Genomic DNA, 57,671 nt, shown 5'->3' with positions numbered 1-57,671 from the left:
AGCGCGAACATGCCCACCGCGTCGAAATACAGCTCGCCGGCGCCGGTGATGGCGGTCCAAATGCCAGCCAGATACGCGCCGCCTATCGCCAGGGACACCGACACTTCCATCGTCAGGTGGCGAGTGCGCAGGTCGCGCAGCGCACCTTTGAAGAAGGGCGCGCAGCTGTAGAACACGATGGGCGTGGTCAGAAACATCGCCACCCAGCGCAGGATCACGTGCAGCTCCGGGCTCAGGTCGATATTGAATTCGGGCCAAGTGGCCATGGTCGCCATCATCGCCTGGAACCACAGCAACCCCGCGACCCCCAATTGGCGCAAGGCCAGACGGTTTTCGCCGGCCAACTGCTCGGCGGCGCGGTCAGCCTGATAAGGGTGGGCGGCGTAGCCGATATGGCGCAGCTCGCTGAGCAGCTGGCTCAGCGGCAATTGCGCGTCGGCCCAGCGCACGTGCAGGCGGTGGTTGGACAGGTTCAGCCGAGCCTCGGACACCGCGGGCAGGCTGCGCAGGTGTTTTTCGATCAGCCAGCCACAGGCCGCGCAGCTGATGCCTTCCATCAACAAGGTGGTTTCGGCGAGGTCACCGTCATGGCGCACAAAGGGTTTTTGCACGTCGGCGCGGTCGTACAGGGCCAACTCGTCCACCAGTTGCACCGGCAGCGCTTCGGGGTTGGCCGAGGCTTCGCTGCGGTGCTGGTAATAGCTTTCCAGCCCGCCGGCCACAATGGCCTCGGCCACCGCCTGGCAACCCGGGCAGCACAGTTCGCGGCGCTCGCCGAGGATCACGGCGGTGAACCGGCTGCCGGACGGGACGGGCAGGGCGCAGTGGTAGCAGGGGGTTGGGGTGCTCATGGGTTTAGATCTTAGTCGGCTGAGAGAGCCTCATCGTGGGCAAGCCCGGCCCCCACAAGGAATCGCGATCCAGTGGGGGAGCGGCTTGCCCGCGAGGCGCGAAGCGCAGGCTTATTACTTCTTCAGGTCTTCAGCGCCCTGCAACGGCTCATCACCGAGCAGCAAGTCCTTGTCGTGGCTGACCTGTTCCTCTTCGAACAGGCGCCAGGTCCTGTCGCCCTCGACACCGAGCAATTCCACAAAGCGCCGGCCTTCGACCTTGTCGGTGACCTGGCCAATGTAGCGGCCAGGCTCACTGTCGCTGCGGGCCAGATTGATCTTGCGATCCTTCTCCGGCTGGGTCGGAGAAATCAGGTTCAGCTCCAGCGTGGTCGGGTTGCTGTTGCCGGTCAGGTGCAGGTCGACTTCACCGGTTAGTTCGTCCAGGTGCACCGCGGCGCGCAGTTGCAGGGTCTGGGCCAGCAGTTCGCGGTCCAGGGAGCGGTTGATGCCTTTGCCGGCCTCGTAGTAGTTGTCGTTGACCAGGTTGTCCGGGTTCTTCACCGCAATGGTCACCATGGACAAGGTCAAGGTCACCGAACAGGTCAGGATCCCAATGATGATCCACGGCCAGAGGTGCTTGTACCAAGGGCTTGCGGCAGTAGCTGCGGGCATTGTCGTGCTCTCTAGTTAACGAACTTGTGGGCCGATGAATCGGCTCTTGGCTTCAATGTGGACGCTGTCGTCATCGGCATCCTTGAGGATGAAGGTCACCTCGTTGGTGCTGGACGGCAGTTGCTCTGGTGCGCTGGACAGCTCGACCGGCAGGCTGAGGATTTCCCCGGCCGCCACTTTGATCTCGCGTCGACCCTGCAGCTTGAGGTCCGGCAGGCCCGAAGCGTCGAGCACGTAGGTGTGGTCGCGCTGGTCCTTGTTCATGATCTTCAGGCTGTAGACGTTTTCGATGCGGCCTTCGGCGTTTTCACGGAACAGCACACGGTCTTTGCTGACGTCGAAACCGACCAGCGAGCGCATGAAAAATGCACCGACCAACAGGCTGATCATTGCCAGCAATACCAGCGCGTAACCGATCAGACGCGGGCGCAATTTATGGGTTTTCTGCCCCGATAGGTTGTGCTCGGTGGTGTAGCTGATCAGGCCGCGCGGGTACTCCATTTTGTCCATGATGTTGTCGCAGGCGTCGATACACGCAGCGCAGCCGATGCACTCGATTTGCAGGCCGTCGCGGATGTCGATGCCGGTGGGGCACACCTGCACGCACATCGTGCAATCGATGCAGTCGCCCAGGCCTTGGGCCTTGTAGTCGGTGCCTTTTTTGCGCGGGCCACGCACTTCGCCACGGCGTGGATCGTAGGAAACGATCAGGGTGTCCTTGTCGAACATCACGCTTTGAAAGCGCGCGTACGGGCACATGTAGATGCACACCTGTTCGCGCAGCCAGCCGGCATTGCCATAGGTGGCCAGGGTGAAAAAGCCGACCCAGAAATACGACCAGCCATCGGCCTGGCCGGTAAAGAAGTCGAACACCAGTTCGCGGATCGGCGAGAAATAGCCAACAAACGTCATGCCGGTGACAAAGCCGATCAACAGCCACAGCGTGTGCTTGCTGAATTTGCGCAGGAACTTGTTGGCGCCCAGCGGCGCTTTGTCGAGCTTGATGCGCTGGTTGCGGTCGCCTTCGGTGACCTTTTCACACCACATGAAGATCCAGGTCCACACGCTTTGCGGGCAGGTATAGCCACACCACACACGACCGGCGTACACGGTGATAAAGAACAGGCCAAAGGCGGCCACGATCAGAATGCCCGACAGCAGAATGAAATCCTGGGGCCAGAAGGTCGCGCCAAAAATGAAGAATTTACGCTCCGGCAAGTTCCACCAAACCGCCTGGTGCCCACCCCAGTTCAGCCACACGGTGCCGAAGTACAGCAGGAACAAACCAGCGCCGCCGAGCATGCGCAAGTTGCGGAACAAGCCGGTGAAGGCGCGGGTGTAGATTTTCTCTCGCGACGCATACAGGTCGACGGACTGACTGGCGTTTTTGGCAGGCGGGGTAACGTCATGTACCGGTATTTGGTTGCTCATCATTGCATCCCACGGCGGTGGAGATTTGCCTCGGCCAGTACGTGCCAACCGGGGTCAAAAATAGGCTCTTGCAGTGGCGTAATGATACGCCTGCGGCAGTGCTGCACGGGTGCGACCTTTGGTCGCGTTGGGGGAAATCAATTGATGGTGTAAGTGATCTGGATCAATTGACTTGTGAAGTATGGTCGGTTTTGGCTGTGTTGCAGATTTGCAGGCAGTGCAGTGCGCTCCAAATGTGGGAGGGGGCTTGCCCCCGATTGCGGCATGTCAGTTGATACAACTGTCACTCAACCACCGCTATCGGGGGCTAGCCCCCTCCCACCGTTTGCTTGTGTGTCTTACTGCTCTTCAGCCGGCTTGTCGCCATGGGACAGGCTGTAAACGTAGGCTGCCAGCAAGTGCACCTTGTCGTTGCCTTGCAGCAACTCCTGCGCAGGCATCTGGCCTTGACGGCCATAACGAATGGTCTGCTGCAGCTGCGCGAAACTCGAACCGTAGATGAATGCACCCGGGTGCGTCAGGTCCGGCGCGCCCATCGCCGGCGTGCCTTTACCGGCAGGACCGTGGCAGGCCACGCAGTTGGCGGCGAAGAGTTTCGCGCCGTTGGCCACATCGGCCTTGGCGCCTTCCGGCAGTTTGCGACCGTCGAGGTTGGTCACCACAAAACCCGCCACGTCAGCCACGCCTTGCTCGCCAATGACTTCGGCCCACGCTGGCATCACCGCGTGGCGGCCTTTCATGATGGTTTCCTTGATGGTCGCCGGCTCGCCGCCCCAGCGCCAATCGGCGTCGGTCAGGTTGGGAAACCCGTAGGCGCCCTTGGCATCGGAGCCGTGGCACACCGAGCAGTTGGAGGCGAACAGGCGGCCGCCCATCTTCAAGGCTTGCGGGTCCTTGGCAACGTCTTCAATCGGCATCGCGGCGAATTTGGCGAAGATCGGGCCGAACTTGGCGTCCGACCTGGCCATTTCCTTTTCCCATTCGTGCACGCCGGTCCAGCCGGTCTGGCCGTTGGCGAAGGGGGTTTGCTTGTCGTTGTCGAGGTAGTTGTAGCCCGGCAGCAGGCCTTTCCAATTGCCAAGGCCGGGGTACAACGCCAGGTAGCCGAGGGCGAAGATGATGGTGCCGACAAACAGCATGAACCACCACTTGGGCAGCGGGTTGTCGTATTCCTCGATGCCATCGAACGAGTGGCCGACAGTCTCGTCCGTCTGCTCGGTGCGCTGGCCCTTGCGGGTCGACAGCAGCAGCCAGGTCAGGGCGAAGATGGTACCCAGACTGAGGACTGTGACGTACAGACTCCAGAACGTAGTCATTCTTTGTTACTCCTAGACGCTTGCTCGACGTGCTTGATGGCTTCGGGGTCATCCGCAAAAGGCAACATGGTCGCGTCGTCAAACTCCGACTTGCGGCGGGGGCTGAACACCCACAACGCCAGGCCGATAAAGGCCACCATCACCACAACGGTGCCCAGGCCACGAATCATCCCGATATCCATGCAGATCACCGTTTGCTTTTGATGATGGTGCCAAGGCCTTGCAGGTAGGCCACCAGTGCGTCCATTTCGGTCTTGCCCTTTACGGCTGCGGCTGCACCGGCGATGTCTTCATCGGTGTAGGGCACGCCCAGGGTGCGCAAGACTTCCATCTTCTTCGCGGTGTCCTTGCCGTCGAGCTTGTTTTCCACGAGGAACGGGTAGGCCGGCATTTTCGACTCCGGCACCACGTTGCGCGGGTTATACAAGTGCGCGCGGTGCCAGTCGTCCGAGTAACGTGCCCCGACGCGGGCCAGGTCCGGGCCGGTGCGCTTGGAACCCCACAGGAACGGGTGGTCCCACACGCTTTCACCGGCCACCGAGTAGTGGCCGTAGCGTTCGGTTTCGGCGCGGAACGGGCGGATCATCTGCGAGTGGCAGCCCACGCAACCGTTGGCGATGTAGACGTCGCGACCTTCCAGTTCAAGCGCGGTGCGCGGCTTCATGCCTTCGACCGGCTTGTTGGTCACGTCCTGGAAAAACAGCGGAACGATCTGGGTCAGGCCGCCGATACTCACGGCGATGACCATGAAGAAGGCCAGCAGGCCGATATTCTTCTCGACTACTTCATGCTTCATCAGTGAGCTCCCACAACGGCGATCTTGGCGGCGGCTTCAGCCTCTACAGGGTCGGAGGCACGCACGGTGCGCCAGACGTTGTAGGCCATCAACAGCATGCCGCTGGCAAAGAACGCACCGCCCAGGGCGCGGACGATGTAGCCCGGATGGCTGGCTTGCAGCGCTTCGACGAAGGAGTAGGTGAGCGTGCCGTCATCGTTGATCGCACGCCACATCAGGCCCTGGGTGATGCCGTTGACCCACATCGAGGCGATGTAGAGCACGGTGCCGATGGTGGCCAGCCAGAAGTGCGCGTTGATCAGCCCGACGCTGTGCATCTGCGCACGGCCGAACAGTTTGGGGATCATGTGGTACACCGCACCGATGGAGATCATTGCCACCCAGCCCAACGCGCCAGCGTGGACGTGGCCGATGGTCCAGTCGGTGTAGTGGGACAGCGAGTTGACGGTCTTGATCGCCATCATCGGCCCTTCGAAGGTCGACATGCCGTAGAACGCCAGCGACACCACCAAAAAGCGCAGGATCGGGTCGGTGCGCAATTTATGCCAGGCGCCCGAGAGCGTCATCATGCCGTTGATCATGCCGCCCCAGCTGGGGGCCAGCAGGATGATCGACATCGCCATGCCCAGCGACTGCGCCCAGTCCGGCAGCGCGGTGTAGTGCAGGTGGTGCGGGCCGGCCCAGATGTACAGGGTGATCAGCGCCCAGAAGTGCACGATGGACAGGCGGTACGAGTAGATCGGACGCTCGGCCTGCTTGGGCACGAAGTAATACATCATCCCCAGGAAGCCGGTGGTGAGGAAGAAGCCCACGGCATTGTGGCCGTACCACCACTGGATCATCGCGTCCGTCGCCCCGGCGTAGGCCGAATAGGACTTGAACCAGCTCACCGGCAAGGACGCGTGGTTGACGATGTGCAGCATCGCCGTGACCAGAATGAAGGCACCGTAGAACCAGTTACCCACATAAATGTGCTTGGTCTTGCGCTTGACGATGGTGCCGAAGAACACCACGGCGTAAGTCACCCAGACGATGGCCAGCAAAATGGCAATGGGCCATTCCAGCTCGGCGTATTCCTTGGTGGTGGTGTAGCCCAGCGGCAGGGTGATGATGGCGCCGAGGATCACGGCTTGCCAGCCCCAAAAGGTGAAGGCGGCGAGGCCGTCGGAGATCAGTCGCGTCTGGCAGGTTCGCTGCACGACATAGTAGGAGGTGGCAAACAATGCACATCCGCCGAAGGCGAAAATCACCAGGTTGGTGTGCAGCGGGCGCAGGCGGCCAAAGGTCGTCCATGGCAAACCGAAATTCAATTCCGGCCAAACCAGTTGCGAGGCGATGAACACCCCGAGCCCCATGCCAAGGATCCCCCAGACCACCGTCATGATGGCGAACTGGCGGACTACCTTATAGTTATAAGCAGTCGGACTGATTGCTGTGCTCATTCTAAGGTTCCACGGTTTAGGTTTTTTTATAGTTGAAATCGGCCGCAAGTATGGACAAACCGAGGGGCCATTGCAACGCAATGGCTGACCTGTATCAATGCGTTCCGGGCCAGATTCTGCGCCCTTTCCATGTTTGGCGTAAGGACAAAATCAGAAATCGAAAGCTGATCGAGTGGACAGGAATTTTTTCAGGTCGCAACGGCAGTCGCCTGATACGCCAAAACCGGTCACTGTTGGGCAAGCGTAGACCCGAATGGCAGCAGGGGAAAGTTGGGGTGGGGAGGGGTGCGACACTTGGTCGCTTAGAGATACAGGGCTGCCGCCCCGGGTTGGGGCGGCAGTCTGCGGTTACTCGGCTGGGCTTTCTGGCGTTGCGCCATCAGCGTTATGGGACAAGCTGTACACATAGGCCGCGAGCAGGTGCACTTTGTCATTGCCTTGCAGCACGTCCTGCGCGGGCATCTGGCCTTGGCGGCCGTGGCGGATGGTCTGCTGCAGCTGCGCCAGGCTGGTGCCGTAAATGAAGCCGGCAGGCTCGGTCAGGTTCGGCGCGCCCATGGCTTCCACGCCGTGGCCTTGCGGACCGTGGCAGGCGACACAGGTGGTGCTGAACGCCGCTTGCCCGGCGGCGAGGTCGGCGGTGCTGTTGGCCGGCAAGGGCAGCCCGGCCAGGTCGTGGCGCACATAGGCGGCGACGTTCTTCACACCGTCTTCGCCCAGCACTTCACCCCAGGCCGGCATCGCCGCGTGGCGACCATTCATGATCGTCGCTTTGATCGCCTCCGCCGAGCCGCCCCAGCGCCAGAGGTTGTCCGCCAGGTTGGGGAAGCCATACGCGCCCTTGGCATCCGAGCCGTGGCACACCGCGCAGTTGGAAGCGAACAGGCGGCCGCCCATTTTCAGTGCCTGTGGGTCCTTGGCGACTTCTTCCACCGGCATGGCCGCGAATTTGGCGAAGATCGGCCCGAACCTGGCGTCGGCCTTGGCCATTTCCTTGTCCCATTCCTTGGTCTGGGTCCAGCCGCCTTCATAGCCCGGCAATACGCCTTTCCAGTTACCCAGGCCCGGGTAGAGGATCAGGTAGCCGACGGCAAACACCAGGGTGCCGGCGAACAGCATGAACCACCACTGCGGCAGCGGGTTGTCGTATTCCTCGATGCCGTCGAAGGCGTGGCCCATGGTCTGGTCGACGCTGCCCTTGGTTTCGCCCTTGCGGGTGCCGATCAATAGCCAGGTCAGGCCGATCAGGCTGCCGAGGGTCAATACGCAGATCCATGTACTCCAGAAGGTCGTCATGGGCGAGTGCTCCTTGTTGCAGGCTCTTCTTGAGCGTCGGATGGAGTAGGTTCATCGGCAAATGGCAGCAGGCGGGCCTGCTCGAATTCCGCGTTGCGCCGGTTGTTGAACACCCACAGCGACAGGCCGATAAAAGCGATGGCGACCACCAGCGTGCCAAGGCCGCGGATGGTGCCCGCGTCAAATTCAAATCCCATGGCTCACCTCTTGCTCTTGATGGCAGTGCCGAGCACTTGCAGGTACGCAACCAGCGCGTCCATCTCGGTCTTGCCCTTGAGGCTGGCAACGGCGCCACTGATGTCGTCGTCGGTGTAGGGCACGCCGAGGGTGCGCATCACTTTCAACTTGGTTTCGGTGTGGCTGCTGTCGACCGGCGCGGTGACCAGCCATGGGTAGGCCGGCATTTTTGACTCCGGCACCACGTTGCGCGGGTTGTACAGGTGCGCGCGGTGCCAGTCGTCCGAGTAGCGCGCGCCGACGCGGGCCAGGTCCGGACCGGTGCGCTTGGAGCCCCACAGGAACGGGTGGTCCCACACGCTTTCGCCTGCCACCGAGTAGTGGCCGTAGCGTTCGGTTTCGGCACGGAACGGGCGGATCATCTGCGAGTGGCACTGCACGCAGCCTTCGCGGATGTAGATGTCGCGGCCTTCCAGTTGCAGCGCGGTGTAGGGCTTCATGCCTTCGACCGGCTTGTTGGTCACGTCCTGGAAGAACAGCGGGACGATCTGGGTCAGGCCGCCGATGCTCACGGCCAGCACCATCAGCAGCATCAGCAGGCCGACGTTCTTTTCAATCGTTTCGTGTTTCATCACGGACTCCTCAGGCCATTTGCGCGGCGGTGGCGGGTTCGGCGGCTTGCAGCGATGGCGCCGAGCGCACGGTGCGCCACGTGTTGTAAGCCATCAGGAACATGCCGCTGAGGAACACTGCACCGCCCACCAGTCGCACGATGTAGCCAGGGTGGCTGGCCACCAGGGTTTCGACGAAGGAGTAGGTCAAGGTGCCGTCTTCGTTGACCGCACGCCACATCAGGCCTTGGGCGATGCCGTTGACCCACATCGAGGCGATGTAGAGCACGGTGCCGATGGTGGCCAGCCAGAAGTGCGCGTTGATCAGGCCGAGGCTGTACATCTGCTCGCGGCCAAACACTTTGGGGATCATGTGGTACAGCGCGCCGATGGAAATCATCGCCACCCAGCCCAGCGCGCCGGCGTGTACGTGGCCGATGGTCCAGTCGGTGTAGTGGGAGAGGGCGTTGACCGTCTTGATGGCCATCATCGGCCCTTCGAAGGTCGACATGCCGTAGAACGCCAGCGACACCACCAAAAAGCGCAGGATCGGGTCGCTGCGCAACTTATGCCAGGCGCCCGAGAGCGTCATCATGCCGTTGATCATGCCGCCCCAGCTCGGGGCCAGCAGTACCAGCGACATCACCATGCCCAGTGACTGTGCCCAATCCGGCAACGCGGTGTAGTGCAAGTGGTGCGGGCCGGCCCAGATGTACAGGGTGATCAGCGCCCAGAAGTGCACGATGGACAGGCGATAGGAATACACCGGACGTTCGGCTTGCTTGGGCACGAAGTAATACATCATCCCGAGGAAACCGGCGGTGAGGAAAAAGCCTACCGCGTTGTGCCCATACCACCACTGCACCATGGCATCCGTCGCACCGCCGTAGAGGGAGTAGGACTTGGTCAGGCTGACCGGGATTTCCAGGTTGTTGACGATGTGCAGAATGGCCACGGTGATGATGAACGCACCGAAGAACCAGTTGCCGACGTAGATGTGCTTGGTGTTGCGCTTCATGATCGTGCCGAAGAACACGATGGCGTAGGCCACCCAGACGATGGTGATCAGAATGTCGATCGGCCATTCCAGCTCGGCGTATTCCTTGGAGCTGGTGTAGCCCAGCGGCAGGCTGATCGCGGCCAATAGAATGACGAGCTGCCAGCCCCAGAAGCAGAACGCGGCGATTTTCGGTGCGAACAGCTGTGTCTGGCAGGTGCGCTGCACCGAGTAAAACGAGCTGGCGAACAGCGCGCAGCCGCCGAAGGCAAAGATCACCGCGTTGGTGTGCAGCGGGCGCAAGCGGCCGAAGCTGGTCCAGGGCAAATCGAAGTTGAGTGCAGGCCAAACCAATTGGGCGGCGAGAAAAACCCCGAGCCCCATGCCGACGATGCCCCACACCACCGTCATAATGGTGAATTGGCGGACCACCTTGTAGTTATAGGCGGTACTTAAAGTAGTGTTCATGGTTCCCCATCCACGGTTCAACCCAAGCCAATGCGGCACTTGGGCTGGAGTTATAGGCAGACTAAAAAGCGAGGCAAGCATGGGCAAAGAGCACAAGGCCAGTATTGACGGGGATCAATGGGCGCAGTGTGTGCGCGAGCGCGGCTGGTTGTGGGATGCGGCAACGGGTACCAGCGCGCGTGCGCCGGTGACGCTGATCCTGGCCCACGGTGCCGGTGCGCCCATGGACTCGGGGTTTATGAACGACATGGCTGCACGCCTTGCCGGGCATGGCGTGAACGTATTGCGCTTTGAATTCCCCTACATGGCCCAGCGCCGCCTGGACGGCGGCAAACGTCCGCCGAATCCGGCGCCGAAACTATTGCAAGCCTGGCGCGAGGTGTATGCCGAGGTGCGACGCCATGTCGCTGGCCCACTGGCCGTTGGCGGCAAGTCCATGGGCGGGCGGATGGCCAGTTTGCTGGCGGATGAATTGGGTGCAGACGGGTTGGTGTGCCTGGGTTATCCGTTTTACGCGGTGGGCAAACCGGAGAAACCCCGCACTGAGCATCTGGCCGGTCTGAAGACGCCGACGTTGATTGTGCAGGGCGAGCGCGATGCGCTGGGCAATCGGGCGGCGGTGGAGGGGTATGCGTTGTCGCCGAGCATCGAAGTGATGTGGCTGGTGGCGGGGGATCATGATTTGAAGCCGTTGAAGGCTTCGGGGTTTAGTCATGAGCAGCATTTGGAGGCTGCGGCGCTGAAGGTCTCCGAGTTTCTCGCCGGCCTTTAGGGCCTCATCGCCGGCAAGCCAGCTCCCACATTTGAATGTATTCACAAATAGAAATATGTGAACCCTATCCAATGTGGGAGCGGGCTTGCTCGCGAAAGCGATTTAACGGTTAAAACGCTCCACCAGCGAATACTGGGTATTTGCGGTATGCGTCAGCTCTTCACTCAACTGCGCCGAGTTCATCGCCTGCTCCGAGGTCTGGTCCGCCAACAGCGCAATCGTGCTGATATTGCGGCTGATCTCTTCGGCCACGGCGCTTTGCTCTTCGGTGGCGGCGGCAATCTGCGTGGTCATGTCGGTGATGTTGGCCACCGCTTCACTGATGCCCACCAGCGCCTGATCCGCCTCCATCACGCGTGCCACGCCTTCTTCGGCCTGGCGATGCCCGGCGTCCATGGTTTGCACGGCGGCGGCGGCGGTCTGCTGCAGTTTGGCGATCAGGGCATGGATCTGCCCGGTGGACTCGGCGGTACGCTGCGCCAGTTGACGGACTTCGTCAGCCACCACTGCAAAGCCACGGCCCATTTCGCCGGCACGGGCGGCTTCGATGGCAGCGTTCAATGCCAGCAGGTTGGTCTGGTCGGCGATGCCTTTGATCACGTCCACCACGCCGCCGATTTCATCACTGTCCTTGGCCAGCTGGGTGACGGTTACACCGGTTTCACCCACGGCGACCGACAGGCGCTGGATCGCTTCACGGGTTTCCCCGGCGATGTCGCGACCGCGACCGGTCAGGCGATTGGCCTCCTGAGTAGCGTCCGCCGTGCGCTGCACGTGGCTGGCCACTTCCTGGGTCGTTGCTGCCATCTGGTTGACGGCGGTGGCGACCTGCTCGGTTTCCACGCGCTGGCGTTCCAGGCCGCTGGAGCTGTTGTGCGCCAGGGTGTTGGACTGCGCTGCCTGATCGTTGAGGTGCTCGGCCGTATCCTGCAAGCGAGTAAGGCACGTCTTCAGACGCGCCTCCTGGCTGAGAATCGACATCTCCAGCCGCGCTTGTGCGCCACGGCTGTCGGTGTACATCTGCGCGATCAGCGGGTCGGACGTGGTCTGCTCCGCCAGGCGCAGCAGACGCTTGAGGCCGCGTTGCTGCCAGCTCAGGCCCAGCAGGCCCAGTGGCACCGACAGCCCCGCCGCCAGGGCAAAGCCCCAGTGGGAGTTGAGCGACGCACCGATCATGAAGCTGAGCTGGCTGACCAGAATAAAGGGCAGCCAGTCTTGCAGCACCGGCAGCCATTTGTCGCGCTGAGGCACGGCCGACTTGCCCTGGTTGATGCGTTGGTAGAGCGCTTCGGCCCGGCGAATCTGCTCGGCGGTGGGCTTGATGCGCACCGATTCGTAGCCGATCACCTGGTTGCCATCGAAGACCGGCGTTACATAGGCGTTAACCCAGTAATGATCGCCGGTCTTGCAGCGGTTCTTGACGATGCCCATCCATGGCAAGCCTTGTTTGAGCGTGGACCACATGTGCGCGAACACGGCCGACGGCACATCCGGGTGACGCACCAGGTTGTGCGGGGCACGGATCAACTCGTCACGGGTGAACCCACTGATTTCGACAAAGGCGTCGTTGCAGTAGGTGATCACACCTTTGGCATCTGTGGTGGAGATCAACCGTTGCTGAGCGGGGAAGGTACGTTCGCGCTGGGTAACGGGTTGGTTATTACGCATGATTGTTCAATCCGCAAGGCTTTGATGGGTTGTCGGCCGTTGCAGGCATTTATTTAACTTATTTTTTGCAACAATCATCCGGCCAGCATCGGGTAGGTAAACAACCCGAAGTGAAGCAGATTCAAGCCAAAGTGCGTGGCAATCGCGGCGCCCAGCCCGCCGAAGCGATACGCCAGGCCATAACCGATGCCTGCAATACTCGCCAGCAGCACCCAATGCCAGCCCGCGCCGAGGTGCACCAGGCCGAACAGCAGCGAGGCCAGCAGCAGTGCAAGGTGCTCTCCGTAGGGCAGGTGTTTGAAGCGTTGGCTCAGGCCACCCTGGATATAGCCACGAAACAGCGCCTCTTCCACCAGCGTCACCAGCAGCAGGTTGTTCAGTACCCACAGCCACGCCTGTTCCGGCCATTTGGGTGCCCAGTCGATCATCCCCAGCAATGTGGCGCCGCCCAGCGCAGCGACCGCCGTCAGCGTCAATGCCAGGGCCGCGACGCAAAGCGACAGGCGCAGCGCGCGACGCGCCACGATCCACGGGCAGGCCAGCAACAGCCAGAAGCCAATCAGTGGTTTGTCCTGGTTCAGGTACATCGAGAACGGTACCGAGTCAGGGGTAAAACGCTGCGGCGCGATACCGCGGCCGTTGTAGAAACCCGGCAGCCAGTGCATCGCCAGGCCCAAGGCCAGGACAATGAACAGGCCGTGGCCGAGGTAGCGCGCCCAAGGGCTGCGTTGCTGGCGCACGGCGTACCCGGCGATCAGCAGCATGACCACCGATACGGCCGCCAGAGCGCCCAGTTGCCCGTAGGTCAGGGCCAGTCCGTAGCCAATCGAAAGAAGCACCAGGTACAGCCAGGGCAAAGCGATCATATGAAATCCTTGGAAAAAACTGGCCGGCATTATAGCGACCGGCTTTCTGCGTCGGCATGAAAACTCTTCTACGCACGGTGCGTGGGTGAAGTGATTGCCGGGTGGGTGTGTGGCACTGTCGCTGTGCCGGCTATCGTGCGGGGCAAGCTGGTGAGCGTCACTCTTCTGTTCTACCTGGTAGCGGCGGTGACAGCGGTGATGGATTACCTGATCTTTGGCAATCGGCTTGCGCTGTTAAGCGTGTTGGGGATGGCGTTGATCATTGTTGGCTTGGGGTTTGTGTTTCGTAAAAGCTGAGTGCGTGGCGAGCTGTTGAATCAATGCTGACTGGAGCACGCGCATGAGGGTGCTCCAGTCAAAGCATTGTTTAATGTGGGTTCGCGCAGGATTTACAGTCTGCGCCATACTCGTGCTATTAAGGCAGACGCTCAGATAGTGGCGTGATGCCGCATTGCAGAGCACTTGGTACGTTCATGGCAGCCGACCGCTGGCATTCAGTACGATTGTGCTTACAGAGTAATGCTGTAATAATTCCGACCTTATTGTGGCCTATATCCTACGTATTTACAGGGTATGCAGTTTGCTCGCAAAAGGGATGTTGTGTCTATTTTCGCATCGCGCAGTCTATCCAATGTCCAACCGCACGACGTTTGCTTAGCAAAGGTTGCGGTTTTGATGTGCTCGTACAATGGTGAGGCGTTCCTCAGGGATCAACTCGACTCCATTGAGCGACAGAGCCATCGCAACTGGTCATTAGTCGTTTCCGATGACGGCTCTCGAGATAGTACGTCAGCGATTCTCCAAGACTATGCTCAGCGTTGGGGACGCGACCGTCTCAAGGTTGTGGCAGGTCCCGGAAGAGGGTTTGTCGCCAATTTTCTCTCGTTAACTTGCCGTCCTGACATCGTCGCCGATTATTTTGCCTGGTGTGATCAGGACGATATCTGGAACGACGATAAGCTGGCGGTGGCGCAGTCCTGGTTGCAGACCATTCCTGAGCACATCCCTGCTCTATACTGTGGCCGTACTCAGTTAGTCAGTGAGTCGGGTGCAAAGCTTGGCTTTTCTCCGCTTTTCCCACGCCCTCCGCACTTCTCAAACGCGCTCGTTCAAAGTATTGCGGGTGGCAACACGATGGTTTTTAATCGGGCTGCACGTGAGTTGATCCTCGAGGCGGGTTTGAACGTCAAGGTGCCCTCGCACGACTGGTGGATCTACCAGCTTGTAACGGGGGCCGGAGGCGCCGTGCACTATGATCACCAGCCGAGAATGTTGTACCGCCAGCACGATGAAAATCTTATTGGTAGCAACTCCAGTTGGGCCGCTCGCCTGGTACGGCTGAAAATGATTTTCCAAGGACGGTTCTTCGAATGGAACGAACAGAACATCTGTGCCCTCGAAGCGATGTCCCACCGTCTTTGCGAAGAGCAACGACTGACTCTTATGCGCTTCAAGCATGCGCGCAGGCAAACGTTACTTAGACGAGTGTTGGGGTTCCGGTCGGCCGGTTTGTATCGGCAGACTTTAATGGGGAACCTCGGGCTAATTCTTGCAACACTACTGAAAAAGATCTGACTCAATGACTATCTTAGTAACCGGCGGTGCTGGCTTTATCGGTGCAAATTTTGTATTGGACTGGGTAGCCCAGGCGGATGAGCCGGTCATTAATCTGGATAAGCTGACGTATGCCGGCAACCTGGAGAACCTCAGCTCGCTCGAGGGCAACGAGCGCCACGTATTCGTACAGGGCGACATCGCAGATACCCAGCTGGTCCAGCGTTTGCTCGCTGAACATCAGCCGCGCGCTATCCTGAACTTCGCTGCCGAGTCGCACGTAGACCGTTCTATCCATGGCCCGGAAGACTTCATCGAGACTAACGTCGTCGGTACCTTCCGCCTGCTGGAGGCGGTGCGTGCCTACTGGAAAGGGCTGGACGCCGATGCTCAGCAATCCTTCCGTTTCCTGCATGTGTCGACTGACGAAGTCTACGGCTCCTTGGCCAAGGACGATCCGGCGTTCACCGAACACCATCAGTACGAGCCTAACAGCCCGTACTCGGCCAGTAAGGCGGCCAGCGACCATTTGGTGCGTGCCTACCATCACACCTATGGCTTGCCTGTACTGACCACCAACTGCTCGAACAACTACGGGCCGTACCATTTCCCGGAAAAATTGATCCCGTTGATGATCGTCAACGCGTTGGCAGGCAAGGCGCTGCCGGTGTATGGCGATGGTCAGCAAATTCGTGACTGGCTGTACGTAAAAGACCACTGCAGTGCCATCCGTCGTGTACTGGAAGCCGGCACCGTGGGCGAGGTCTACAACGTCGGCGGCTGGAACGAGAAGCCAAACCTGGACATCGTCCACACCGTTTGCGCCCTGCTCGATGAGCTGCGCCCTCAGGCGAATGGCACGCCGTACAGTGACCAGATTGCATACGTGACCGATCGCCCTGGCCATGACCGCCGTTACGCCATCGACGCGCGCAAACTGGAGCGCGAGTTGGGCTGGAAGCCGGCCGAAACCTTCGAGACCGGCATCCGCAAGACCGTGGAGTGGTACCTGGATAACCAGGATTGGGTCAGCAATATCCAATCGGGTGCTTACCGCGAGTGGGTAGAGAAGAACTACGCCGAGCGCTCAGCATGAAGATCCTTCTACTTGGCAAAAATGGCCAAGTGGGGTGGGAGTTGCAACGCAGTTTGGCCCCGCTGGGCCAAGTGCTTGCGCTCGACTCGAAAAGCCAGGACTACTGCGGTGATCTGAACGACCTGCAAGGGTTGGCGGCCACCGTGCAGCGCTTTGCGCCTGACGTCATCGTCAATGCGGCGGCCTATACGGCCGTCGACAAAGCCGAAAGCGAACCGGACCAGGCTCTGCGTGTGAATGCGCAGGCCCCGGCCGTGCTGGCGGCAGAGGCGCAAAAACTCAATGCCCTGCTGGTTCACTACTCCACTGACTACGTGTTCGCCGGTGATGGTCAGACGCCTTGGCAGGAAAGCGACGCGGTAGGGCCGCTGAGCGTTTACGGCGCGACCAAACTCCAGGGCGAGCAAGCGATCCAGGCCAGCGGTTGCGCGCATCTGATCTTGCGCACCAGTTGGGTCTATGCCGCGCGAGGTAATAACTTCGCCAAGACCATGCTGCGTCTGGCGCAAGAGCGCGACAGCCTTAACGTAATCGACGATCAGTTTGGTACGCCCACTGGGGCGGATCTGTTGGCCGACGTTACCGCACATGCCATCCGCACGATGCATTCGAACCCCCAACTGAGTGGGGTTTATCACTTGGCGGCAGCTGGCGAGACCACATGGTATCGCTATGCCCGCTTCGTGCTTGAACACGCTCAGACTGCCGGTGTGCACCTCAAGGTTGCCCCGGATGCCGTGGGTGCGCTGACTACGGCCGCTTACCCAACACCGGCCAAGCGCCCCGGCAACTCCCGACTCAACACCCAAAAACTGCAGAATGCCTTCTCATTGCGCTTGCCTGAATGGCAAGACGGTGTGGCACGGATGCTCATAGAAACACTAGAGAAATGAACATGCTCAAACGTAAAGGAATCATCCTGGCTGGCGGCTCAGGCACGCGTCTGCACCCTGCAACCTTGGCTATCTCCAAGCAATTGCTGCCGGTTTACGATAAGCCAATGATCTACTACCCGCTGACCACGCTGATGCTGGCGGGTATTCGCGACATCCTGATCATTTCAACGCCGCAGGACACCCCGCGTTTCGAGCAGCTGTTGGGCGATGGCAGTAGCTGGGGTTTGAATATCTCGTATGCCGTACAGGCATCCCCGGATGGCCTGGCGCAGGCATTCATCATTGGCGAGGAGTTCATCGGCAACGATCTGTCGGCCTTGGTGCTGGGCGATAACATCTATCACGGCCATCATTTCAATGAGCTGCTGGCAAGCGCGATGCTGCGTCAGGATGGCGCGAGTGTTTTCGCCTATCACGTAAACGATCCTGAGCGTTACGGCGTTGTAGAGTTCGATGCACAGGGCAAGGCGATCAGCCTCGAAGAAAAGCCTCTTGAGCCTAAGTCGAACTACGCGGTGACCGGTCTTTACTTCTATGACCAGGACGTAGTGGACATCGCCAAAAGCATCAAGCCATCGCCACGAGGCGAGCTTGAGATTACCGACCTTAACCGTATCTACATGGAGCGGGGCAAGCTGTCGGTAGAGATCATGGGCCGAGGCTATGCGTGGTTGGATACCGGCACCCACGACTCGCTGCTGGAAGCCAGTAGTTTCATCGCCACGCTTGAGCACCGTCAGGGGCTTAAAGTGGCCTGCCCTGAAGAGATCGCGTTTCGGCAAAAGTGGATTGATGCGCAGCAGTTGGAGAAACTCGCCGCGCCGCTTTCCAAGAATGGCTACGGTCAGTATCTCAAGCGTTTGCTGCACGAAAAGATTTTTTGATAGTGCGATGCCCGGTGCGGTATTCGGAGCTGTTGCCTGAAGAATAATTTGATCTGTAGCGCCGCGAAGCCGGCCCTGATAACACTTTGGAGATATTGTAATAATGCGATCCAGCTCACTTGCCATCCCGGACGTAATTCTGTTTGAGCCGAAGGTGTTCGGGGATGAACGCGGTTTTTTCTACGAAAGCTTCAATCAGAAAGTTTTCGAGGAGGCCGTTGGAAGGCCTGTTCATTTCGTGCAAGACAACCACTCCAAATCAGTCAAGGGCGTGCTTCGCGGGCTGCATTATCAGATCAAACAGGCCCAGGGCAAGCTGGTGCGCGTGACACACGGTGAGGTCTTTGACGTTGCCGTAGACCTACGTGAAAGCTCGTCGACATTTGGCAAATGGGTCGGGGTACACCTCAGTGCCAGCAACCGAGCGCAGCTCTGGATTCCGCCAGGCTTTGCCCACGGTTTCGTGGTGCTCTCGGAAAGTGCCGAGTTCCTCTACAAGACCACCGATTATTGGGCACCTGAGCATGAGCGCAGTCTTGCGTGGGATGACGCAGACGTCGCAATCGAATGGCCGATCACCGAGCCGCCTACGCTCTCTGCCAAAGATGCGAATGCCGTAAGTTTGATCAACGCTGAGAAGTTCGCCTAGTGGATCCTCATAGCAGACCTTCAGCAGGTCCAATCAGTCTTGTGGTCAATCTCTGGAAATACCGTTCATTGATTTCACAAATGACCAAACGTGAAGTCATTGGGCGTTACCGCGGATCGGTGATGGGCCTGACATGGTCGTTCTTCAACCCGATTCTGATGCTCGCGGTATACACCTTCGTGTTTTCAGAAATTTTCAAATCCCGATGGATCGGTGTCGATACAGGCAAGGGTGGGTTCGCGATCCTGCTGTTTGTCGGCATGATCGTGCATGGGTTATTTGCCGAGTGCGCCAATCGTGCGCCGACCTTGGTGATGGCCAACAGTAACTATGTAAAAAAGGTGGTGTTCCCGCTCGAGATCCTGCCGGTGATTACCTTGGGTTCTGCGCTGTTCCACAGTTGCATCAGCCTGGTTGTATTGTTGGGCGCCCAGTTTCTTATCCTGGGACAACTGCATTGGACGGCGCTGCTGTTCCCCTTGATTCTCGTGCCATTGATTCTGGCCACGCTGGGGGTCAGTTGGTTTTTGGCGTCGCTGGGGGTTTACCTGCGGGACGTGGGGCACGTAATCACGGTGCTCACCACGGTACTGCTCTTTCTTTCGCCCGTGCTTTACCCGGTAGCGGCGCTGCCTGATGTTTATAAGCCTTGGTTAAAGCTCAACCCGCTGACCTACATTATTGAGGAGAGTCGAAGCGTCTTGCTTTTCGGCCATCTACCCAATTGGGAGAGTCTAGGCGTTGCTGTCATCGTTGGAGCAATCATTGCCTCCGTCGGCTATTGGTTCTTCCAAAAAACACGTAAAGGGTTCGCTGATGTCATCTGATCAAGCCGTAATCAGCGTTCGGAATGTCTCCAAATGTTTTTACACCTACGACAAGCCTAGAGACCGTTTAAAGCAGGCGATCGTGCCGCGTTTCCAGCGATGGGCGGGTGACAAGGTCACCACCTATGGCAAGGAGTTCTGGGCGCTGCGTGACATCAGTTTTGAAGTCAATAAAGGTGAAACCGTCGGTATTGTTGGTCGCAATGGATCGGGTAAGTCCACGCTGCTGCAGATTATCTGCGGCACGCTGACACCGACCATCGGCGAGATCGAGACGCGCGGCCGCATCGCTGCGCTGCTTGAGTTGGGCTCGGGTTTTAACCCGGAGTTTACCGGTCGGGAGAATGTCTATCTGAACGCGGCGGTCCTCGGGCTGACGCACGACGAAGTGAATGATCGCTTTGATGCAATCGCAAGCTTCGCCGATATCGGTGAGTTCCTAGATCACCCGGTCAAGACCTACTCCAGTGGCATGGCGGTAAGGCTCGCATTTGCGGTACAGGCCCAGGTCGATCCTGAAATCCTTGTGGTGGATGAAGCACTCTCGGTGGGTGATGCACGCTTTCAAGCCAAGTGCTTCGAACGCCTGCGTCAGCTTAAGGAAAATGGCACCAGCATTCTGTTGGTGACCCATTCCAGTGAGCAAGTGGTCACCCATTGCTCGCGCGCGATCCTGTTGGAACAAAGTCGAATAGAAATGATCGGAGAGTCACGTCCGGTTATAAATCGTTACACCGACATCCTGTTTGGCCGCAATTCCGACGCAAGCACCGAAGCGCAAGACATTCCGGTGCAGGCGGATAAAGCGGCCGAGCCCCTCGTACAAACCGTGCAACTGTCGCTGGAAAGCGATGTTTACGCGTCGCGCGTGGGCTATAACCCGCACGAGTATCGATGGGGTGACGGTGCTGCAACGTTGATGGATTTTCATCTGAGCGCAAGCGGTCGAGAGTACCCAACCAGCCTGGAACCAGGTGAGGAAATCGTACTGGGTTTGTCGCTTAAATTTAACCGTTCGGTCATAAACCCCATTCTTGGGTTCACTATCAAAACCAAGGAAGGTGTCACGGTATACGGCACAAATTCTTATTTGCTCGATTGTGTTGAGACCCGTTCGATGGGCGAATCCGGGACTGTTGCCACTGCCAGTGTGAAATTCACTAACAAGTTGGCCACTGGCGATTATTTTATATCCCTAGGGATCGCGTCCAGAGAGGGCGAGCACATCATTCCCCATGACAGGCGTTATGACTCCATTCACTTTGTTGTCGAACCCACGCCCAAGCTATTGGGGTTGATTGACCTCGCCGCGACTATGAGCATCGATCCGGTAGACCTTAATGTTTAAACTTGATCAATATGGTTATTCCAAGGATAGCGATACGGGTGTTTGGGTGCGCGCCGACTTCCAAGGCATCGCGTACAGCGACGGAGATAATGCAGAAAACGAACTCGCCCGGATCATCAGTAATGCCAGCGACGTTTCTGTGTTATCAGACGAGCTGCCGCAATACTGCACCGACTGGGCCAAGCTCTACCACTTGAGCGCGACGCGCGCGAACATCCTGCGTCCCTTTGAGCATCTGTTCAAATCCCGAGTGCTGGAAATTGGTGCCGGCTGTGGCGCTATCAGCCGCTACCTCGGCGAATGTGGCGCCGATCTATTGTGTCTGGAAGGAAGTCCTCGCCGAGCAGCCATGGCTGCGAGCCGTACACGGGACCTGGATAACGTGACGGTGTTGGCCGAGCGCTTCGACGACTTCAAAATCGAAGAGCAGTTCGACGTGGTCACGCTTATTGGTGTGCTGGAGTACGCCAGTATGTTCAGTAACGCAGCAGACCCCGCCTTAGCGATGCTCATGCGCGTTCGCCAATTGTTGAAGCCCGATGGCCATCTTTTTATCGCCATCGAAAACCAGCTGGGTCTGAAGTACTTCGCCGGCGCGCCGGAAGATCACGTTGGCATCACCATGTACGGTATCGAAGGTCGGTACGAGCATGGACAGCCCAAGACCTACGGTAAGAAAGAGCTCGAAGACCTCATAGCGCGCGCAGGTTTCACCTCGTCCAGCTTTCTGGCGCCGAGCCCGGATTACAAGCTTCCCAATTCAATCATTACCGAGAGCGGTTTTGCGTGCGACGGTTTCGACGCCGCCGCGCTGGCGTGGCAGAACGTCAAGAAAGACCCGCAACTTCCTGAGCAGACAACCTTCAATCTGGAGAAGGCCTGGTCGGTGGTTATCAACAACCGCCTGGGTATGGAGCTGGCCAACTCGTTTTTGATCGTGGCTTCTTGTGCCGATGATCAACCGCTGGACGGTGACGTTCTGGCGTACCACTACAGCACAGGCAGAAAGACTCGGTACTGCAAGGAATCGTTGTTCGTCAACACCGAGGAAGGGATTCAGGTTCAGTATAGAAAGCTGGGCAATGTGGCTGTCGATGAGTCGAGTGCCATTGCTGACGACGGTTTCAAATACGTGCTTCCGCGTGTGGATGCCTACGCGAAAGGTAGCGTACTGAGCCTTGAGTTCCTCGATGTTGCGGCCCGCCGCGATTGGAGTATTGAGGGCTTTACCCCGTTTTTGCAGAAATACCTGGCGTGTTTGCAGAGCCTGTTGGACGGGGAGGGCGCTGGCACCAAGCTTCTTTCAGCCAAAACACTGCTCCCCGGTCGTTACATTGACGCCGTTCCGCAAAATATCGTCGTCGACGCCAGCAACATCCCCAAGTTTATCGATGTCGAGTGGGAGATGAATGAGGGTGTGGAGCTCGGTTATCTGATGATGCGAGCCCTGCTGCTGCTTATGGCGGCTGCGAACCCCTTCTATCCAAGCAGCTCGTCGGTGAGCCGCCAAGAGTTCGTGACTCAGCTGTTGGCTAGCGCAGGCATGGATATCAGCGCAGATGACCTGACGCGCTACATTGCGACTGAAGCAGCCTTTCAAGAACGGGTAACCGGTGCCGATGCAGACCAGTTTCTCAACTGGTCTCCTGAAGCCATGATTCACAAGATAGGCGCGGTGCACCTGCCTTCCACGCACGCCAAACTCTATATGAGTGATGCGGCGGGAAATTTTTCCGAAGAATCAACGTTGCTCCAGGTGGTCAATGACGGGCACCAAGTCATCAAGTTTCGCCTGCCCGATGGACTGCCCGAGGGTGTGGTGTTGCGTTTCGACCCCATCAATCGTCGTCAGAGCTTCTCGATTGACACTATCAAGGTGTACTCTAGCGCCGAAACGATTTGGGAGTGGCAGGATGACATCAGTGACCCGCTGGTCATCGCCTCCGCCATGCGGATTTCCCAGATCGGTCGCAACACGCTTTATCTAGCGCTGAGTGACGACCCAAGCGTAACGATTCCTATAAAAGACGACATGCTTAGTGGCGCCGACCTGCTTGAGCTGGAAGTAAGCCTTACTTTATTCACGGAAGAGCAACTCGCTCAAGAGATTAATGTGCTGAATCAATCCGGGCTGACACGCCCCAACTCCGAATTGCAAGACAAGCTGGATCAGATTCTCGATTCAAACAGCAAGCTGGACCAGATTCTCGATTCAAATAGCAAGCTGGATCAACTTCTCGATTCGAATGCTAAATTGGATCAGATTCTTGACGCGAACAGCAAGCTGGACCAGATTCTTGATTCAAACAGCAAGCTGGATCAGATCCTCGATTCGAACAGCAAACTGGATCAGATTCTCGATTCGAACAGCAAACTTGATCAGATACTTGATTCGAGCGTCAAGCTTGAGCAGCTCGTTGATTCGAACAGAGAAATCAGCGATGTGCTGGAACTGTTGAAGGCCTCGATCACCTCCACGCATGCTGAGATGATCGCGCAAGCTGTTCGCGAGAAAGATAAAGAAGTTCAGGCGGTGGTTGAGCAGTTGCAGTTGGCGACCGAAGAGCATCAGTCTGCCCTTCAGCTTCTGACCGAACAGAAAAATCTCGAGTTGGATGAAAAGGATATTCAGATCAGTGAGTTTATCGCCGCGGTGGCACTGGAAAACGCACATTCCGAAGCCGAGCGTCTCAAGATAATTGAAACACTGAATCAGCAGATCACGCTTAAAGACGAAGCGTTGCACAACACGCTGGCCACTTGGCAGGAGTCGTTGAGGGATAAAGATGTTCACATCGCCAACCTCGAAGAGCAAATGCGTGTTCAGCAAGTTCAAAAAGACACTCATATCCACAATTTGAACCTGCACATAATTGCCATGCAATCCACTTCCAGCTGGAAGGTGACTGCGCCATTTCGCAAGCTTGTGAAACGTGTCGGGCAAGTAAAAAAGGGTGTGCGTCTGTTGCCGGCGGTGATTCGTCGTGGCGGCGGCCTGAGCAGCACCGTGGGCAAAGCCATTACGGTTGCTCGGCAGCAAGGATTGGCCGGTTTAAGAGCACGCGTTGTGTACGTGGCCACCTCGAGCAGTCTTTCCGCCATCGGTCAGGAAGCTCGAGAAGTATCTGATCGCTTTGATTATTCCAAGTGGGTCGAGTATTACGACACCTTGGATGACAACGGCCGTTGGAAGCTGAGCGAAGAAATTCGCACGTGGAAAACCAAGCCGCTGATTTCGATCATCATGCCTGTCTACAATCCACCGCTCGATTTGCTGCGTGAAGCCATTGACAGTGTTAAATCCCAACTCTACAAGAATTGGGAGTTGTGCATCGCTGACGATGCTTCCACGGATAAAGAAGTCATCGCGTATCTCAAGACGCTGTCGAGTCAGGACAAGCGCTTCAAAGTCATGTTCCGCAAAGAAAACGGTCATATTTCCAAGGCCAGTAATTCGGCGTTGGAACTGGCTTCGGGTCAGTACATTGCGCTGATGGATAATGACGACCTCATTCCGGAACACGCACTGTATTGGGTTGCTCGCGCAATCCATGACAACCCGGACGTCGGTATGATCTATTCCGACGAGGACAAGATTGATTCCTCGGGGAAACGTAGCTCGCCTTATTTCAAATCGGACTGGAACGAGTTTCTGTTCCGTTCGCAGAATATGGTTTGTCACCTGGGTGTGTATCGCTCCGACCTGGTCAAGGAAGTCGGCGGTTTCCGCGTAGGCTTTGAAGGCTCGCAAGATTACGATCTCGCACTGCGCTGCGCCGAAAAACTTGAGCGCGCACAAATCGTGCACATTCCTCGGGTTCTCTACCACTGGCGCATGCACGCTGGCAGCACAGCCATGGCAGGGGATGAAAAGCCCTATGCCGCTCTCGCTGGTGTTAAGGCGCTGGACGAGCATTTGCTACGCAAAGGTGACATAGGCCGTACAGAGCTGCTGCCTATGGGCTTGTACCGAGTCCACTACACGCTCCCAGCTAAAGCTCCGTTGGTCACGTTGATTATCCCTACGCGTAACGCTTACGCTTTGGTGAAACAATGCATCGAGAGCATTCAACGACTGACCACGTACAAGCATTACGAAATTATTTTGATTGATAATGGGTCGGACGATCCCGAATCACTTGAGTATTTCGCGCGGCTTGATCAACAACACAATATCCGAGTGATGCGCGACGACGGGCCGTTCAATTACTCCGCGCTGAATAATGGTGCTGTTGGAATTGCTCGCGGTGATCTGATCGGGTTGATTAACAACGACATCGAAGTCATTACACCAGAATGGCTGAGTGAGATGGTGTCTATTGCGCTGCAACCAAATGTAGGTGCTGTGGGTGCGCGCCTTTGGTATCCGGATGACCGCTTGCAACACGGTGGTGTGGTGCTCGGAGTAGGCGGAGTAGCAGGCCATTCGCACAAGTATCTGCCAAAAGGTGACTATGGCTACTTCGGCAGAGCAGCGTTGATTCAAGAGTTCTCAGCGGTTACAGCTGCTTGCTTGATCATCAAAAAGTCAACGTTCGAGCAGGTCGGTGGTTTGGATGAAGAGAACCTTAAAATTGCCTTCAACGATGTCGACTTCTGCATGAGAGTACAGGAGGCAGGTTACATCAACGTGTGGACACCTTTTGCCGAACTGTATCACCACGAGTCGGCAACTCGTGGATTGGAAGATACGCCTGAGAAAAAAGAACGTTTTTCCAACGAAGTGCTTTATGTGCAGTCGCGCTGGCCAAACATTGAAGAAGACTATACCTATAATCCGAACCTAACTTTAGAGCATGAAGATTTCGGTTTGGCCTGGCCACCTAGAGTTAAGTTATAAGATGAATTCGACGAATGAGGTTGAGAACGGCTCAGAGGAAACACGTGGCGAAGGAATAGCGCTCCCTAAGGCTCATTTCTCCCCTACTCTGAAGGACTTATTTCGCCTGCTGCTCATTGCGCTTCCGGTGATCAGTCTTGTAATAAGTGCATGGTCGTGGCTAAGGTACGGCGTTGATATACCTGTTTATGATGATTGGCGTCAATACAATGCAAATGATATGGGCAGGCTTGATTTACGTTATTTGATGACGCCGCACAATGACACCTTATATACTGTTGGCTTACTGCTAGACTCGCTTGCTTTTCTTTTTCTAGATGGTAATACAGTTGCTTACCAATTTATCAGCATGGTTGCGCTTCTCGGCGGACTGCTGATATTGCAGTGGAAGCTTTTGAGCAGTTGCATCACGAATAAAAGCTATCTGGCAGTTGCGTTCTCATTTACATTGTTGATGTTACAGCCCGATACTTATTGGGGGTGGCAGAATCTTGCTTACCACCAAGCCGTGCCGCTGCTTTGTCTTTTAGGAATACTCTCACTTACATTGCGAGACAAACCTAACTCAAGACTTACCTGCGCTGCTGTAATCTTTCTCACCTTGGTGTCGGGGTTGACTTATATAAGCGGTGCGTTTTCCGCGTTGGCACTTTGTTTTATATTTGTCTTTGTTGGGCTGATGTACAAGTCACCGTACAGCAAAAATCTTGTGAGTACCGGGCTAGCGATTTCACTGCCCGCACTGGCCTCAACGATGGCCCAGTTATGGGTCATTGTAGGTGTTCAGCATGGTACGCACCGGGCGGATGCGCCGATGGCATACCCTTGGGAATCCGATTTTTGGTATTTCATGTTGGGAAAAATTGGCCGATCGTTGATGCTGCCGATGTCTCACCCGACGTTCTCTCTAGTGATCACAGCATTAGCTGTGATGATGATAGTTATACTAGTTGTTGTTGGTCTTTTTAAGCTCAGCGCTAATGCAAGCGATTCTACTAAAAAAGCCATCATTATATTTTTGGCCCTTTCTGGGGTGATTTTCGTATACCTGCTGCTTATCTCTGCGGGACGTACTAATCTACGCCCCGATAACGTAACTAGCGCACGTGATATTTTTATCTACGGCTTCTACAGGTTTCACTTTTTTTGGGTGACACTGCTTTGGCCGTGGCTGATATTGTTGTGCCTGAAAGCTCTACAAAACCGCAAGCCGTCGAAATCTGTGGCGATGCTTATAACACTGATGGCAGTTGCGCTATGGTCGGTCGCTATAATGGTTACAACTATTATGGGCAACGCTACTTTTTTTGAAACAACCATGAAACATCGCTCTGAAGGTGTTGCATGTGTCGTAGCAAGGATTCAAGAGCCGGGTGCAGTGACGTGCTCGAATATTGACCTTGGTGACATAGCTGAAGGTATCAAGAATGGACGAGCGGCGAATGCTTCTTTTGCCAGAATTCTTCCGGTTCTGCCTATCGCACTCGGCACTAATAATCCTGCTCCGCTTTATCGGTTATCAGAACACTTAGACGTCGTGAAGATCAATAATGCGACGCGTGAACAAGGCTCGGCAAATACATTGGATCTCAAGACGGATAACGATCCAGGGCTGATCCTGGCTCTTTCGCCTACATCCGACCTGGCGCATTGCGGAACGATTGATTTGGTGGCTGCCATGACGGTTGAAGAGGCGAGCATCGCGCAGTTGTTTTATATGACACCGGGGCACCTTGGCTACAGCGAAGATCGGTCGACTACAATTTCTGTATCTCCTTCCAAAGAGCCGCAGATCTTGAACCTTACTATTAGCAATGCTGAGGGCTTCGAATCTGAGCTCAGATTTGACCCAGTCACGGCTAATCAAAAAATAAGTATCAAAGATCTTGAAGTCCGTTGCCGTTCGTATTTTAAGAGTAAATAATTTAAAGCAAGGTATATAGTATGTCCTTTAGTCAAATACCACTTTTTTCTGCTGCGGTTGTAAATGCTCGGCTAGACTTTATCACTGCCATTAGTGGTGTACTGGATAGTCATTGGTACGTGCTTGGAAACGAAGTAAAGTTGTTTGAAGAAGAGTTCGCAAGCTATGTAGGTGTCAACCACTGCGTCAGCGTTGCTAACGGGTCTGATGCGCTGGAGCTTGCGCTTAAGGGGCTAGGTGTTGAGAGTGGTGACCAAGTAGTCGCTGTAGCCAATGCCGGTTTTTATGGCAGCACAGCTATCCACGCGGTGGGTGCAGAGCCACTTTACGTTGATGTCGATTCAGACACCCTCACGATCTGTCCCAAGGCGCTTGCGGCAGTCATTGAGAGCAAGCCGTCAGCTGTCATTGTGACTCACCTGTATGGTCAGCTTGCGAACATCGAAGAGATTGTTCGTATTGCCTCCGCTGCCGGTGTACCTGTATTAGAAGATTGCGCCCAATCACATGGTGCTCGCCGTAATGGTAAGCAGGCGGGCAGTTTCGGCACCATTGCATGTTTCAGCTTTTACCCTACCAAAAACCTAGGCGCATTAGGAGATGGTGGTGCGGTTGTCACCAATGACGACGAGCTCGCCAAGCGTATCCGTCAGTTGCGGCAGTATGGTTGGACACAAAAGTACCAAGTGTCGATTCCGGGTGGGCGTAATAGTCGACTGGATGAAATGCAGGCCGCGATTCTACGTGTCAAGCTTCCACACTTGGACGCATGGAACGAAGCTCGTCGCTCCATTGCCGAGCGTTACAGTGAGGCGTTCGCCACACTCGACATGCAATTGCCGTATTCCACTGACGAAGATTACGTCGCTCACCTTTACGTCGTACGTGTGAAAGCAAGAGCCGAGTTTGCCGCATCGCTCAAAGAGAAATCGGTCAGCACAGATATCCATTATCCAATTGCAGACCATAAACAGCCTGCATACGCAGTCGATCAACTGGGTTCCCTGGACGTCACGGAACGCGCTTGTGAGACTGTAATTTCGCTACCTTGCTTCCCCGGCCTGACAGACAAAGAAGTTGATCGCGTCATTGAGGCAGTCACTGCTTACTTTTCAAAGGAGCAATAATTTTGCTGACGTTGGTCATCCCCGTTTATCGCAACGAAAGCAATCTTCCGGATCTGCTGCAAGCCATTATCGGGTTGAATACACAACTTCAGAACGACCTAGAAGTTGTGTTCGTTGTTGACGGTAGTCCGGATCGCTGCTACGAAATACTTCGAGATAAACTGCCTTCGCAGCCTTTCCAGTCGAAACTCGTACTGCTGTCCAGAAACTTTGGATCGTTCATGGCAATCCGTACAGGGTTGGAAAACGGGAGTGGTGATCGATTTGCGGTGATGGCTGCGGACTTGCAAGAGCCCCCCGAATTGGTGCTCGAAATGAACCGTGTGCTACTGCGCCAGGACATTGATGTGGTTGTCGGTGTGCGAGAAGGGCGTCAGGATCCTTGGGCGAGCCGTACCGCATCGAGGATTTTTTGGGGGCTGTATCGCCGTTATGTCATCCCAGAGATACCGCCAGGCGGTGTCGATATGTTTGCCTGTAATAAGGCTTTCAGAGACACACTGCTGACTCTGGAGGAGCGGCACAGCTCTTTGATTGCACAGATTTTTTGGTTGGGCTACCGACGAGAAGTTGTTACGTATTCGCGTCAGGAGAGGATCCACGGAAAGTCCGCGTGGACTTTGCGTAAGAAAGTCAATTACTTGATGGATAGCGTGTTCTCGTTCACCGACTTGCCCATCCGGTTGCTGACCAGAGTAGGCGCGTTCGGATCTGTGCTGGCAGCTATATTTGGCGTTTTTACGTTGTTGGCAAAGCTGAATGGCATGATCGAAGTGCCCGGTTACGCGATGATTATGCTCACCCTGACTTTCCTGGGATGTTTGAATCTCTTGGGGTTGGGGATAGTGGGCTCATACGCATGGCGAACCTACGAAAATACGAAAAATCGGCCATTAGCTATACCAATGCGAGTAGAAGATTTTGGAGATCACAATGAGCAGCGCTAAGAACTATTTCGTCCACAGTCATGCGCTGTGTGAATCCGAAAATATTGGCAAAGACACCCGTATATGGGCTTTCGCGCACGTCTTGCCTGGTGCCAAGCTGGGCGGAGAATGCAACGTTTGCGACAACGTATTCATCGAAAATGATGTAATTATTGGTGACCGTGTCACGCTCAAATGTGGTGTTCAAGTATGGGATGGCATCACTATCGAAGATGACGTATTCATTGGGCCCAATGTGACGTTTACCAATGACCTTTTTCCACGTAGCAAGGTTTACCCGCAAGCGTTTGCACGCACTATTATTCGTAAGGGTGCATCGCTTGGTGCTAATTGCACTATTCTGCCTGGTCTGACAGTTGGCATTAATGCAATGGTCGGTGCCGGTGCGGTCGTGACACGCTCTATTCCACCGAATGCCATAGTTGTAGGGAACCCTGCGAAGATTATTGGGTACGTTGACGCAAAGCCTGTCAGCGCCAAGCAGGACGCTGCCGACAAGGCAGCGGCTTCGCCAAGCGTAGTCGAAACGTCCATTCGCGGTGTTACGTTGCATACGATGACTGAAGTCGCAGACATTCGCGGCAGTTTATCTGCCGGTGAATTTGAGCGCACCGTCCCGTTTAAATCAGAGCGTTACTTTCTGGTTTACGATGTGCCTACTGCGGAAACCCGTGGTGAACACGCTCATCGCATCTGTCACCAATTCTTGGTTGCTGTGAAAGGCTCGGTTCATGTGGTCGCGGATGATGGAAAAAACCGAGAGGAGTTTGTGTTGAATAAACCAAACAAGGGTATTTACTTGCCTCCGATGACGTGGGGTATTCAATATCGCTACTCCCACGACGCGGTGTTGATGGTATTTGCCTCGCACTACTATGATTCAGCCGATTATATTCGTAACTACGACGAGTTTAAATCCTTGGTTGCTAATTCGTGATAAGTCCTGTAGCTCAACGGGCTTTAGATAAAATCTTTAAAAAAGATTTTGCTAGATTCCTCGTGTCGGGTGGTTTCAATACCGCCCTGACATATGGAGTTTATTTGCTTCTTTTGAACGTGGTGCCTTACAAAATAAGTTATACGATAGCGTACATTAGCGGTATTTTACTTGCGTATATTCTAAATCGATTTTTTGTTTTCAAAAGTCATAACGGTATCAAATCTATTCTGTTGTTTCCGCTGATTTACTTGGCGCAATATGTTGTAAGTCTGTTGATTCTTTGGGTCTGGGTAGAGCAACTCGGCTTTGATGATCGTCTCGCTCCATTAGTCGCTATAGCCATTACGGTGCCTATGACTTTTATACTGTCTAAATTGTTGTTTCTAAAGCGAGCTGATTAGTATTGATTGGTCCTGGTAGCGAACCAATTCGGGGCGCTACCCGTCGTGATGAGTCTCAACTACTCTCGCGGCCACTGCGCAGCGGAAGCACATAAAACTTGGTTGCCAAAATCGGCATTCGTCGGCAGGCGCAACTGCTCTCGTATATTCACGGCATATGAAGCCCGCAACGAATATTTCGGATACGACGAGCATCGCCGCGCAAACACTTTGCCGAGATCGAATCCCATCCCAAATCGCCCCACGACACTTTGAGCAAAGTGGTAGTTAGCTGCTGAGCAGATGTAGCCAGTTGGCACGCCATGCCTACGCCGGTTATTGGCTGTTGGATACTAGCTCCGTCTAGCGAAAGATTAAGGCGATGGATCCTACAAGAGGCTGGTGTTGAATGGCGAAGACACGCTTAGATGTGATGGCGAGAATGGTCGTGTGTATAAAATACAAGCTAGCGGTTATCGATTCTAAGCCATAGCCCGATCTATTGCTGTTAGGGCTGTGGTAATAGTAGGTAGTGGGATAGGTGTTTATAATCATGTGGGTCGATGTGTGAGCTGTGTTAACTGTTGAAGCGTGCGATAATAACTGTAAAGATCATGATGCCAGTTGCAAATCAAATTAAGGAAAAAGCACTAGAGTGATCCCGGTTTCCGAGTGCTTAGCAGTTGATGGGTACTAAGTAATTTGCTTTCAGTAATAAAAGCTACTGTCTAGGGCTATAATGAACAAGGGTGAGCAAAGGCACTTTTGTTTGAATGGTATGTCCGGCGCTTGCGCTTGAAGTTTCATTCCCTGTTTTGAATTGCTATATGCTGGCCAAACTTATGCGATTGATGGTTTTCCTGCATCCGCTGGATTGAGCGTCTCATTAAATGCAGATGAGTATGCACTCTCGCGGCGCAAGTGTTCACACGAATGGCGCACGCTTGTTATAATCAGCCAGTGGCAAAGTAGGCGTTGCGCAGTAGAAAGTATTCGCGTGCATGTTCGCATGCCATCAATGGCGGGTATCAGAAAGGAATTACCACTCACTTAATTTTAAGTTCTTTTGAGTGTCCCATACGCGACCGCCTTTAAGTGGAATCCTTTACCACGCATATCTTTTCATATCCTTAAGGGCGCATTGCCTTCGAAGCTTGCAGTGATCCCATGAGTTACTTAGCGCTCCCCACCCGCAACACCAACCACAACGCCCCCCCAATCAACACCCCGCCATACACATGCGCCATCGACAGCGGCTCATCCAGCAACAACGCGCCCCACAACACCCCAAACGGCGGAATCATGAAGGTCACGGTCATCGACTTCACCGGCCCGATGGAGGACAGCAGGCGGAAGTACAGAATGTAGGCAAACGCCGTGCACACAAGGCCCAGACCTAGCAGTGATGACCAAACCTGCCAGCCACCCCAGCTCGCAGGTGGATGGCTGATCGCGCTGTAGGCAAAAAACGGCAGCAAAAACAGGGTGGCGCCGAGCATGCTGCCCAGCGCGGCGAGTCGGCTGTCCAGGCCGCCGCGTTGGTCCAGCCAACGCCGTGCGAGGAACCCGGCGAAGCCGTAGCAGGTGGTGGCTAACAGGCAGGCCAGCGCCCCCATCAATAATTCCAGGTCAAACGCCACCGGCCCGGCGCGCGTCAGCACGGCCACGCCGAGCAGGCCCAGGCTGACGCCGGCGATTTTCGACGGCGTCAGGCGTTCACTGAAGAACAACCCGCCAATCAACACGCCCATCAGTGGCGTGGTGGCGTTGAAGATCGCCGAGTAGCCGGCCGGCAGCACCTGCGCGGCCACCGAGTACATGGTCGCGGGGATGCCGGAGTTGATCACGCCCAGCAGCAGCACGGTCTTGAACTTGCCCTGGAAGTCCCAGTTGACGCGCATCGCTGTGAGTATCATCAGCAAGCCGGCGGCGGCAATCGACACGCGAAAAAATGCGGTCGGCACGGTGCCGATTTCCGGCGCGATGATGCGCATGAACAGGAAACTCGCGCCCCAGATGGCAGCCAGTCCCAGCAAATACAGGGTGTCGACAGGTCTCACGGAACACTCCTACCTCAATAAGGCGGCGAGTGTTGCCTAGAGGCCTGGCCGATACAATGGCTAATTACAGGACAAACCGCGTCACCATGCCGTTGAGGTCCACGGCCAGGCGCGACAGTTCCTGGCTGGCGGCTGAGGTCTGGGTGGCGCCGGCGGCGGTTTGGGTGGACAGGTCGCGAATGTTCACCAGGCTGCGGTCGACGTCACGGGCCACCAGTGCCTGCTGCTCAGCGGCGCTGGCAATCACCAGGTTGCGCTCGCTGATCTGCGAGATGGCCGCGGTGATTTTTTCCAGCGCGCTGCCGGCGCTGTTGGCGCGTTGCAGGGTCTGGCCGGCGTGTTCGGCGCTGCTGTTGAGGGCGTCGACGGTGTCCTGGGTACCTTGCTGGATACCGGTGATCATCTGTTCGATTTCCTCGGTTGAATCCTGGGTGCGTTGCGCCAGCGAGCGCACCTCATCGGCCACTACCGCAAAGCCTCGGCCGGCTTCGCCTGCGCGCGCTGCCTCGATGGCGGCATTGAGCGCCAGCAGGTTGGTTTGCCCGGCGATGCCGCGGATCACTTCGAGCACTTTGCTGATGTCTTGAGCTTGCACGGCCAGGCCTTCGGCTTTGTTCGAAGCGCCAAGCACTTCGTCCACCAGGTTCTGGATCGAGCTGATGGTTTCGCTGATCTGGTAGTGGCCGTGCTTGCTGTCTTCATCGGAGGCCTTGGACGCTTCGGCGCTGGACACCGCGTTGCCCGCCACTTCGTCCACGGCCGCGCTCATCTCGTTGACGGCGGTCGCAGCCTGTTCAATTTCATCGTTTTGCGCCTGCAGGCCACGGGTGCTCTGTTCCATCACCGAGCTCATTTCCTCGGCGGCGGAGGCCAGTTGCTGCGCCGATTCGCTGATGCCATGGATCGTGGTTCGCAACTGGTCCTGCATGGTGGCCAGGGCCGTCAGCAATTGCGCCGGTTCGTCGGTGCCTTTCACCACCACAGGCTGGCTCAAATCGCCGCCGGCGATGGTGCGTGCCACGCCCAGGGCCTGGCCGAGGGGGGCGGTGATACTGCGGGTCAGCAGCCAGGCGAGCAATAAGGTGGCGATCAACGCGCACACGATGATCAGGCCGACCACCCACTGCGCGCTGGCATACATCTGCGCGGCAGCATTGGCCGCGTCTTCGACGCCTTTCTGATTGAAGGTGATCATGTCCTCCAGGCTCTTGTTGAGGACCGTACCTTGGGGTGCCAGGCGGCTGGTCAGCAGGTCGATGGCATCTTGCTGTTGATCCTTGTCCACCAGGGCCACCATCTGCCCGACGATGCTGAGATAGGTCGCCACATCGGCTTTGAGTTTTTTCAGCAGAGCGGCTTCTTCGTCGCCGCTGGTCAGGGTTTCGTGATGGGTCAGCAGCGTTTGCAGCTCAGTGCTCTGGCGGGTGATCAGGCTTTTGCTGTTGTCGCGAATCCGCGATTCGTCGGTGGTCGCCAGGCGCAAGGCCTCCAAGCGGATACTGGCCACATAGGCCGCGCTGTCGTGGATATTCTCGATGCTCGGCATCCATGACTCTTCGATGACCAGCGCGCTTTCTCGCAGCTTCGCCATCTGGCCCAGGCCAAACAGGCCGACAATCACCAGCAAACCGGCCAACAGCGCAAAACTCAGACTGGCGCGCAATCCGATCCTCATGTTCCTCAATGACATCTCAATGCTCCTTAGGCGATTAGAACCTGTTCCCGGATCGGTCTTCAGACCTTGTTAGGCTGGGAGAGGGCGCGCTATATATCAAAGTGCCACTAAGGAGGTAATCAGGGTTTCCCTTACGGTGTATCAATTCGGTTACATAAGGTGTGAAGCGCAAGCGCGCTGCTGTCTACCCTGGCAGGCGGCAAGCCGCGGCATTGCAGGCCTGTAGCCAAAGGTGCTGGCGCCTTTGGCTGCGTTTACTGACCATACGGTCGAATTATGAAATTTGAAAAAATCCTACAATGTGTCGACAGTTGTACAGCGTGACCCAAAAAATCATCCTTCTCGTGCCCCCGTTCACTGGCTAAGCTCAGGGCTTCCAGACGCCCGTTCGAGGTTTCCCGTATGCCGCAGTCCGCGCTTGCCATCGCCCGCATGATCCTCGATGGCTTCGACGATTACCGTGAGCACTTCCGCCAGATCACTGACGGCGCCCGTGAACGTTTCGAGAAGGCCCAGTGGCAGCAAGGGCAGGCGGCTTCGGCGGCGCGGATCAACTTGTACGAAGAGAAAGTTGCTGAAGTAACGGCGCGCCTGCGTGCCCAGTTCGACGAGGCCACGCTGCTGGAAGTGGACGCGTGGCCGCTGGTGAAGCGTGCCTACATCGGCCTGATCGACCTGCGCTTTGACGATGAATTGTCCGAGACCTGGTACAACTCGATCTTCTGCAGCCTGTTCAGTCACGACCTGATCAGCGATGCCTGCATGTTCATCCACACCACGCGGCCGAGCCTGCGCCGTGCGCGTGCGGCGCAAACCCGCGTTTATCAGCCGGCGGGCGACCTGACGGCGATGCTGGCGCAGGTCTTCGCCGATTACGCGTTCAGCGAACCCTACGCAGACCTTGCGACCGACCTGCGCCGGCTCGAAGCGCAATTGCGCGAAAACCTGCCGGACTGGGTGTGCAAAGATCCGGACCTCAATGTTGAGCTGTTTTCCTCGGTGCTCTACCGCAATAAAGGCGCCTACCTCGTAGGACGCATCTACACCCGTGACGAACAATGGCCGTTGGTGATTCCGCTGCTGCACCGCGAAGGGCGCGGCATTCAGATCGACGCGCTGATCACGGACGAAGCCGACGTGTCGATCATCTTCTCGTTCACGCGCTCGTATTTCATGGTCGACGTACCGGTGCCAGCGGAATTCATCGGGTTTCTCAAACGCATTCTGCCCGGCAAGCACATCGCCGAGCTGTACACCTCAATCGGTTTCTACAAACACGGCAAGTCGGAGTTCTACCGCGCGCTGATCAACCACCTGGCCACCACCGATGACCGCTTTATCATGGCGCCCGGCGTGCGCGGCATGGTCATGAGCGTGTTCACACTGCCGGGCTTCAACACGGTGTTCAAGATCATCAAGGACCGCTTTTCACCGTCGAAAAACGTCAATCGCGCCACCGTCATCGAGAAGTACCGTCTGGTAAAAAGCGTCGACCGCGTGGGGCGCATGGCCGACACCCAGGAGTTCGCGGATTTCCGTTTCCCCTTGAGCAAGTTCGAGCCTGAATGCCTGGCCGAGCTGTTGGAGGTCGCTGCGGGCACCGTGGAAGTCGAAGGCGACACCGTGTTGATCCGCCACTGCTGGACCGAGCGGCGCATGACCCCACTCAACCTCTACCTCGACAACGCCAACGACGCCCAAGTGCGCGAAGCGCTGGAAGACTACGGCCTGGCCATCAAGCAACTGGCGGCGGCGAACATCTTTCCCGGCGACATGCTGCTGAAAAACTTCGGCGTCACCCGCCACGGTCGCGTGGTGTTCTATGACTACGACGAAATCTGCTTTCTCACCGAAGCCAACTTTCGCCACATCCCGGCACCGCGCACGCCCGAGGACGAAATGGCCTCGGAGCCCTGGTACTCCATTGGTCCGCTGGATGTGTTCCCCGAAGAATTCCCGCCGTTCCTGTTTGCCGACGCCGGCCAGCGCAAGCTGTTCGACGAGCTGCACGGCGAGCTGTACAACGCCGACTACTGGAAAGGTCTTCAGGAAGCGATTCGCGCCGGCAAGGTCATCGATGTGTTCCCGTACCGTAGAAAAGAGCAGCTGTAAGCCTCAAGCGGCAAGCCACGGGTAAGCGGTTTTGCGTCTACTTGCCGCTTGAAGCTTGACGCTGATAGCGGCTTTTCTGCCACACTTGCCGGCCGTGCATAAATGACGACCTTCAAAGTACCTGATGACTGACCAAGCGCCCGCTATCGACCAACTGCTCAAAAACCTCGATCACGCCATGCTCGCCGACCGCCACCGCTTGCGGCGCCAGTTGCTCGAGCTGCGCAAGAAGCCCGACGAGGACAAGCTGGCGCAGTGGGTCACGCGCATGCAGGCGTCCTGCGCACAGGTCACGGCGCGGCGTGCCAGCCTGCCGGTGATTCGCTACGACGACAGCCTGCCGATTGCCGCCAAGCGCGACGAGATCAAAGAGGCGCTGCAAAAGCATCAGGTGTTGATCATCGCCGGTGAAACCGGCTCGGGTAAAACCACCCAACTGCCGAAAATCTGCCTGGAGATCGGCCGTGGCCAGTACGGCCTGATCGGCCACACCCAACCGCGCCGAATCGCCGCGCGCAGCGTCGCCAGCCGCGTCGCCGAAGAACTGGCCACGCCGTTGGGCGCGCTGGTCGGCTATCAGGTGCGTTTCGAAGACCAGAGTGACTCCAACACCCTGATCAAGTTGATGACCGACGGCATCCTGCTGGCGGAAACCCAGAACGACCGCTACCTGGAACGCTACGACACGATCATCGTCGACGAAGCCCACGAACGCAGCCTGAACATCGACTTCCTGCTCGGCTACCTGAAAACCCTGTTGCCGCGTCGCCCCGACCTGAAAGTCATCATCACCTCGGCGACCATCGACCTGGAGCGTTTTTCCAAGCACTTCGACGATGCACCGATTGTCGAGGTCTCGGGCCGTACCTTCCCGGTGGACACCTGGTATCGCCCGCTGACCCTGGAGCAGGACGAGGAGGGCAACCGCGTCGAGGACGACTTGACCGTCGACCAGGCGATCCTCGCTACCCTGGATGAAATCGCCGCCCATGAACGCAGCGAGCGGCGCAGCCCTGGCGATGTGCTGGTGTTCTTGCCGGGCGAGCGCGAGATTCGTGACGCCGCCGAGATGCTGCGCAAGGCCCAGCTCAAGCACACCGAAATTCTGCCGCTGTATGCGCGCCTGTCACCGGCTGAACAACAGCGCATTTTCCAATCCCACCCGGGCCGCCGTGTGGTGCTGGCGACCAACGTCGCGGAAACCTCGTTGACCGTGCCTGGCATTCGGTATGTGATCGACAGCGGCACCGCGCGCATCAGCCGTTACAGCTACCGCGCCAAGGTGCAACGCCTGCCGATCGAGGCAATTTCCCAGGCCAGCGCCAACCAGCGTAAAGGCCGTTGCGGTCGGGTCGAGCCCGGTATTTGCATCCGCTTGTACAGCGAAGAGGATTTTATCGGCCGCCCGGAATTCACCGACCCGGAAATCCTGCGCACCAACCTTGCCGCCGTAATCCTGCAGATGCTGCACCTGCGCCTCGGCGAAATCACCGATTTCCCGTTTATCGAGCCGCCGGACGGCAAGGCCATCAGCGACGGTTTCAACCTGCTGCAAGAGCTCTCGGCGGTCGACCGCAACAGCCAGCTCACGCCGCTGGGCCGCCAACTGGCGCGCCTGCCAGTGGACCCGCGCATGGGCCGCATGCTGCTCGAAGCCGCCAAGCTCGGCAGTTTGCAGGAAGTGCTGATCGTCGCCAGTGCCATGTCGATCCAGGACCCGCGTGAACGCCCGCCAGAGCGTCAGCAAGCGGCCGACCAAGCCCACGCACAGTGGAAGGATGCCGATTCTGACTTTGCCGGGTTGGTAAACCTGTGGCGCGGTTTTGAGGAGCAGCGCCAGGCGCTGACCGCCAGCCCGTTGCGCAACTGGTGCCGCAAGAACTTCTTGAATTACCTGCGCCTGCGCGAGTGGCGCGATTCCCATCGCCAGCTCAGCCTGATCTGTCGCGACATGCAGTTGACCGTCAATAAAGAGCCGGCGGACTTTGCCAAGCTGCACAAGGCTGTGTTGTCTGGCCTGTTGAGCCAGATCGGCCAGAAGACCGAAGACGGCGATTACCTCGGCGCGCGTCAGCGGCGCTTCTGGATTCACCCGTCCTCGGGCATCGGAAAGAAGCGCCCGCAATGGCTGATGACCGCCGAACTGGTAGAAACCACCAAGCTGTACGCGCGCATGGTGGCAAAGATCGATGCCGACTGGATCGAGCCGCTGGCCGGGCACCTGATCAAGAAAAACCACTTCGAGCCGCATTGGGAGAAGAAGCGCGGCCAAGTGGTGGCGTTTGAGCAAATCACGCTGTTCGGGCTGATTGTGGTTGGGCGCCGGCCGGTGCATTACGGGCCGATTGACCCGGTGGTGTCGCGCGAGCTGTTTATCCGCGAAGGCCTGGTGCGCGGCGAGATTCAGTCGCGGGCCAAGTGCCTGGCGGCCAACCAGCAACTGCTGGAGCAGCTCGACGAACTGGAGGCCAAGGCGCGCCGTCGCGACATCCTGGCGGACGAAGAAACCCTGTACGCCTTCTACGATGCGCGCTTGCCGGCGGAGATCCACCAGACCGCGACGTTCGACAGCTGGTACAAGGTCAACAGCCAGAAAGACCCCCAACTGCTGATCATGCGCGAAGAAGACGTGCTGGCCCGCGAGGCCAGTGAAGTCACGGCCCTGCATTATCCGGACACCTTGCACCTGGGCGATCTGGAGTTGGCGCTGAGTTATCACTTCGAACCCAACCACCCCCGCGACGGTGTGACCCTGCGCGTACCGGCGCCACTGCTGCCGGCATTGCCGCCGGAGCGCCTGGAATGGCTGGTGCCGGGGGTGATCGAAGCCAAGTGCATTGCCCTGGTGCGCAACCTGCCCAAGGCGCTGCGCAAAAACTTTGTACCGGTGCCGGATTTCGTCAAGGCGGCGCTGCAACGCATCGAATTTGGCCAGGGCTCGCTGCCCCAGGCGCTGGGGCGCGAACTGCTGCGCATGACCGGCGCACGGGTCAGCGATGAAGCCTGGGCCGAGGCGGCGCAGCAGGTGGAAAACCACCTGAAGATGAACCTGGAAGTGGTCGACGGCCAAGGCAAGTTCCTCGGCGAAGGGCGCGACCTGGCCGAGCTGACCGCGCGTTTTGCCGAGGCCAGCCAGGCCGCGTTGGCCGTGCCGCAAACCGCCAAAAGCCAGCAACCGGTGCAAGCCAAGGTGTTTGCGGCGGTGGCCGAGAAGACCCAGCAAAAGATCGCGGGGCTGTCGATGACGGTCTACCCGGCGTTGGTCGAAGAAAATGGCACGGTCAAGGAAGGGCGGTTCTCGACGGCCGCCGAGGCAGAGTTCCAGCATCGTCGCGCGTTGCAGCGCCTGCTGCTGCAGCAATTGGCCGAGCCGGCGAAATTCCTGCGCGGCAAATTGCCCGGCCTGACCGAATTGGGCCTGATGTACCGCGAACTGGGGCGCGTCGATGCACTGGTGGAAGACATTCTGTTGGCCAGCCTCGACACCTGCGTACTGGAAGGCGAAGCCAGCTTGCCGCGTGACGGTGCAGGTTTGGCGGCCCTGGCTGAACGCAAGCGCGGCAGCTGGACCGAGCACGCCGAGCGCCTGGCCCGCCTGACGCTGGAAGTGCTGAAGCTGTGGCATGGATTGCAAAAGCGCTTCAAGGGCAAGATCGACCTGGCCCAGGCGGTGGCCTTGAATGACATCAAGCAGCAGCTGAGCCATCTGGTGTACCCAGGTTTTGTGCGGGAAACCCCGGCGCAGTGGTTCAAGGAACTGCCACGTTTCCTTAAGGCCATTGAGCTGCGCCTGGAGAAACTGCCCAGCCAGGTGCAAAAGGACCGAGTGTGGAGCACTGAGCTGAGCGGCCTGTGGGCGCACTACCAGAACCGCCTGAACAAACACGCCCAGGAAGGCAAGCGCGACCCTCAGCTGGAGCTGTATCGCTGGTGGTTGGAGGAATATCGCGTGTCGTTGTTTGCCCAGCAGTTGGGCACCAAAGTGCCGATTTCCGATAAGCGTTTGAGCAAGCAATGGAGCCAGGTGGAGGCCTGAAGCCCTCTCGGTTAGCGAGGTTGTGGGAGCTGGCTTGCCTGCGATGGCATCCCAGTGATTTGACTGATACACCGCGGTGTCTGCATCGCAGGCAGGCCAGCTCCCACGGTCAGCATGGGGTTTATCCGGAAATGGCGCCAAATCCCCGAGGTTGTGGCAAACTTCGCGGTCATAAATGCCGGGATCGTCGTGATGGGCTGGTGTGCAGCCGCGGCGCAATGGAATAAAGCGTTGCCAGTTTGATGCCCGCTGGACGGAATCGAACGACTTAAAGTTTGGTACGACGGTACCAATATCTTCTGCCTGACAGATTTAGAGGAACGACCGTGCATAACGTCGTCATCAGCGGCACTGGCCTGTACACCCCGGCCAACAGCATCTCCAACGAAGAGCTGGTGCAGTCTTTCAATGCCTATGTTCAGCAGTTCAACACTGACAACGCCGCCGCCATCGAGCGCGGCGAGGTCCAGGCACTGACTGAGTCCAGCGCAGCCTTTATCGAGAAAGCATCGGGCATCAAGAGCCGTTTTGTCATGGACAAGGACGGTATTCTCGACCCGCAGCGCATGGCCCCGCGTTTGCCCGAGCGCAGCAATGACGAGTGGTCGGTGCTGTGCCAGATGGCCGTTGGCGCGGCCGAACAGGCCCTGCAGCGCGCGGGCAAGACTGCCGCCGACATCGACGGCGTGATCGTGGCCTGCTCCAACCTGCAGCGCGCCTACCCGGCCATCGCCATCGAAGTCCAGGAAGCGCTGGGTATCGAGGGTTTCGGTTTCGACATGAACGTGGCGTGCTCGTCGGCGACCTTTGGTATCCAGAACGCCGCCAACAGCATCCAGGTGGGCCAGGCGCGGGCGATCCTGATGGTCAACCCGGAAGTCTGCACCGGCCACCTGAATTTCCGTGACCGTGACAGCCACTTCATCTTCGGGGATGCGGCCACGGCCGTGATTCTCGAGCGCGCCGACCTGGCGACTTCCGAGCACCAGTTCGATGTGGTGAGCACCAAACTGCTGACCAAGTTTTCCAACAACATCCGCAACAACTTCGGCTTCCTCAACCGCACGGCGGAAGAAGGCATCGGCGCGCCGGACAAGCTGTTCGTACAGGAAGGTCGCAAGGTCTTCCGTGATGTCTGCCCAATGGTGGCGGAACTGATCGGCGTGCATCTGGACGAAAACCAGCTGAATGTGGCCGATGTGAAGCGTTTCTGGCTGCACCAGGCCAACCTGAGCATGAACCACCTGATCGTGAAAAAACTGCTGGGCCGCGAAGCCTCGGTGGAAGAAGCGCCGGTGATTCTCGACACCTACGCCAACACCAGTTCGGCAGGTTCGGTGATCGCGTTTCACACCTACCAGGACGACTTGCCAAAAGGAGCCGTGGCGGTGCTCAGTTCGTTCGGTGCAGGTTACTCGATCGGCAGCGTGATCCTGCGCAAACGCTAATCTTTGGATTTGGCCAGATTTAATGTGGGAGCTGGCTTGCCTGCGATGACGATAGTGGAGCCACCGCCGCTATCGCAGGCAAGCCAGCTCCCACCGGTATCGGATTTCCACAGCAGGATTGAGGTAAACGATGGCAGCAGCCGACGACGCGCACCTGCTGGAACGGCTGCTCAAGGGCGAGCAGCGGGCCTACAAGGAATTGGTCACCACCTACCAGAGCGCCATGCGGGCAGTGGCCTATGCCATTGTTGGCCAGCGCCACGCCGACGAAGTGGTGCAGGACGCGTGGTTGTCGGTGGTGCGCAACCTGGCCAGGTTCGAAGGGCGTTCCAGCCTCAAGACCTGGCTGCTGACCATCACCGCCAACTCCGCCAAGGGCCGCTATAAACAAAATCGCCGGGAAGTGTTGCTCGACGATTTGTCCTCACCTCACGGCACCATCGGTGACGATCGCTTCGTCCCCGACGATGGCCACTGGGCCGTGGCCCCGTACGCCTGGCACCAGGACACCCCGGAAGCGTTGCTGACCGAGGATGAGTTGCGCAAGTGCCTGGAGCATACGTTGCTGAGTTTGTCGGAGCTGCAAAGCAGCGTGCTGGTGCTGCGTGAGCGCCAAGGCCTGGAGTTGGAAGAGATTTGTAATCTTCTGACGCTCTCGCTCTCCAATGTCCGTGTGCTGTTGCATCGGGCACGGCTTAAAGTCTTCGCCACGGTGGAGCATTTTGAGGAAACGGGCGAATGTTGACCTGCAAAGAACAAGTGGCACGTTCCAGTGACTACCTCGATGGGCAATTGACCTTTCGCGAACGTTTGCTGGTGCGTCATCACTTGATGTTTTGCCCTAACTGCCGGCGATTTATCCGTCAGATGCGCCTGATGCAGGCGACTTTGAAAATCATGCCGGAAGAACCGGTAAAGGACGTGGATGCATTGGCTGACCGGCTGGTAGCCGAGCGGCTGAAAGATCAGTAAAAGCGCGAACAATGCAGACTCGCGTGGGTGGGGCGAACGGATGATGAGGGGCGACCCACCCACGCAAGGCTGTTGAAACGACCTCGGGCCGTCCTGGCCCAAGGTTTATTGCACACCCATTAGAACTTGGCTTCAGCATCCAACTGCAGGGTGTTGGTGTTGGCATCACGCTGCGTGCGGCTGGCGTAGTCCGCCTTGGTCAGGAAGTACGTGGCGCCGAGGGCGAAGTTCTTGTCGATGTCGTAGCTGACCTTCATCTTGTGGCCGCGTGAGCCGGTGGTGCCGTTGGCGAAGTCCGAGTCGGTGAAGGCACCCACCACGGCGTTACGCTGGATATCGCGGTAGTTGTAGTCCAGGTTCAAGCCGAACACTTTGGACTTGGCACCGATCAACCAGGCAGTGTCCTGATCGGTCACCGCGTCGTTGTTTTTCACGTACTGGCCATAGAACGCCAACGGCACTGCCAGGCCGCCGATGTCGGCCTGGGCGAAGCCTTCGTACAGGCGGAACTGGTTGTCGGCCGAGTTGCCGTTGACCGCCAATGCGCAAGGCGTGGTGGTGGTCGTGCAACGGCTGTCCTTGTCGTTCTGGTAGGCGTAGACGCTGCCGCCCAGGGTCATTTTCAAGTTGTCAGTCAGCGAGAACCGCGTGCCCAACTGGCCGGACGTCAGGCGCAGGTCGTGACGAAATTGCACGCCGTCGCCGTCGACGTTGTCCTTGAGGTTGTAGTTGCCGATGCTGCCGAACAACTCGGCGCTGCTGCCCAGTGGGTATTTGTAGGTCAGGGCCAGGCCTTCCGGGTTGATGTCGCTGTCCCAGATCACGTCGCCCATGTTGACCCACGGCTGCAACATCTTGCCGCCGATCACGTGCAGGTTTTTGATCTGGTCCGGGTGGTAGTCGATGTAGCCCAGGTCCAGCCAGATCGACTTCTTGTCGAAGTAGTTGTCCTGGTCCTGGTTGGTGGAGCGCGCGTCGTCGCTGCTGCCGGTGGCAATGCGAATGCCGGTGTCGACCTGCGAGTTGACCTCGGTGTAGGCGCCCAGGCGGGCACGGATGCGCTGACGGTCCTTGTCACGCCCGCCGTTGTTGGATTCGCCCTGGATCTTCACGGTTTCCTGACGGAAGCGCACGTCACCCTTGAGCTGAGTGCGCGCGGCCCAGGCCAGTTTCTGGTCGAACACACTCAGGTCGTTGGTTTTTTTCGCGGTGGCCGCGATCTGCTCGTTGGTCTCTTGTTGAGCTTGCTGTGCGATCTGCTTTTCTTTCTGGTCCTTGGCTAATTCCGCCTGCAGTTCGGTGTACTGCGCAGCGGTGATCTGGCCGTTGGCCTTGAGCATGTCGAGCAATTTAGCGTCGACTGCAGCGCTGGCCGGAACGCTCAGGGCCAGCAACAGGCCGCCACACAGGGCCGCCGCAGTTTTAGTGGAAGCAAGACGCATATCAATCTCCGAAAGTGAGGAGGGATGGCAAACCATCCAGGACACAACCGACCGATGACGGACGGAAAATAGCCGCCTGCTAGAACCAGGCGCTCTAAAAACAGGCGTCAGTATCACGATCACTTATGACGGAACAGTGGCTAAGTGATGTCATGTAGATGACAAAATATTTAAGAAGGAACTATTTGAGTTGGCCTTTGTCGTGCCATTTGGGCGTGTGCGAAAGCCACCGATAAGCGATACTCGCCAGGCTTTCACGCCCTGAAGTAGTGAGGATGCCGATGCCGTTGCAACGCCTGGACGCCCTGTCCGAAATCGCCCCGCAGGTATGGGATGCCCTCGTGCCGCAGGCCCAACCTTTTGTACGGCATGCATTCCTGAGCGCGCTGGAAGACAGCGCCAGCCTGGGCCCGCAATCGGGCTGGCAACCTGAGCATTTGCTGCACTGGGAAGGCGATCGCCTGGTGGCGGCAATGCCCAGCTACCGCAAATGGCATTCCTACGGCGAATACGTGTTTGATCACGGTTGGGCCGATGCGTGTGAGCGGGCAGGCATTGATTACTACCCAAAGTTGCTGACGGCAGTGCCGTTCAGCCCGGTCAGCGGGCCGCGCTTGCTGGCCAGGAGCGCCGAAGACGCTTTCGAGCTGCTGAACAGCCTGCCGGGCTACCTGGTAATCGAAGGGCTCTCCAGCGCCCACATCAACTTCACTGACCCTTTGGCCGACCAAGCCTTGGCGCAGCATCCAGGTTGGTTGCAGCGTTTGGGCTGTCAGTTTCATTGGCAAAATCGCGGCTATCGCGACTTCCAGGATTTCCTCGACGCCTTGAGCTCACGCAAGCGCAAACAAATGCGCAAAGAGCGCGAGCAAGTGGCGGGGCAGGGCATCGAGTTCGAATGGCTGCAAGGCCATGAGTTGAGCGAAGCGCAATGGGATTTTGTCTACGCCTGCTACGCCAACACCTACGCCGTGCGCCGCCAGTCGCCGTACCTGACGCGGGCGTTTTTCAGCCTGCTGGCCGAGCGCATGCCCGAAGCGATTCGCGTGGTGCTGGCTAAACAGGGCACACGCCCGGTTGCCATGGCCTTCAGCCTGATCGGTGGCGACAGCTTCTACGGGCGTTATTGGGGCTGCCTGGCGGAATTCGACCGCCTGCATTTCGAAACCTGCTTCTACCAAGGCATGGATTACGCCATTGCTCACGGTTTGCAGCGCTTCGACGCCGGCGCCCAAGGCGAGCACAAATTGATTCGCGGGTTTGAACCGGTGATCACCCGGTCGTGGCACTACCTGCGCCACCCAGGTCTGAAAAACGCCGTGGAAGATTTCCTCGAGCGCGAGCGCGTAGGGATTCTGGCGTATGCCGAAGAGGCGAGGACAGCCCTGCCTTATCGGCAGGGCTGAACCCTTGACCTCAGGCTGGGTCCTCCTCGCCCAGCCATCGATAGGTCGCGCCGCCGATCACCGCACCGAAAATGGGCGCCAGCCAGAACATCCACAACTGCTGGAGCGCCCACCCGCCGACGATCAGTGCCGGGCCGGTACTGCGGGCCGGGTTGACCGAGGTGTTGGTCACGGGGATCGAGATCAAGTGGATCAGGGTCAAGGCCAGGCCAATGGCGATAGGCGCGAGGCCCGCTGGGGCACGACGGTCAGTGGCGCCAAGGATGATCAGCACGAACATCGCCGTCATCACCAGCTCACAGACAAACCCCGTTGCCATTGAGTAACTGCCCGGCGAATGCTCGCCGTAGCCATTGGAAGCCAGGCCCGATGCCAGATCGAACCCGGGTTTGCCGCTGGCAATGAAGTACAGCAGCGCAGCGGCGACCGTGCCGCCGATAACCTGCGAGATGATATAAGCCGGTAACTCCCTGGCCGGGAACCTCCCGCCCACTACCAAGCCTACTGATACGGCCGGGTTGAGATGGCAGCCGCTGATGTGCCCGATGGCAAACGCCATGGTCAACACCGTGAGCCCGAACGCCAGGGCTACGCCTAACAGCCCTATCCCGACGGCGGGAAACGCTGCGGCCAACACCGCACTCCCGCAACCGCCCAACACCAGCCAAAACGTACCCAATCCCTCTGTGATTGAACGTTTGAACAAAGACATGCAACACGTCCTTGATAGATCGCTCTACCCAATCAGTAAATCAATGATGCTCCCTGCAGATTTACTTCAGCGCCCGTCTGGGCACTGCTTTGATTGAAGCAGGCTTTTGTGGCAAATCCAGGCCATAAAAAAGCGCCAGAACCCTTTGGGTGCTGGCGTGATAGGCCAATGCTGCGATGCAATGCGATCAACTGTGGGAGCGGGCTTGCTCGCGAAGGCGCAGTGTCAGTCACCGTATGGGCCGACGGTTACACCGCTTTCGCGACCAAGCCCGCTCCCACAGACTGGAGGGTGTTTTCCCCGGAAGCGGTCAGTCGATGCCGACGAAGCCTCCGGTTTGATGCTGCCACAACCTGGCATACAGCCCGCCGTGGGCCAGCAATTCAGCATGGCTGCCGGTCTCGGCGATTTGCCCTTTCTCCAGCACCACCAACCGGTCCATCCGCGCAATGGTCGACAACCGGTGCGCAATCGCTATCACCGTCTTGCCTTGCATCAAGGTTTCCAGGCTCTCCTGGATCGCCGCTTCCACTTCCGAGTCCAGCGCCGAGGTGGCTTCGTCCATGATCAGAATCGGCGCGTCCTTGAGCAGCACCCGCGCAATGGCAATGCGCTGGCGCTGCCCACCGGAGAGTTTGACCCCGCGCTCACCCACATGGGCGTCCAGCCCGGTACGCCCTTCGGCGTCCGACAGCAGCGGAATGAATTCATCGGCGCGGGCCTTGTGGATGGCGGCCGTCAGTTCTTCATCGGTCGCATCCGGCTTGCCGTACAGCAAGTTGTCACGGATCGAGCGGTGCAGCAGCGAAGTGTCCTGGGTGATCATGCCGATCTGTGCGCGCAGGCTTTCCTGGGCGACCTCGGCGATGTTCTGCCCGTCGATCAGGATGCGCCCGCCTTGCAGGTCGTACAGGCGCAGCAGCAGGTTGACCAGAGTCGACTTGCCTGCACCGGACGGGCCGATCAGGCCGATCTTTTCCCCGGCCTTGATCGTCAGGTTCAAGCCGCCAATGATCCCGCTCTTTTTGCCGTAGTGAAAATCCACCTGCTCAAAGCGTACTTCGCCATGGGGCACGTTCAGGCGCGGGGCATTCTCGCGGTCGGTGACCGCCAGCGGTGCTGCGATGGTTTTCAGCCCGTCCTGCACCATGCCGATGTTTTCGAAAATGCCGTTGACCACCCACATGATCCAGCCGGACATGTTGACGATACGAATCACCAGGCCGGTGGCCAGGGCAATCGCACCCACGGAAATCAGCGACTGGGTCCACAGCCACAGGGCCAGGCCGGTGGTGGTGACGATCAGCAGGCCATTCAAGACGGCAATCGTCACGTCCATGCTGGTCAGCACGCGGGCGGCCAGCTGGGTTTTTTCGGTCTGCTCGATGATCGCTTCCTTGGCGTATTCCTGCTCATTCTGCGTATGGGCGAACAGCTTCAAGGTGGTGATGTTGGTGTAGCCGTCGACGATGCGGCCCATCAGTTTGGAGCGCGCTTCAGAGGAGATCACCGAGCGCTCTTTCACGCGCGGCACGAAGTAACGCAAGGCCAGGCTGTAGCAGATGATCCAGGTGATCAGCGGGATCATCAGCCGCCAGTCGGCCTCGGCAAACAGCACCAGGGCGCTGATCGCATAGATCGACACGTGCCAGATGGCCTCAGCCGTCGCCACCGCCGAGTCACGCAAGGAGTTGCCGGTTTGCATGATGCGCTGGGCGATACGCCCGGCGAAATCGTTTTGAAAGAAATTCAGGCTCTGCTTGAGCACGTAGCTGTGGTTTTGCCAGCGAATCAGGCTGGTCATGCCGGGGTTGATGGTCTGGTGCACCAGCAAGTCATGCAAGCCGTTGAAGATCGGGCGCAACAGCAGGGCGACCACGGCCATCCAGATCAGCTCGGCGCTGTGAATCTGGAAGAAGTTGGCGGGCGGTGTGCCTTGGGCCAGATCGATAATGCGGCTCAGGTAGCTGAACAACGCCACTTCGATCAACGCACCGATCAGGCCTACCACCAGCAAGGCGGCAAAGCTTGGCCACACCTGGCGCAGGTAATAGAGGTAGAAGGGCAGGACTTTGTCGGGCGGGGCGTCGCTGGGGGCAGCGCGGAAAATATCGATCAGTTGTTCAAAACGACGATAGAGCATTAGGTTGACGCCCGCCTGGCGGGCTCTCCTGTTCAAATGCGCGCGTGACCTTGTGGGCCATGCGCGGAGCTACCTGCAGACCTCAGTCGATGCGCTTGGCCGACTTGATCAGAACAGGATCGATAGGCACGTTTTGCATGCCCTGCTTGGTGGTGGTCTGCGAGTTGACGATGATATCGACCACGTCCATGCCTTTGACCACTTTGGCGAACACGGCGTAACCGGCGTCACGGCCCGGATCGAGGAAAGCATTGTCGGCGACGTTGATGAAGAACTGGCTGGTGGCCGAGTTCGGGTCATTGGTGCGGGCCATCGACAGGGTGCCGCGTACGTTGTGCAGGCCGTTGCTGGCTTCGTTCTTGATCGGTGCTTCAGTTGGTTTTTGCGACATCTGCGCGGTGAATCCGCCGCCCTGGACCATGAAGCCCGGGATCACGCGGTGGAAAATCGTGTTGGTGTAGAAGCCTTTGTCGACATAGGCCAGGAAGTTCTTGGTGCTGATCGGCGCCTTGACCGGGTCCAGTTCGATTTCAATGTCGCCATTGGTGGTGGTGATCAGGACGTGAGGCGCCTTGGCGGGCTCGGCGGCCATCAGGTTGGCGGCGAACAAAACAGAACCGGCAAAGAAGGCGATTTTTTTCAACATGGGTCAGTGATCCTGGGTAGTGGTTTCGACTGTCTTTAGAAAATCGAGCAAGGTAGCGTTAAAGACTTCGGGTTGATCCAAAGGCGTGGCATGGCGGGAATCCTCGATCACCACCAGTCGCGCATCGGGCAGCAGTTTTACATAGATTTCTTTTTGCGCCACGGGTGTGTAGTCGTGGTCGGCGCTGATGACCAGGGTTGGACAGGTGATCCGGGAAAGTTGTTCCTGTACGCCCCAGCCCACAATCGCGTCGAAACTGGCGAGATAAGCACGTTTATGCCCAGCGTTCGGCCATCTTGCGCCGCAGGTCGCCCTGGTGCGGTTTGGGGAACAGCCGATCACCCAGGGCCTTGCCGATGGTAGCCAGGCTCAGCACTCGCGCCAGGCTCCAGCGCTTGGCCCACTGCCAATAATCATCGGCGCTGCGCACTTTGACTTCAGGCGCACTGTTGACGATACACAGGCTCTTGACCCGGCCAGGTTCGTCCACCGCCAACTGGAAAGCGATCATGCCGCCCATGGACAGGCCCACGACATGAGCAGGCGGCAGGTTCAGGTGTTCGATCAAGGCAAGCAGGTCGATGGTGAAACCCTTGATGCTGTAGCGCTCGCGAGGTTTGTCGGAGCGCCCGTGGCCGCGCACATCCACCACGATCAGGCGGTAATGGCGGGCCAGCACCGGAATCTGCAGTTCCCAGTCCTGGCTGCTGGAGCCCAGGCCGTGGATCAGGATCAACGGGCTGCCGTGGCCGTATTCCTCGTAATGCAGGCTGCAGCCTTCATGGTCGAACCAGGCCATGCATGAACTCCGTTTCAGGCTTGCTGGGGAGCGGCGTAAGGCGCGTCCAGGGGAGCGGTGTCAAAGGTGCGCAGCAATTCCACGAGGATCTGTGTGGCTGGGCCCAGGGGTTTGTCCTTGTTCGCGTACAGATAAAACGTCGGGTTGCGGCTGCCGCCTTTTTCCAAGGGTAGCTGCTTGAGCAGGCCATCCTTGAGTTCGCGCTCAATCATGTGTCGGGGCAGCCAGGCAAAGCCCAGGCCGCTGCTGACGAATGTCGCGGCGGTGGGCAGGCTGCCGACGGTCCAGCGCTGTTCGGCGCCAAGCCAGCCCACGTCTCGCGGTTGCTGGCGGCCGGAGTCGCGGATCACCACCTGCATCTGGCTTTCCAGGTCCTGGAAGCTCAGCTCACGGTTCAAACGATGCAGCGAATGGTCCGGGTGGGCCACGGCGATAAATTCCACATCGCTCATTTCCGTGCCCAGGTAGCCGGGGATAATGAACCCGCTGATCGCCAGGTCGGCCATGCCATCCATCAGCAACTCTTCGACGCCCGACAGCACTTCTTCACGCAGGCGCACGCGGCAGCCACGGCTTTGCGGCATAAAGGCGGTGAGGGCGCGCACCAGGCGTGCATTGGGGTAGGCGGCGTCCACGACCAACCGCACTTCAGCCTCCCAACCCTGTTCCATGTGGTGGGCAAGGTCTTCCAGTTGGCTGGCGTTTTTCACCAGTTGCCGCGAGCGGCGCAGCAACACTTCACCGGCGTCGGTGAGCACCGCCTTGCGCCCGTCGATGCGCAGCAGCGGCACACCGAGTTGGTCTTGCATGCGAGCGACGGTGTAACTCACCGAAGACTGCGAACGGTGCAACGCTTCAGCCGCCTGGGCGAAGCCACCGTGGTCGACCACGGCTTGCAGCGTGCGCCATTGATCGAGGGTAACGCGGGGCGCTTTCAAGATGAGCTCCTCTTGTCCTAAGCTGGCGGTCCTTATTGGAGACTGCCGAATGAGAAAATTCTGTTGTGTGTTGCTGGCGCTGCTGCCGATGAGCGCATTTGCCTACCCCATCGACGTCACGAAAAAGATCGACGGCGTGCAAGTGGACTACACCGCGTCCGACGTGGACGGCGACATCAGTTCGATCCGGCTAAACAACTACGGCACCAACGACGCAGTGTGTTCGGTAACCTTCACCAACGGCCCGGAATCGCCGCGTAATCGCAAGGTCACAGTGGCGGCGGGCAAAAGCACCAACACCACGGTCAAGTTCAGTCGCGCCATTATCAAGATGCGTATCGCGCTGGCATGTGCCCCAAAATAAAGCAGCAGCGGAGCATGCTCACAGCAATACTCCGCTTATAAACAAATTTCTAGATGGGTTGTAGCAGTTTTTTGCGCTTTTTTATCGAATGAGCCCTGGTTAATCTTTTCTCCATCGCCTTACAGCATTTACAGATGGAGCCTACCTAGCTATGTCCAATGTTCTGATCATCGAAAGCAGCGCACGCCAACAGGATTCGATCTCCCGTCAGCTGACCCAGCAGTTCATCAGCCAATGGAAGGTCGCTCATCCGACGGATCAGATCACCCTGCGTGACGTGGCGCTTAACCCGGTTCCGCACCTGGACGCCAATTTGCTCGGCGGCTGGATGAAGCCCGCCGAACAGCGCAGCGGCATCGAACAGGCCTCCCTGGACCGCTCCAACGAATTGACCGACGAACTGCTCGCCGCCGATGTGCTGGTGATGGCTGCGCCGATGTACAACTTCGCGATCCCCAGCACCCTCAAAGCGTGGCTGGACCACGTGTTGCGCGCCGGTGTGACCTTCAAGTACACCGCCACCGGCCCTCAGGGTTTGCTCACTGGCAAGCGCGCCATTGTGTTGACCGCACGCGGCGGTATCCACACCGGCGCCAGCTCCGATCACCAGGAACCGTACCTGCGTCAGGTCATGGCCTTTATCGGCATTCACGACGTGACCTTCATTCACGCTGAAGGGGTGAACCTGAGCGGGGACTTCCAGGAAAAAGGCATTAACCACGCCAAGGCGCTGCTGGCACAGGTCGCTTGATCGTTTAATCGTCACATAATCGCGCGGTGTTTATATCGCTCCACGCAAACCCTTCAAGTACGCGTATCGAACCTCCCTTTGCACTTGTTGCTCCTGAGTGCTCCTGCCCGACTGCCGCTTTAGCGAGGTCGGGTTTTTTTTGCCTCGAGTTTCTTCAAACACCGAAAACCCTTAAAGTCGCGCCCATTCGAAACGAGGCGCGCATGGGCTATCTACTGGTTGTCACCCTGATTCAGGCTTTCTCCTTCAGCTTGATCGGCGAATACCTCGCCGGTCACGTCGACAGCTATTTCGCCGTGCTGGTGCGCGTGGTGCTGGCCGGGCTGGTGTTCATCCCGCTGACCCGCTGGCGCTCGGTAGAGCCACGGTTCATGCGTGGCATGCTGGTGATCGGCGCGCTGCAGTTTGGTGTGACCTACGTGTGCCTGTACCTGAGCTTTCGGGTGCTCACGGTGCCGGAGGTGTTGCTGTTCACCATCCTCACGCCGTTGCACGTGACACTCATCGAAGACGCGCTTAACCGTCGCTTCAATCCCTGGGCGCTGATTGCGGCGTTGGTGGCGGTGGGCGGTGCGGCAGTGATTCGCTTTGACCAGATCACGCCGCACTTCCTCGGCGGCTTTTTGCTGTTGCAACTGGCCAACTTCACCTACGCCGCCGGGCAGGTGATGTACAAACATCTGGTGGCGCGTTATCCAAGCGATCTGCCGCATTACCGACGTTTCGGCTACTTCTACCTGGGCGCCTTGATCGTGGTGTTGCCGGCATTCCTGCTGTTCGGCAAGGCCTACTTTCTGCCGCAAGCGCCGCTGCAGTGGGGCGTGCTGGTGTTCCTTGGGTTGGTCAGCACCGCGCTGGGCATGTACTGGTGGAACAAAGGTGCGTGCCTGGTCAACGGCGGCACCTTGGCGGTGATGAATAACCTGCATGTGCCGGTGGGGTTGTTGCTGAACTTGCTGATCTGGAATCAGCATGAGCCGCTGGGGCGGCTGGCGTTGGGCGGGTTGGTGATTTTGGGGGCGGTGTGGATCAGCCGGTTGGGCGTGCGTAAACCGTTAGCCCAATCTTGAATACCTTTGTGGGAGCGGGCTTGCTCGCGAAGACGGTGGGTCAGTCATTGATGGGGTGACTGATCCTGCGCTCTCGCGAGCAAGCCCGCTTCCACAGAAGGTCGGTGGCGTTATACCGCGCTGGGTTCCAGGGTCGGCAAATGACTGGCCCCCAGCACCGCCGGCAACATCCCGGCACGCAAGTCATTACCGCTCGGCTGTTGATACAGGCTCAAGCCGAACTCCGGCAGCACCGCCAGCAGGTAATCAAAAATATCCCCCTGGATGCGCTCGTAATCCGCCCACGCCGTGGTGCGCGTGAAGCAGTAGATTTCCAGCGGCACGCCCTGAGCGGTGGTTTGCATCTGGCGCACCATGCAGGTCATGTTCGGCTGAATGTCCGGGTGGCTTTTCAGGTAGGCCAGTGCATAAGCGCGGAAGGTGCCGAGGTTGGTCATGCGGCGGCGGTTGGCAGAGAGTTGCGCGCTATTGCCCTGGGCCTCGTTCCACGCCTTGAGCTCAGCCTGCTTGCGGCTGATGTAGTCGGTGAGCAGGTGCACCTGGGTCATGCGCACTTCTTCATCGTCACGCAAAAACCGCACGCCGCTGGCGTCGATGTACAGGCTGCGCTTGATGCGGCGACCGCCGGATGCCTGCATGCCGCGCCAGTTCTTGAACGACTCTGACATCAAGCGCCAGGTAGGAATGGAGACGATGGTCTTGTCGAAGTTCTGCACCTTGACCGTGTGCAGCGTGATGTCCACCACGTCACCGTCGGCGCCGACTTGAGGCATCTCGATCCAGTCGCCGACCCGCAACATGTCGTTGCTGGTCAATTGCACACTGGCGACGAACGAGAGCAGCGTGTCCTTGTACACCAACAGAATCACCGCCGACATCGCACCCAACCCCGACAGCAGCAACAGCGGCGAACGGTCGATCAGCGTGGCGACAATAATGATTGCGGCGAACACGAACAGCACCATTTTCGCCAGTTGCACATAGCCTTTGATCGAGCGGGTGCGGGCATGTTCGGTGCGTGCGTAGATATCCAGCAAGGCGTTGAGCAGGGCGCTCACGGCCAGCGTCATGAACAGGATGGTGAACGCCAGGGCGACATTGCCGATAAACAGCGTGGCGGTTTTGCTCAGGTCCGGTACCAGGTACAGGCCGAACTGAATCACCAGGGACGGCGTCATCTGTGCCAGGCGGTGGAAGACTTTGTTGTGCCGCAGGTCATTGAGCCAGTGCAGCGCCGGTTGCCGGCCAAGCAATTTGACGGCGTGGAGGATGAGGTAGCGCGCGACCCGTCCGAGCAGCAGGGCGACTACCAGCAACACCAGTAAACCCAGGCTCGCATGCAGCAGCGGGTGTTGATCGAGGGCGCCCCAAAGGTCTTGGACGTTGAGCCAGAACTGTTTGATATCCATGGGTGAAACCGATTCTTCTGTAAGACAACACGGGCCGATTAGAGCATTTAAGTGCGACAAAGTTGACGTTGTAGACAAATGAGCTGACAAAAAAGCAGCTGATTAGCCCCGTTCGCGTAAAGAAACTCGGTTTGGACGCCCGAAACCGTTACCCTATGCAGCTGATATTTTGTATTTCTTCGAGGTAGCACCCGTGTTTTCCCAATTCGCCCTGCACGAACGCCTGCTCAAAGCCGTGGCCGAGCTTAAATTTGTCGAGCCTACGCCTGTGCAAGCAGCGGCCATCCCGCTCGCGCTCCAAGGGCGTGACCTGCGGGTGACGGCTCAAACCGGGAGTGGCAAAACCGCCGCTTTCGTCCTGCCGATTCTGCACCGCTTGATTGGCCCGGCCAAAGTCCGCGTCAGCATCAAGACCCTGATCCTGCTGCCGACCCGCGAGCTGGCCCAGCAGACTTTGAAGGAAGTGGAGCGCTTTTCGCAGTTCACCTTCATCAAATCCGGCCTGATCACCGGTGGCGAAGACTTCAAGGTCCAGGCCGCCATGCTGCGCAAGGTCCCGGACATTCTCATCGGCACCCCTGGCCGGATGATCGAGCAACTCAACGCCGGCAACCTTGACCTCAAGGAAGTTGAAGTGCTGGTGCTCGACGAAGCCGACCGCATGCTCGACATGGGCTTTGCCGATGACGTGCAGCGCCTGGTGGCTGAATGCGTCAATCGTCAGCAGACCATGCTGTTCTCCGCCACCACCGGCGGCTCGACCCTGCGTGACATGGTCGCCAAGGTCCTGAACAACCCTGAGCACTTGCAGGTCAACAACGTCAGCGACCTGAACGCCACCACGCGTCAGCAGATCGTTACCGCCGACCACAACGTGCACAAAGAACAGATCCTCAACTGGCTGTTGGCCAACGAGACCTATCAGAAGGCCATCGTGTTCACCAACACCCGGGCTGCGGCGGACCGTATCTACGGTCGCCTGGTGGCACAGGATTACAAAGCGTTCGTGCTGCACGGTGAGAAAGACCAGAAGGACCGCAAGCTGGCCATCGACCGCCTGAAGGCTGGCGGCGTGAAGATCCTGGTGGCCACCGACGTGGCAGCGCGCGGTCTGGACGTGGATGGCCTGGACATGGTCATCAACTTCGACATGCCGCGCAGCGGCGACGAATACGTGCACCGTATCGGTCGTACCGGGCGTGCGGGCAATGATGGCCTGGCAATCTCGCTGATCTGCCATGGCGACTGGAACCTGATGTCGAGCATCGAGCGCTACCTCAAGCAGTCGTTCGAGCGCCGCACTATCAAGGAAGTCAAAGGCACCTACACCGGGCCGAAGAAGGTCAAGGCGTCGGGCAAGGCGGTTGGCGTTAAGAAGAAAAAAGTCGACGCCAAGGGCGACAAGAAGAAAGCCGGTGCCAAGTCGCCGACCAAGCGCAAAATTGCCAACCGGCCGAAGACCGACAACCTGTCGCTCGTCAGCAAGGACGGCATGGCGCCGCTCAAGCGCCGCAAGCCAGAAGCGCCGGCTGCCGAGTAAGGCTGCACCGATATAAAAAAACCGGACGATGTCCGGTTTTTTTTGGTCTTCAGTTTTTTGTCTCGGCGGCTGCTTTATCCAGGTCTTTGAGGCGCTGATCGATCAATTGGCATTTGTCAGGCAGGTCGGCAGAGGTTGTATCCATATCCATTTTCTGCAGCTCTGCATTCATTTCCTTGGCTTTGGTGGGGTTCTGCTGGGTGAGTTTGGTCACCTCCTGCGCCAGTTGCTCACGTTTCGCCGTGGCTTCTTCAGGCGTACAGGCCCACGCGGGCAGGGCAGTCAGCAGCGTGGCGGCGATGGCCAGGTTCATCAGGGTTTTCATGGTCGGACCTCCTTGGCAGTGTGTTCAGTTGAGGTGGCGAACGTCTGGAAAGTTCAGAGAAATGACGGCGGTCTATCCGGCTGAACGGCCAGTGACGGGGCATGTCACACCTGTAGACGGGCTACTTTCTACCGGCCTGCAGGAGGAATCAGGATGACGACTTACAATTGGGATTTGATCGAACGTTTGCTGCATGAAGTGCAGAACGGCGAAGGCAGCTTTGCCCCGCGCAAGTATGCCGAGCAGGAAGCTGCCGAGAAGGCCACGGCCGGTGAAGCCACCGGTAACCTGGACACGCTGAAAAAGACCGCCGCGGACTATGAGGCACTGTTGTTCAAGCGTGGGTTTATTGAGTCGCGGCCAGAAGAAGAGGGCGGAAACGGTGAGAACTTCATCCTGACCGCGCGCGGCGCGCAACTGCTGGCGCTGATTGACAGCTCCATCCCCGGCAATGACCACCCGCGTCAGGTGCTCGATGACCAGGCGGATGCCCTGGAGCCGGCGACGTTTGATGAAGTGGCTTCGAAGGCGCAGATTGCCTGACAGGCAATCCGTCGATCAATTGAGCGAGGGGGACTTGTCCCCCTTGCCAACCTCAGTTGGCGGTAGCTTTCAGGCATTTGAGGGCCTTGAAGTCGCTGCGCACACCGTCAATTTTTTGCGTCAGCTTCATGCGCTGCTGCGGCGTACTTTCCGCCATCAGGTCGACAATCAGACTGCGCGCCGCTGTTTCCGTCCGCGCATAGGCAGCCTTGTATTCCGGGGTCCACAGACTTTCGCGATCCACCAATAATTGCTGCATCTTCTGCGGGAAGTCCGCGCTGTGGCGCTGCTGCACCGCGGCGATGAATTGCGCCTGCCAGCGGGCGCGGTTGCCGATCCATTCCTGATTCTGTTCGCCCAAAGCGATAGACCAGGCCGTTACACGGTTCTGCTGGCTGTCACTGAGCGGGCCGATCCAGGCGTCCAGACGTTTGCTCATGCGTTGCGCGCGCTCCTTGATCTGCTGCGCCAAGGGCGGCTTGAGGTATTCGTCCTGGCGCTTGCGCAGGTCTTTGGCCAGGGC

48 protein-coding genes and 2 pseudogenes (2 of these 50 cut by a window edge) are annotated in these 57,671 nt (G+C 57.9%); 26 read left to right on the top strand and 24 right to left on the bottom strand.

Translation table 11 applies throughout. From position 1 onward, the window contains the following. From C4J83_RS22340 to ccoN (C4J83_RS22290), 11 genes are all read right to left on the bottom strand, one after another. On the bottom strand, window positions 1-851 hold the start of the coding sequence (locus tag C4J83_RS22340; RefSeq protein WP_124418221.1) for a heavy metal translocating P-type ATPase. It extends 1,600 nt beyond the left edge of the window; the window shows 851 of its 2,451 coding nt (coding positions 1-851); its start codon is at window positions 849-851; its stop codon lies off the left edge, out of view. A gap of 114 nt (window positions 852-965) precedes the next feature. Beyond that, window positions 966-1,505, bottom strand: coding sequence for a FixH family protein (locus C4J83_RS22335; RefSeq protein WP_106576345.1), 540 nt, complete (start codon window positions 1,503-1,505; stop codon window positions 966-968). A 15-nt stretch (window positions 1,506-1,520) separates the two neighbouring features. After that, window positions 1,521-2,936 carry a cytochrome c oxidase accessory protein CcoG gene (gene ccoG, locus C4J83_RS22330; RefSeq protein WP_124418220.1) on the bottom strand — a complete coding sequence of 472 codons (1,416 nt, stop codon included), beginning with the start codon at window positions 2,934-2,936 and terminating at the stop codon, window positions 1,521-1,523. Window positions 2,937-3,274: 338 nt separating this feature from the next. Next, complete coding sequence (gene ccoP, locus C4J83_RS22325; protein WP_106576347.1) at window positions 3,275-4,252, bottom strand: cytochrome-c oxidase, cbb3-type subunit III; 978 nt, start codon at window positions 4,250-4,252, stop codon at window positions 3,275-3,277. After that, complete coding sequence (locus C4J83_RS22320) at window positions 4,249-4,434, bottom strand: CcoQ/FixQ family Cbb3-type cytochrome c oxidase assembly chaperone (RefSeq protein WP_003193169.1); 186 nt, start codon at window positions 4,432-4,434, stop codon at window positions 4,249-4,251. The genes ccoP (C4J83_RS22325) and C4J83_RS22320 overlap by 4 nt, the downstream gene beginning before the upstream one ends. A 5-nt stretch (window positions 4,435-4,439) precedes the next feature. Then, complete coding sequence (ccoO, locus tag C4J83_RS22315; RefSeq protein WP_078738505.1) at window positions 4,440-5,048, bottom strand: cytochrome-c oxidase, cbb3-type subunit II; 609 nt, start codon at window positions 5,046-5,048, stop codon at window positions 4,440-4,442. After that, window positions 5,048-6,490 (bottom strand): cytochrome-c oxidase, cbb3-type subunit I, encoded by a 1,443-nt coding sequence (gene ccoN, locus C4J83_RS22310; protein WP_124418219.1) that lies wholly within the window; start codon window positions 6,488-6,490, stop codon window positions 5,048-5,050. The genes ccoO (C4J83_RS22315) and ccoN (C4J83_RS22310) overlap by 1 nt, the downstream gene beginning before the upstream one ends. 348 nt (window positions 6,491-6,838) lie before the next feature. Next, window positions 6,839-7,786 (bottom strand): cytochrome-c oxidase, cbb3-type subunit III, encoded by a 948-nt coding sequence (ccoP, locus tag C4J83_RS22305; protein ID WP_106576349.1) that lies wholly within the window; start codon window positions 7,784-7,786, stop codon window positions 6,839-6,841. Beyond that, the gene (locus C4J83_RS22300; protein ID WP_106576350.1) at window positions 7,783-7,983 is read right to left on the bottom strand and encodes a cbb3-type cytochrome oxidase subunit 3; all 201 of its coding nucleotides are present in this window, start codon (window positions 7,981-7,983) and stop codon (window positions 7,783-7,785) included. Before C4J83_RS22300 ends, ccoP (C4J83_RS22305) begins: the two co-directional genes overlap by 4 nt. A gap of 3 nt (window positions 7,984-7,986) precedes the next feature. Further along, a complete protein-coding gene (gene ccoO, locus C4J83_RS22295) occupies window positions 7,987-8,595 on the bottom strand; it encodes a cytochrome-c oxidase, cbb3-type subunit II (protein ID WP_065909614.1) in 609 nt (202 codons plus the stop codon). Between the two features lie 10 nt (window positions 8,596-8,605). Continuing rightward, on the bottom strand, window positions 8,606-10,039 hold the full coding sequence (gene ccoN, locus C4J83_RS22290; protein WP_106576352.1) for a cytochrome-c oxidase, cbb3-type subunit I: 1,434 nt from the start codon (window positions 10,037-10,039) through the stop codon (window positions 8,606-8,608). A 79-nt stretch (window positions 10,040-10,118) separates the two neighbouring features. Here ccoN (C4J83_RS22290) and C4J83_RS22285 point away from each other — a divergent pair, with 79 nt between their 5' ends. Then, complete coding sequence (locus C4J83_RS22285; protein WP_124418218.1) at window positions 10,119-10,811, top strand: alpha/beta family hydrolase; 693 nt, start codon at window positions 10,119-10,121, stop codon at window positions 10,809-10,811. A gap of 102 nt (window positions 10,812-10,913) precedes the next feature. Here C4J83_RS22285 and C4J83_RS22280 read toward each other — a convergent pair whose 3' ends face one another. Further along, window positions 10,914-12,479 carry a methyl-accepting chemotaxis protein gene (locus C4J83_RS22280; protein ID WP_106576354.1) on the bottom strand — a complete coding sequence of 522 codons (1,566 nt, stop codon included), beginning with the start codon at window positions 12,477-12,479 and terminating at the stop codon, window positions 10,914-10,916. 74 nt (window positions 12,480-12,553) lie between these two features. After that, the gene (locus C4J83_RS22275) at window positions 12,554-13,345 is read right to left on the bottom strand and encodes a CPBP family intramembrane glutamic endopeptidase (protein ID WP_124418217.1); all 792 of its coding nucleotides are present in this window, start codon (window positions 13,343-13,345) and stop codon (window positions 12,554-12,556) included. Window positions 13,346-13,477: 132 nt separating this feature from the next. On the opposite strand from C4J83_RS22275, the pseudogene C4J83_RS22270 reads away from it, so the two are divergent. The 14 genes and pseudogenes from C4J83_RS22270 to C4J83_RS22205 all read left to right on the top strand — a co-directional run. Next, a pseudogene (locus tag C4J83_RS22270) lies at window positions 13,478-13,642 on the top strand (EamA family transporter); the annotation flags it as partial. Between the two features lie 303 nt (window positions 13,643-13,945). After that, window positions 13,946-14,920: a glycosyltransferase family 2 protein gene (locus C4J83_RS22265; protein ID WP_124418216.1), complete on the top strand. Its 975-nt coding sequence runs from the start codon at window positions 13,946-13,948 to the stop codon at window positions 14,918-14,920. 4 nt (window positions 14,921-14,924) lie between these two features. Beyond that, the gene (rfbB, locus tag C4J83_RS22260; protein ID WP_106576357.1) at window positions 14,925-15,995 is read left to right on the top strand and encodes a dTDP-glucose 4,6-dehydratase; all 1,071 of its coding nucleotides are present in this window, start codon (window positions 14,925-14,927) and stop codon (window positions 15,993-15,995) included. After that, complete coding sequence (gene rfbD / locus C4J83_RS22255; RefSeq protein ID WP_124418215.1) at window positions 15,992-16,888, top strand: dTDP-4-dehydrorhamnose reductase; 897 nt, start codon at window positions 15,992-15,994, stop codon at window positions 16,886-16,888. The genes rfbB and rfbD overlap by 4 nt, the downstream gene beginning before the upstream one ends. A 2-nt stretch (window positions 16,889-16,890) precedes the next feature. Then, entirely contained in the window at window positions 16,891-17,775 is an 885-nt protein-coding gene (gene rfbA, locus C4J83_RS22250; RefSeq protein ID WP_106576359.1) for a glucose-1-phosphate thymidylyltransferase RfbA, read from the top strand. Between the two features lie 103 nt (window positions 17,776-17,878). Then, window positions 17,879-18,424 (top strand): dTDP-4-dehydrorhamnose 3,5-epimerase, encoded by a 546-nt coding sequence (gene rfbC, locus C4J83_RS22245; RefSeq protein ID WP_106576360.1) that lies wholly within the window; start codon window positions 17,879-17,881, stop codon window positions 18,422-18,424. After that, window positions 18,424-19,251, top strand: a complete 828-nt coding sequence (locus C4J83_RS22240) for an ABC transporter permease (protein WP_106576361.1) — start codon at window positions 18,424-18,426, stop codon at window positions 19,249-19,251. Before rfbC ends, C4J83_RS22240 begins: the two co-directional genes overlap by 1 nt. After that, a complete protein-coding gene (locus tag C4J83_RS22235; RefSeq protein WP_124418214.1) occupies window positions 19,241-20,599 on the top strand; it encodes an ABC transporter ATP-binding protein in 1,359 nt (452 codons plus the stop codon). The genes C4J83_RS22240 and C4J83_RS22235 overlap by 11 nt, the downstream gene beginning before the upstream one ends. After that, entirely contained in the window at window positions 20,592-25,439 is a 4,848-nt protein-coding gene (locus tag C4J83_RS22230) for a glycosyltransferase (RefSeq protein WP_124418213.1), read from the top strand. The genes C4J83_RS22235 and C4J83_RS22230 overlap by 8 nt, the downstream gene beginning before the upstream one ends. Before the next feature lies 1 nt (window position 25,440). Next, window positions 25,441-27,363, top strand: a complete 1,923-nt coding sequence (locus tag C4J83_RS22225) for a hypothetical protein (RefSeq protein WP_124418212.1) — start codon at window positions 25,441-25,443, stop codon at window positions 27,361-27,363. Between the two features lie 20 nt (window positions 27,364-27,383). Then, on the top strand, window positions 27,384-28,490 hold the full coding sequence (locus C4J83_RS22220; RefSeq protein WP_124418211.1) for a DegT/DnrJ/EryC1/StrS family aminotransferase: 1,107 nt from the start codon (window positions 27,384-27,386) through the stop codon (window positions 28,488-28,490). Further along, entirely contained in the window at window positions 28,487-29,437 is a 951-nt protein-coding gene (locus C4J83_RS22215; protein WP_106576366.1) for a glycosyltransferase family 2 protein, read from the top strand. The genes C4J83_RS22220 and C4J83_RS22215 overlap by 4 nt, the downstream gene beginning before the upstream one ends. Continuing rightward, the gene (locus C4J83_RS22210) at window positions 29,424-30,374 is read left to right on the top strand and encodes a WxcM-like domain-containing protein (protein WP_106576367.1); all 951 of its coding nucleotides are present in this window, start codon (window positions 29,424-29,426) and stop codon (window positions 30,372-30,374) included. Before C4J83_RS22215 ends, C4J83_RS22210 begins: the two co-directional genes overlap by 14 nt. Window positions 30,375-30,436: 62 nt before the next feature. Beyond that, the gene (locus tag C4J83_RS22205) at window positions 30,437-30,778 is read left to right on the top strand and encodes a GtrA family protein (RefSeq protein WP_106576712.1); all 342 of its coding nucleotides are present in this window, start codon (window positions 30,437-30,439) and stop codon (window positions 30,776-30,778) included. Window positions 30,779-31,929: 1,151 nt separating this feature from the next. Here C4J83_RS22205 and C4J83_RS22200 read toward each other — a convergent pair. Further along, entirely contained in the window at window positions 31,930-32,817 is an 888-nt protein-coding gene (locus tag C4J83_RS22200; RefSeq protein ID WP_124418210.1) for a DMT family transporter, read from the bottom strand. A 64-nt stretch (window positions 32,818-32,881) separates the two neighbouring features. Beyond that, on the bottom strand, window positions 32,882-34,492 hold the full coding sequence (locus tag C4J83_RS22195) for a methyl-accepting chemotaxis protein (protein ID WP_372239337.1): 1,611 nt from the start codon (window positions 34,490-34,492) through the stop codon (window positions 32,882-32,884). Between the two features lie 402 nt (window positions 34,493-34,894). Here C4J83_RS22195 and aceK point away from each other — a divergent pair, with 402 nt between their 5' ends. The 5 genes from aceK to C4J83_RS22170 all read left to right on the top strand — a co-directional run bounded on the left by aceK (window position 34,895) and on the right by C4J83_RS22170 (window position 43,060). Next, window positions 34,895-36,604: a bifunctional isocitrate dehydrogenase kinase/phosphatase gene (aceK, locus tag C4J83_RS22190; protein WP_106576370.1), complete on the top strand. Its 1,710-nt coding sequence runs from the start codon at window positions 34,895-34,897 to the stop codon at window positions 36,602-36,604. 124 nt (window positions 36,605-36,728) lie between these two features. Further along, complete coding sequence (gene hrpA, locus C4J83_RS22185; RefSeq protein WP_124418208.1) at window positions 36,729-40,640, top strand: ATP-dependent RNA helicase HrpA; 3,912 nt, start codon at window positions 36,729-36,731, stop codon at window positions 40,638-40,640. 326 nt (window positions 40,641-40,966) lie between these two features. Beyond that, window positions 40,967-42,088 (top strand): beta-ketoacyl-ACP synthase III, encoded by a 1,122-nt coding sequence (locus C4J83_RS22180; RefSeq protein WP_124418207.1) that lies wholly within the window; start codon window positions 40,967-40,969, stop codon window positions 42,086-42,088. A 130-nt stretch (window positions 42,089-42,218) separates the two neighbouring features. Next, a complete protein-coding gene (locus tag C4J83_RS22175) occupies window positions 42,219-42,833 on the top strand; it encodes an RNA polymerase sigma factor (RefSeq protein WP_124418206.1) in 615 nt (204 codons plus the stop codon). Beyond that, a complete protein-coding gene (locus tag C4J83_RS22170; RefSeq protein ID WP_106576374.1) occupies window positions 42,827-43,060 on the top strand; it encodes an anti-sigma factor family protein in 234 nt (77 codons plus the stop codon). Before C4J83_RS22175 ends, C4J83_RS22170 begins: the two co-directional genes overlap by 7 nt. Before the next feature lie 119 nt (window positions 43,061-43,179). On the opposite strand, the gene C4J83_RS22165 is transcribed toward C4J83_RS22170, so the two are convergent. Next, the gene (locus C4J83_RS22165) at window positions 43,180-44,502 is read right to left on the bottom strand and encodes a putative porin (protein WP_106576375.1); all 1,323 of its coding nucleotides are present in this window, start codon (window positions 44,500-44,502) and stop codon (window positions 43,180-43,182) included. 281 nt (window positions 44,503-44,783) lie between these two features. On the opposite strand from C4J83_RS22165, the gene C4J83_RS22160 reads away from it, so the two are divergent. Further along, complete coding sequence (locus C4J83_RS22160; protein ID WP_124418205.1) at window positions 44,784-45,908, top strand: GNAT family N-acetyltransferase; 1,125 nt, start codon at window positions 44,784-44,786, stop codon at window positions 45,906-45,908. 10 nt (window positions 45,909-45,918) lie between these two features. On the opposite strand, the gene aqpZ is transcribed toward C4J83_RS22160, so the two are convergent. The 5 genes and pseudogenes from aqpZ to C4J83_RS22135 form a co-directional block, all read right to left on the bottom strand. After that, window positions 45,919-46,620, bottom strand: a complete 702-nt coding sequence (aqpZ, locus tag C4J83_RS22155; protein ID WP_124418204.1) for an aquaporin Z — start codon at window positions 46,618-46,620, stop codon at window positions 45,919-45,921. Between the two features lie 310 nt (window positions 46,621-46,930). Beyond that, complete coding sequence (locus C4J83_RS22150; protein WP_124418203.1) at window positions 46,931-48,763, bottom strand: ABC transporter ATP-binding protein; 1,833 nt, start codon at window positions 48,761-48,763, stop codon at window positions 46,931-46,933. Window positions 48,764-48,845: 82 nt separating this feature from the next. Next, the gene (locus tag C4J83_RS22145) at window positions 48,846-49,409 is read right to left on the bottom strand and encodes a peptidylprolyl isomerase (RefSeq protein ID WP_106576379.1); all 564 of its coding nucleotides are present in this window, start codon (window positions 49,407-49,409) and stop codon (window positions 48,846-48,848) included. Between the two features lie 3 nt (window positions 49,410-49,412). Beyond that, a pseudogene (locus tag C4J83_RS22140) lies at window positions 49,413-50,208 on the bottom strand (alpha/beta fold hydrolase). A 14-nt stretch (window positions 50,209-50,222) separates the two neighbouring features. After that, on the bottom strand, window positions 50,223-51,146 hold the full coding sequence (locus C4J83_RS22135; protein ID WP_106576381.1) for a PA3225 family LysR-type transcriptional regulator: 924 nt from the start codon (window positions 51,144-51,146) through the stop codon (window positions 50,223-50,225). A gap of 49 nt (window positions 51,147-51,195) precedes the next feature. On the opposite strand from C4J83_RS22135, the gene C4J83_RS22130 reads away from it, so the two are divergent. The 3 genes from C4J83_RS22130 to C4J83_RS22120 all read left to right on the top strand — a co-directional run bounded on the left by C4J83_RS22130 (window position 51,196) and on the right by C4J83_RS22120 (window position 53,331). Continuing rightward, window positions 51,196-51,510: a 3-phosphoglycerate kinase gene (locus C4J83_RS22130; protein WP_106576382.1), complete on the top strand. Its 315-nt coding sequence runs from the start codon at window positions 51,196-51,198 to the stop codon at window positions 51,508-51,510. Between the two features lie 151 nt (window positions 51,511-51,661). Then, a complete protein-coding gene (locus C4J83_RS22125; protein ID WP_124418202.1) occupies window positions 51,662-52,261 on the top strand; it encodes an FMN-dependent NADH-azoreductase in 600 nt (199 codons plus the stop codon). A 203-nt stretch (window positions 52,262-52,464) separates the two neighbouring features. Then, window positions 52,465-53,331 carry a carboxylate/amino acid/amine transporter gene (locus tag C4J83_RS22120; RefSeq protein ID WP_124418201.1) on the top strand — a complete coding sequence of 289 codons (867 nt, stop codon included), beginning with the start codon at window positions 52,465-52,467 and terminating at the stop codon, window positions 53,329-53,331. Window positions 53,332-53,441: 110 nt separating this feature from the next. On the opposite strand, the gene C4J83_RS22115 is transcribed toward C4J83_RS22120, so the two are convergent. Further along, window positions 53,442-54,740, bottom strand: coding sequence for a mechanosensitive ion channel family protein (locus C4J83_RS22115; RefSeq protein WP_124418200.1), 1,299 nt, complete (start codon window positions 54,738-54,740; stop codon window positions 53,442-53,444). A 193-nt stretch (window positions 54,741-54,933) separates the two neighbouring features. Between C4J83_RS22115 and C4J83_RS22110 the strand changes: the two genes are divergently transcribed. Continuing rightward, on the top strand, window positions 54,934-56,280 hold the full coding sequence (locus C4J83_RS22110; protein WP_106576386.1) for a DEAD/DEAH box helicase: 1,347 nt from the start codon (window positions 54,934-54,936) through the stop codon (window positions 56,278-56,280). A gap of 49 nt (window positions 56,281-56,329) precedes the next feature. Here the strand turns inward: C4J83_RS22110 and C4J83_RS22105 are convergent, their stop codons facing one another. Continuing rightward, window positions 56,330-56,605 carry a hypothetical protein gene (locus C4J83_RS22105; protein ID WP_106576387.1) on the bottom strand — a complete coding sequence of 92 codons (276 nt, stop codon included), beginning with the start codon at window positions 56,603-56,605 and terminating at the stop codon, window positions 56,330-56,332. 153 nt (window positions 56,606-56,758) lie between these two features. On the opposite strand from C4J83_RS22105, the gene C4J83_RS22100 reads away from it, so the two are divergent. After that, the gene (locus C4J83_RS22100) at window positions 56,759-57,148 is read left to right on the top strand and encodes a transcriptional regulator (RefSeq protein WP_106576388.1); all 390 of its coding nucleotides are present in this window, start codon (window positions 56,759-56,761) and stop codon (window positions 57,146-57,148) included. A 52-nt stretch (window positions 57,149-57,200) separates the two neighbouring features. On the opposite strand, the gene C4J83_RS22095 is transcribed toward C4J83_RS22100, so the two are convergent. After that, window positions 57,201-57,671, bottom strand: the 3' portion of a protein-coding gene (locus C4J83_RS22095; RefSeq protein WP_119742214.1) for a DUF6279 family lipoprotein. 396 nt of this gene lie beyond the right edge of the window; only the last 471 of its 867 coding nucleotides appear in the window; its start codon lies beyond the right edge, outside the window; the stop codon is at window positions 57,201-57,203.

This window comes from Pseudomonas sp. LBUM920, assembly GCF_003852315.1.
In the GTDB taxonomy this organism is placed as follows: domain Bacteria; phylum Pseudomonadota; class Gammaproteobacteria; order Pseudomonadales; family Pseudomonadaceae; genus Aquipseudomonas.
Note: the sequence above shows the minus strand (reverse complement) of the source record. Positions and strands in the feature narration are given on the sequence as shown.

What these genes read in the sequence shown, in the direction of transcription:
- C4J83_RS22115 (WP_124418200.1), bottom strand. Translation starts at nt 54,740, where the DNA reads ATGGATATCAAACAGTTCTGGCTCAACGTCCAAGACCTTTGGGGCGCC.
- C4J83_RS22300 (WP_106576350.1), bottom strand. Translation starts at nt 7,983, where the DNA reads ATGGGATTTGAATTTGACGCGGGCACCATCCGCGGCCTTGGCACGCTG.
- ccoP (WP_106576347.1), bottom strand. Translation starts at nt 4,252, where the DNA reads ATGACTACGTTCTGGAGTCTGTACGTCACAGTCCTCAGTCTGGGTACC.
- C4J83_RS22145 (WP_106576379.1), bottom strand. Translation starts at nt 49,409, where the DNA reads ATGTTGAAAAAAATCGCCTTCTTTGCCGGTTCTGTTTTGTTCGCCGCC.
- C4J83_RS22225 (WP_124418212.1), top strand. Translation starts at nt 25,441, where the DNA reads ATGAATTCGACGAATGAGGTTGAGAACGGCTCAGAGGAAACACGTGGC.
- C4J83_RS22150 (WP_124418203.1), bottom strand. Translation starts at nt 48,763, where the DNA reads ATGCTCTATCGTCGTTTTGAACAACTGATCGATATTTTCCGCGCTGCC.
- C4J83_RS22210 (WP_106576367.1), top strand. Translation starts at nt 29,424, where the DNA reads ATGAGCAGCGCTAAGAACTATTTCGTCCACAGTCATGCGCTGTGTGAA.
- rfbA (WP_106576359.1), top strand. Translation starts at nt 16,891, where the DNA reads ATGCTCAAACGTAAAGGAATCATCCTGGCTGGCGGCTCAGGCACGCGT.
- C4J83_RS22165 (WP_106576375.1), bottom strand. Translation starts at nt 44,502, where the DNA reads ATGCGTCTTGCTTCCACTAAAACTGCGGCGGCCCTGTGTGGCGGCCTG.
- hrpA (WP_124418208.1), top strand. Translation starts at nt 36,729, where the DNA reads ATGACTGACCAAGCGCCCGCTATCGACCAACTGCTCAAAAACCTCGAT.
- ccoN (WP_124418219.1), bottom strand. Translation starts at nt 6,490, where the DNA reads ATGAGCACAGCAATCAGTCCGACTGCTTATAACTATAAGGTAGTCCGC.
- C4J83_RS22235 (WP_124418214.1), top strand. Translation starts at nt 19,241, where the DNA reads ATGTCATCTGATCAAGCCGTAATCAGCGTTCGGAATGTCTCCAAATGT.
- ccoG (WP_124418220.1), bottom strand. Translation starts at nt 2,936, where the DNA reads ATGAGCAACCAAATACCGGTACATGACGTTACCCCGCCTGCCAAAAAC.
- C4J83_RS22125 (WP_124418202.1), top strand. Translation starts at nt 51,662, where the DNA reads ATGTCCAATGTTCTGATCATCGAAAGCAGCGCACGCCAACAGGATTCG.
- ccoO (WP_078738505.1), bottom strand. Translation starts at nt 5,048, where the DNA reads ATGAAGCATGAAGTAGTCGAGAAGAATATCGGCCTGCTGGCCTTCTTC.
- C4J83_RS22275 (WP_124418217.1), bottom strand. Translation starts at nt 13,345, where the DNA reads ATGATCGCTTTGCCCTGGCTGTACCTGGTGCTTCTTTCGATTGGCTAC.
- aqpZ (WP_124418204.1), bottom strand. Translation starts at nt 46,620, where the DNA reads ATGTCTTTGTTCAAACGTTCAATCACAGAGGGATTGGGTACGTTTTGG.
- C4J83_RS22100 (WP_106576388.1), top strand. Translation starts at nt 56,759, where the DNA reads ATGACGACTTACAATTGGGATTTGATCGAACGTTTGCTGCATGAAGTG.
- C4J83_RS22160 (WP_124418205.1), top strand. Translation starts at nt 44,784, where the DNA reads ATGCCGTTGCAACGCCTGGACGCCCTGTCCGAAATCGCCCCGCAGGTA.
- C4J83_RS22105 (WP_106576387.1), bottom strand. Translation starts at nt 56,605, where the DNA reads ATGAAAACCCTGATGAACCTGGCCATCGCCGCCACGCTGCTGACTGCC.
- C4J83_RS22285 (WP_124418218.1), top strand. Translation starts at nt 10,119, where the DNA reads ATGGGCAAAGAGCACAAGGCCAGTATTGACGGGGATCAATGGGCGCAG.
- C4J83_RS22280 (WP_106576354.1), bottom strand. Translation starts at nt 12,479, where the DNA reads ATGCGTAATAACCAACCCGTTACCCAGCGCGAACGTACCTTCCCCGCT.
- rfbD (WP_124418215.1), top strand. Translation starts at nt 15,992, where the DNA reads ATGAAGATCCTTCTACTTGGCAAAAATGGCCAAGTGGGGTGGGAGTTG.
- ccoO (WP_065909614.1), bottom strand. Translation starts at nt 8,595, where the DNA reads ATGAAACACGAAACGATTGAAAAGAACGTCGGCCTGCTGATGCTGCTG.
- rfbC (WP_106576360.1), top strand. Translation starts at nt 17,879, where the DNA reads ATGCGATCCAGCTCACTTGCCATCCCGGACGTAATTCTGTTTGAGCCG.
- ccoN (WP_106576352.1), bottom strand. Translation starts at nt 10,039, where the DNA reads ATGAACACTACTTTAAGTACCGCCTATAACTACAAGGTGGTCCGCCAA.
- C4J83_RS22335 (WP_106576345.1), bottom strand. Translation starts at nt 1,505, where the DNA reads ATGCCCGCAGCTACTGCCGCAAGCCCTTGGTACAAGCACCTCTGGCCG.
- C4J83_RS22320 (WP_003193169.1), bottom strand. Translation starts at nt 4,434, where the DNA reads ATGGATATCGGGATGATTCGTGGCCTGGGCACCGTTGTGGTGATGGTG.
- C4J83_RS22230 (WP_124418213.1), top strand. Translation starts at nt 20,592, where the DNA reads ATGTTTAAACTTGATCAATATGGTTATTCCAAGGATAGCGATACGGGT.
- C4J83_RS22195 (WP_372239337.1), bottom strand. Translation starts at nt 34,492, where the DNA reads ATGAGGATCGGATTGCGCGCCAGTCTGAGTTTTGCGCTGTTGGCCGGT.
- C4J83_RS22120 (WP_124418201.1), top strand. Translation starts at nt 52,465, where the DNA reads ATGGGCTATCTACTGGTTGTCACCCTGATTCAGGCTTTCTCCTTCAGC.
- C4J83_RS22220 (WP_124418211.1), top strand. Translation starts at nt 27,384, where the DNA reads ATGTCCTTTAGTCAAATACCACTTTTTTCTGCTGCGGTTGTAAATGCT.
- C4J83_RS22170 (WP_106576374.1), top strand. Translation starts at nt 42,827, where the DNA reads ATGTTGACCTGCAAAGAACAAGTGGCACGTTCCAGTGACTACCTCGAT.
- C4J83_RS22175 (WP_124418206.1), top strand. Translation starts at nt 42,219, where the DNA reads ATGGCAGCAGCCGACGACGCGCACCTGCTGGAACGGCTGCTCAAGGGC.
- aceK (WP_106576370.1), top strand. Translation starts at nt 34,895, where the DNA reads ATGCCGCAGTCCGCGCTTGCCATCGCCCGCATGATCCTCGATGGCTTC.
- C4J83_RS22130 (WP_106576382.1), top strand. Translation starts at nt 51,196, where the DNA reads ATGAGAAAATTCTGTTGTGTGTTGCTGGCGCTGCTGCCGATGAGCGCA.
- ccoP (WP_106576349.1), bottom strand. Translation starts at nt 7,786, where the DNA reads ATGACGACCTTCTGGAGTACATGGATCTGCGTATTGACCCTCGGCAGC.
- rfbB (WP_106576357.1), top strand. Translation starts at nt 14,925, where the DNA reads ATGACTATCTTAGTAACCGGCGGTGCTGGCTTTATCGGTGCAAATTTT.